General features: G+C 43.9%; 49 protein-coding genes and 1 other annotated feature (1 of these 50 running past the window's edge). Of the genes, 34 read left to right on the plus strand and 15 right to left on the minus strand.

Translation table 11 applies throughout. The features are described 5' to 3' along the window. The first annotated feature begins 529 nt into the window (after positions 1–529). From AWB54_RS12970 to AWB54_RS12980, 3 genes are all read left to right on the plus strand, one after another. On the plus strand, positions 530–1,147 hold the full coding sequence (locus AWB54_RS12970; RefSeq protein ID WP_061215029.1) for a hypothetical protein: 618 nt from the start codon (positions 530–532) through the stop codon (positions 1,145–1,147). Between the two features lie 195 nt (positions 1,148–1,342). Then, positions 1,343–1,645: a phasin family protein gene (locus tag AWB54_RS12975; RefSeq protein ID WP_414716785.1), complete on the plus strand. Its 303-nt coding sequence runs from the start codon at positions 1,343–1,345 to the stop codon at positions 1,643–1,645. Between the two features lie 146 nt (positions 1,646–1,791). Continuing rightward, positions 1,792–3,462 (plus strand): ABC1 kinase family protein, encoded by a 1,671-nt coding sequence (locus AWB54_RS12980; RefSeq protein ID WP_061215031.1) that lies wholly within the window; start codon positions 1,792–1,794, stop codon positions 3,460–3,462. 170 nt (positions 3,463–3,632) lie between these two features. Here the strand turns inward: AWB54_RS12980 and AWB54_RS12985 are convergent, their stop codons facing one another. Then, positions 3,633–3,863, minus strand: coding sequence for a hypothetical protein (locus AWB54_RS12985; RefSeq protein WP_061215032.1), 231 nt, complete (start codon positions 3,861–3,863; stop codon positions 3,633–3,635). A gap of 233 nt (positions 3,864–4,096) precedes the next feature. After that, positions 4,097–4,312 (plus strand) — a binding site (T-box leader). A 69-nt stretch (positions 4,313–4,381) separates the two neighbouring features. Between AWB54_RS12985 and AWB54_RS12990 the strand changes: the two genes are divergently transcribed. The 16 genes from AWB54_RS12990 (at position 4,382) to AWB54_RS13065 (ending at position 20,343) form a co-directional block, all read left to right on the plus strand. Continuing rightward, the gene (locus AWB54_RS12990) at positions 4,382–4,870 is read left to right on the plus strand and encodes an Lrp/AsnC family transcriptional regulator (RefSeq protein WP_061215033.1); all 489 of its coding nucleotides are present in this window, start codon (positions 4,382–4,384) and stop codon (positions 4,868–4,870) included. Positions 4,871–4,875: 5 nt separating this feature from the next. After that, complete coding sequence (locus AWB54_RS12995) at positions 4,876–6,060, plus strand: aminotransferase class I/II-fold pyridoxal phosphate-dependent enzyme (protein WP_061215075.1); 1,185 nt, start codon at positions 4,876–4,878, stop codon at positions 6,058–6,060. A gap of 112 nt (positions 6,061–6,172) precedes the next feature. Further along, positions 6,173–6,649 (plus strand): hypothetical protein, encoded by a 477-nt coding sequence (locus AWB54_RS13000; protein WP_061215034.1) that lies wholly within the window; start codon positions 6,173–6,175, stop codon positions 6,647–6,649. Between the two features lie 261 nt (positions 6,650–6,910). Further along, entirely contained in the window at positions 6,911–8,083 is a 1,173-nt protein-coding gene (locus tag AWB54_RS13005; protein WP_061215035.1) for a DnaD domain-containing protein, read from the plus strand. A gap of 38 nt (positions 8,084–8,121) precedes the next feature. After that, entirely contained in the window at positions 8,122–9,498 is a 1,377-nt protein-coding gene (locus tag AWB54_RS13010) for a replicative DNA helicase (RefSeq protein ID WP_235811189.1), read from the plus strand. Continuing rightward, positions 9,498–9,815, plus strand: a complete 318-nt coding sequence (locus AWB54_RS13015) for a hypothetical protein (RefSeq protein WP_061215037.1) — start codon at positions 9,498–9,500, stop codon at positions 9,813–9,815. Before AWB54_RS13010 ends, AWB54_RS13015 begins: the two co-directional genes overlap by 1 nt. A 25-nt stretch (positions 9,816–9,840) precedes the next feature. Next, a complete protein-coding gene (gene speE / locus AWB54_RS13020; protein WP_061215038.1) occupies positions 9,841–10,674 on the plus strand; it encodes a polyamine aminopropyltransferase in 834 nt (277 codons plus the stop codon). 56 nt (positions 10,675–10,730) lie between these two features. Then, entirely contained in the window at positions 10,731–11,843 is a 1,113-nt protein-coding gene (gene hisC / locus AWB54_RS13025; RefSeq protein ID WP_061215039.1) for a histidinol-phosphate transaminase, read from the plus strand. Next, positions 11,843–12,388: a spore protease YyaC gene (yyaC, locus tag AWB54_RS13030; RefSeq protein ID WP_061215040.1), complete on the plus strand. Its 546-nt coding sequence runs from the start codon at positions 11,843–11,845 to the stop codon at positions 12,386–12,388. The genes hisC and yyaC overlap by 1 nt, the downstream gene beginning before the upstream one ends. Before the next feature lie 126 nt (positions 12,389–12,514). Next, complete coding sequence (gene iorA, locus AWB54_RS13035; protein ID WP_061215041.1) at positions 12,515–14,257, plus strand: indolepyruvate ferredoxin oxidoreductase subunit alpha; 1,743 nt, start codon at positions 12,515–12,517, stop codon at positions 14,255–14,257. Between the two features lie 3 nt (positions 14,258–14,260). Next, a complete protein-coding gene (locus AWB54_RS13040) occupies positions 14,261–14,863 on the plus strand; it encodes an indolepyruvate oxidoreductase subunit beta (protein ID WP_061215042.1) in 603 nt (200 codons plus the stop codon). Between the two features lie 318 nt (positions 14,864–15,181). Next, positions 15,182–16,795: a spore germination protein gene (locus AWB54_RS13045; protein WP_061215043.1), complete on the plus strand. Its 1,614-nt coding sequence runs from the start codon at positions 15,182–15,184 to the stop codon at positions 16,793–16,795. Then, positions 16,792–17,967, plus strand: a complete 1,176-nt coding sequence (locus AWB54_RS13050; protein ID WP_061215044.1) for a Ger(x)C family spore germination protein — start codon at positions 16,792–16,794, stop codon at positions 17,965–17,967. Before AWB54_RS13045 ends, AWB54_RS13050 begins: the two co-directional genes overlap by 4 nt. A gap of 23 nt (positions 17,968–17,990) precedes the next feature. After that, on the plus strand, positions 17,991–19,091 hold the full coding sequence (locus AWB54_RS13055) for a GerAB/ArcD/ProY family transporter (protein WP_061215045.1): 1,101 nt from the start codon (positions 17,991–17,993) through the stop codon (positions 19,089–19,091). Then, complete coding sequence (locus tag AWB54_RS13060) at positions 19,088–19,297, plus strand: hypothetical protein (protein ID WP_061215046.1); 210 nt, start codon at positions 19,088–19,090, stop codon at positions 19,295–19,297. Before AWB54_RS13055 ends, AWB54_RS13060 begins: the two co-directional genes overlap by 4 nt. A 173-nt stretch (positions 19,298–19,470) precedes the next feature. Continuing rightward, complete coding sequence (locus AWB54_RS13065; protein WP_061215047.1) at positions 19,471–20,343, plus strand: LysR family transcriptional regulator; 873 nt, start codon at positions 19,471–19,473, stop codon at positions 20,341–20,343. Between the two features lie 83 nt (positions 20,344–20,426). Here AWB54_RS13065 and AWB54_RS13070 read toward each other — a convergent pair whose 3' ends face one another. The 3 genes from AWB54_RS13070 to AWB54_RS13080 form a co-directional block, all read right to left on the minus strand. Then, entirely contained in the window at positions 20,427–20,843 is a 417-nt protein-coding gene (locus tag AWB54_RS13070; RefSeq protein WP_061215048.1) for a TOBE domain-containing protein, read from the minus strand. A 143-nt stretch (positions 20,844–20,986) separates the two neighbouring features. Then, positions 20,987–21,763 (minus strand): TPM domain-containing protein, encoded by a 777-nt coding sequence (locus AWB54_RS13075; protein WP_061215049.1) that lies wholly within the window; start codon positions 21,761–21,763, stop codon positions 20,987–20,989. Between the two features lie 64 nt (positions 21,764–21,827). After that, complete coding sequence (locus tag AWB54_RS13080; protein WP_082736220.1) at positions 21,828–22,385, minus strand: LemA family protein; 558 nt, start codon at positions 22,383–22,385, stop codon at positions 21,828–21,830. Between the two features lie 317 nt (positions 22,386–22,702). On the opposite strand from AWB54_RS13080, the gene AWB54_RS13085 reads away from it, so the two are divergent. From AWB54_RS13085 to AWB54_RS13135, 11 genes are all read left to right on the plus strand, one after another. Further along, entirely contained in the window at positions 22,703–23,749 is a 1,047-nt protein-coding gene (locus tag AWB54_RS13085) for an S-layer homology domain-containing protein (RefSeq protein ID WP_061215050.1), read from the plus strand. A 127-nt stretch (positions 23,750–23,876) separates the two neighbouring features. Next, on the plus strand, positions 23,877–24,173 hold the full coding sequence (locus AWB54_RS13090) for a nucleotidyltransferase family protein (protein WP_394326498.1): 297 nt from the start codon (positions 23,877–23,879) through the stop codon (positions 24,171–24,173). Positions 24,174–24,255: 82 nt separating this feature from the next. After that, positions 24,256–24,495 carry a HepT-like ribonuclease domain-containing protein gene (locus AWB54_RS13095; protein ID WP_235811187.1) on the plus strand — a complete coding sequence of 80 codons (240 nt, stop codon included), beginning with the start codon at positions 24,256–24,258 and terminating at the stop codon, positions 24,493–24,495. Between the two features lie 40 nt (positions 24,496–24,535). After that, entirely contained in the window at positions 24,536–24,742 is a 207-nt protein-coding gene (locus AWB54_RS13100) for a type II toxin-antitoxin system HicB family antitoxin (RefSeq protein ID WP_061215051.1), read from the plus strand. A gap of 274 nt (positions 24,743–25,016) precedes the next feature. Next, entirely contained in the window at positions 25,017–25,616 is a 600-nt protein-coding gene (locus AWB54_RS13105; protein ID WP_061215052.1) for a DUF1819 family protein, read from the plus strand. 16 nt (positions 25,617–25,632) lie between these two features. Continuing rightward, entirely contained in the window at positions 25,633–26,199 is a 567-nt protein-coding gene (locus tag AWB54_RS13110) for a DUF1788 domain-containing protein (RefSeq protein WP_061215053.1), read from the plus strand. Positions 26,200–26,223: 24 nt separating this feature from the next. Then, positions 26,224–29,778, plus strand: a complete 3,555-nt coding sequence (brxC, locus tag AWB54_RS13115) for a BREX system P-loop protein BrxC (protein WP_061215054.1) — start codon at positions 26,224–26,226, stop codon at positions 29,776–29,778. A gap of 170 nt (positions 29,779–29,948) precedes the next feature. Continuing rightward, positions 29,949–33,494 (plus strand): BREX-1 system adenine-specific DNA-methyltransferase PglX, encoded by a 3,546-nt coding sequence (gene pglX / locus AWB54_RS13120; RefSeq protein WP_061215055.1) that lies wholly within the window; start codon positions 29,949–29,951, stop codon positions 33,492–33,494. A gap of 21 nt (positions 33,495–33,515) precedes the next feature. Then, entirely contained in the window at positions 33,516–36,071 is a 2,556-nt protein-coding gene (pglZ, locus tag AWB54_RS13125) for a BREX-1 system phosphatase PglZ type A (protein ID WP_061215056.1), read from the plus strand. Between the two features lie 70 nt (positions 36,072–36,141). Beyond that, on the plus strand, positions 36,142–38,178 hold the full coding sequence (brxL, locus tag AWB54_RS13130) for a protease Lon-related BREX system protein BrxL (protein ID WP_061215057.1): 2,037 nt from the start codon (positions 36,142–36,144) through the stop codon (positions 38,176–38,178). Between the two features lie 119 nt (positions 38,179–38,297). After that, complete coding sequence (locus AWB54_RS13135) at positions 38,298–39,137, plus strand: Rpn family recombination-promoting nuclease/putative transposase (RefSeq protein ID WP_160328960.1); 840 nt, start codon at positions 38,298–38,300, stop codon at positions 39,135–39,137. A gap of 176 nt (positions 39,138–39,313) precedes the next feature. Here the strand turns inward: AWB54_RS13135 and AWB54_RS13140 are convergent, their stop codons facing one another. Next, positions 39,314–39,538 carry a DUF5652 family protein gene (locus AWB54_RS13140; protein WP_061215059.1) on the minus strand — a complete coding sequence of 75 codons (225 nt, stop codon included), beginning with the start codon at positions 39,536–39,538 and terminating at the stop codon, positions 39,314–39,316. Between the two features lie 173 nt (positions 39,539–39,711). Between AWB54_RS13140 and AWB54_RS13145 the strand changes: the two genes are divergently transcribed. Then, positions 39,712–40,635: a ketopantoate reductase family protein gene (locus AWB54_RS13145; RefSeq protein ID WP_061215060.1), complete on the plus strand. Its 924-nt coding sequence runs from the start codon at positions 39,712–39,714 to the stop codon at positions 40,633–40,635. A 152-nt stretch (positions 40,636–40,787) separates the two neighbouring features. Continuing rightward, the gene (locus AWB54_RS13150; protein WP_061215061.1) at positions 40,788–42,422 is read left to right on the plus strand and encodes a class I adenylate-forming enzyme family protein; all 1,635 of its coding nucleotides are present in this window, start codon (positions 40,788–40,790) and stop codon (positions 42,420–42,422) included. 264 nt (positions 42,423–42,686) lie between these two features. Here AWB54_RS13150 and AWB54_RS13155 read toward each other — a convergent pair whose 3' ends face one another. Continuing rightward, entirely contained in the window at positions 42,687–44,639 is a 1,953-nt protein-coding gene (locus AWB54_RS13155) for a cation:proton antiporter domain-containing protein (RefSeq protein ID WP_061215078.1), read from the minus strand. A 664-nt stretch (positions 44,640–45,303) separates the two neighbouring features. Between AWB54_RS13155 and AWB54_RS13160 the strand changes: the two genes are divergently transcribed. Next, positions 45,304–45,621 (plus strand): DUF503 domain-containing protein, encoded by a 318-nt coding sequence (locus AWB54_RS13160; protein WP_061215062.1) that lies wholly within the window; start codon positions 45,304–45,306, stop codon positions 45,619–45,621. Positions 45,622–45,724: 103 nt separating this feature from the next. Then, a complete protein-coding gene (locus AWB54_RS13170) occupies positions 45,725–46,672 on the plus strand; it encodes a M14 family metallopeptidase (protein ID WP_082736223.1) in 948 nt (315 codons plus the stop codon). Between the two features lie 2 nt (positions 46,673–46,674). On the opposite strand, the gene AWB54_RS13175 is transcribed toward AWB54_RS13170, so the two are convergent. From AWB54_RS13175 to AWB54_RS13215, 9 genes are all read right to left on the minus strand, one after another. After that, positions 46,675–48,306 (minus strand): putative amidoligase domain-containing protein, encoded by a 1,632-nt coding sequence (locus AWB54_RS13175; RefSeq protein WP_061215065.1) that lies wholly within the window; start codon positions 48,304–48,306, stop codon positions 46,675–46,677. A gap of 13 nt (positions 48,307–48,319) precedes the next feature. Further along, on the minus strand, positions 48,320–49,426 hold the full coding sequence (locus tag AWB54_RS13180) for a YheC/YheD family endospore coat-associated protein (protein WP_061215066.1): 1,107 nt from the start codon (positions 49,424–49,426) through the stop codon (positions 48,320–48,322). Between the two features lie 179 nt (positions 49,427–49,605). Further along, entirely contained in the window at positions 49,606–50,670 is a 1,065-nt protein-coding gene (gene ychF, locus AWB54_RS13185) for a redox-regulated ATPase YchF (RefSeq protein WP_061215067.1), read from the minus strand. A 65-nt stretch (positions 50,671–50,735) separates the two neighbouring features. After that, positions 50,736–51,566, minus strand: coding sequence for a PH domain-containing protein (locus tag AWB54_RS13190; RefSeq protein ID WP_061215068.1), 831 nt, complete (start codon positions 51,564–51,566; stop codon positions 50,736–50,738). Between the two features lie 285 nt (positions 51,567–51,851). After that, positions 51,852–52,703, minus strand: coding sequence for a 3-hydroxyacyl-CoA dehydrogenase family protein (locus tag AWB54_RS13195; RefSeq protein WP_061215069.1), 852 nt, complete (start codon positions 52,701–52,703; stop codon positions 51,852–51,854). 85 nt (positions 52,704–52,788) lie between these two features. Further along, the gene (locus AWB54_RS13200) at positions 52,789–53,886 is read right to left on the minus strand and encodes a 6-phosphofructokinase (RefSeq protein ID WP_061215070.1); all 1,098 of its coding nucleotides are present in this window, start codon (positions 53,884–53,886) and stop codon (positions 52,789–52,791) included. Positions 53,887–54,052: 166 nt separating this feature from the next. Further along, positions 54,053–55,207 (minus strand): S1C family serine protease, encoded by a 1,155-nt coding sequence (locus AWB54_RS13205; RefSeq protein WP_061215071.1) that lies wholly within the window; start codon positions 55,205–55,207, stop codon positions 54,053–54,055. A gap of 190 nt (positions 55,208–55,397) precedes the next feature. Beyond that, positions 55,398–56,735: a YheC/YheD family endospore coat-associated protein gene (locus tag AWB54_RS13210; protein ID WP_061215072.1), complete on the minus strand. Its 1,338-nt coding sequence runs from the start codon at positions 56,733–56,735 to the stop codon at positions 55,398–55,400. 62 nt (positions 56,736–56,797) lie between these two features. After that, on the minus strand, positions 56,798–57,671 hold the 3' portion of the coding sequence (locus AWB54_RS13215; protein WP_061215073.1) for a YheC/YheD family endospore coat-associated protein. Its footprint extends 479 nt past the window's final position; the window shows 874 of its 1,353 coding nt (coding positions 480–1,353); the start codon falls outside the window, past its right edge — the gene reads right to left on this strand; its stop codon occupies positions 56,798–56,800.

The raw sequence follows: 57,671 nt of genomic DNA on the forward strand, positions 1-57,671 counted from the left end.
TCTTCCTCCTCTGCTACGATAAAAGCTGTTTTATTTCCAGCTCTATCATAGCTGATTTGGAGGATTGTGGTAAATACTGTTCATTCTTATTTGTTGTTTTCTGTCCATTTTAGCTTAGCGGTTACAGAAGCCTGGAGAGCTTTGGATAGTGATGCTGATTCATTTTCCCCAATACCCTTCCACCAGTGGGTAAACGACTAGTACGGTAGAGAATGTGCAGGTGGAGAAGATAGTATTCTAAAACCAAATTGCGAGACCAAAGGCTTTAATTGCAGGACAAAGGTAACCATTTCCTTTTATGTTGAAAGTGGTAAAATTAAGGACAAATAAGGAGAGGGGAAAGAAAAATGAGTAGAAATGAACCACCAAAACCACAACAACCGTCAAGACCACAGCAGCAGCCTGTCAGGCAGCAACCGTCAAATCCGCGGCCACAGCAACCAGGGAGAAATGAAAGAAACTCCCAAAATGTACCTCCAGTTCAATATAAACCTCCGGGACCGGTTGGCCCAAGGGAATAATATATTCTATGAATATTACTGATGTCGCAACCCTAGTCAAGCAATTACCAACATTAATAGCTTACTTGGTTCCAGGCTATTTCCTATTAGCGACTATGAATTTTGTGCTTTCCAGTGGAACAAAAGAAGATGAGCATTTGGGGATTAAAAGTTTGGCTATTAGCTATGTACTGATTATTGCTTGTAATTCGGCCTGTAGGAACTGGGATTTATTATCTGGCGTAAATCCGAAGGTGTTAGCCATTTTAATTGCCCCGATAACTGGTTATCTATTGGCTAGAATATTGTTAAGTGAAAATATTTCGTGTATTTTTAGGGGAATAGCAATTACAAGGTCTGTTCGAAACAGTTTTTTATCAGATATTGTAGACTTCGAACGTGGATTACTTGCCTTGGTTTATTTACCTGAGGAAAGAAAGGTTTATAAGGGCCACATCAGGAAATTTGATGATGATGGGGAATCTGATAATACCTTTATTCTGCTCTCCAATTATGTGAAGTACGATTATGATGGAGAGGAAAAAGATAACCACGAGAACGAGAACAATTACCGTGTGTTAATAAACACTAAGGATATATCAAGAATTGAACTGGTTTATGATATAACAAGTAAGAAAATTGAATAGAGCTTAATGGCCTCATTTTAGAGGCTATTTTATTTAGATGGAGGCTCCATAGCAATACTAGCTGCTTTATATCGCACTGTTCTGCTATTACCACCCAAGTAGTGAATTATCCTGGTCTTTTATGCATAAAATAGAAGCGAAGAACATATTGTGATAAGATAAACAGAAAAAGCTAAGGGAGGAAGTGAGTTGAGTATGATGAAAAAAGCCTTATATTTTGGATTGGGAGCCTTGAGTATTACCCGGGATCATGCCGAAAAATTCTTCGCTGAAATGGTGGAAAAAGGTGAGATTAGCCGGGATGAGGCCAAAAACTTTGTGGATGAAGCTATAAAAAGAGGGGAAGAAGAGAAGGGCGAACTGCGCAAGACTATTCGTCAGGAATTTGAAGAAATGAAAAACACTTTTTCCTATGTGAGCAAGTCTGATTTTGAGGCCTTGGAGAAGAGGATTCGTGATCTGGAAGAAAAAATAGGCACTGGAATTCAAGGGGAATAGAGAGCTTTTGGCAACAAACAAGTAGTGCTTTGGGGGATTTTATCTTAATAGCACTCTTTGCGAAGTCATAATACAACTTGCTTGTATTCTTCGGGATGAGGGGGAGTTAGGAAACCCGTTATATACTTTTCTGGGAGGAGCTTTTGGTGAATTTCAGGACAGGCATTGGGTATCTGCAACATTTGCCCCGTTATAGAGAAATTGTCAATGTCTTGATCAAACATGGTTTTGGTTTTTTATTTGACCGCTTTGACTGGCCAGCCTGGCTCCATATAAAGAAAAGTTCACAGCTTGGTCATGAGCTACGCTCACCCAGTGCAGCGCAGAGGTTGCGTTTTGCCCTGGAAGACCTGGGTCCTACCTTTGTCAAGCTGGGACAATTATTAAGTACCAGGCCTGATCTCTTGCCTCCCGAATATATCAAGGAACTGGAGAAACTGCAGAATGAGGTTCCTCCCTTTGCCTTGGAAGAAATTTATCGCCTTTGCCAGGATGCAGGTATAGAACTGGAAACAGACTTTAGCTGGTTTAATCCGGAACCCTTGGCAGCAGCCTCTATTGCCCAGGTTCATGAGGCGCTTTTACCCTCAGGGCAAAAACTGGTCTTGAAAATCAAACGACCGGGCATTGATAAGACTATTGAAGCTGACCTGGATATCTTGCGCGAACTCTGCAAAGGTTTGGAAAAGCGCAACCATTGGGCTCGCTTTTACAGACTGAGCGAGATAATGGAGGAACTGAGGCAAGCTATACACAATGAGTTGGATTTCCGGGTTGAAGCGAGAAATGCGGAACTCTTCTATCAGACTTTTAAAAATGATAAAAATGTTATTATCCCCCAGGTCATATGGAAGTATTCTTCAGAAAAAATACTAGCCCTGGAATATGTTCCAGGAATTAAGATATCTGATTATATCAGCCTGAAGCAGTCGGGCCTGGATACGGTTGCCATCGCTCGCAACCTGGTTGATGCCCTGTTCAAGCAGATATTTGAACAGGGCTTATTGCATGCTGACCCTCACCCGGGAAATCTAGCCATAGCTAACGGTGAAAGGATAATATTTTACGATTTTGGCCAGGTGGGGATTATAGATGAGAGGTTGCAGGGAAAATGCATCAAGCTCTTAATCAATATGATGAGATATGATGTGGAGGGGGTCAGCCGAGCATTGCTGGCCATTGGGATTAGTGGGCAGTATGTTGATTTTGAGGAATTCAGGCGGGATGTATCCCGCCTGCAGCAGAAGTATTATGGCTTGCCTCTTTCCCAAATAAAGGTGGGGGAGGCTTTGTCCGAATTGATCGAATTATCAATAAGGTACCAACTGAGGTTGCCGCCAGAGCTCTCCTTGATGGTGAAAATGCTGATGACAGTGGAAAGCCTGGTGGCCCAGCTTGATCCTCAAATCAGTATTGTTAGCATTGCTGAACCTTATGGGAAAAAATTGCTCTTGCGAAAATTTACCCCCGAACATCTGTGGAAGGAAACCCAAAGTTCTTTATTCGAATATCTGGAGCTAATCCGTTCTTTTCCCTTTCAAATTGCTAAAATACTAAAAATCTTGGAATCAGGACAACTGAGCCTTAATATAGAATATCCCGAACTCAAACGGGCGATGGCTAAAGTTGATGTAATGTCCAACCGGATTTCACTCTCCATAATCCTGGCCAGTATTGTAATCGGAACTTCATTGGTAGCAGGAATGGAGCGAAGTAGTCTTATAAAACACATTCCTCTTGTGGAAATTGGATTTGCCACCGCTATTATTCTCGGCCTTTTCATGGTTTATTCCATATTAAAAAGCGGACGCTACTGAACGCAAGCCGCCTCTTTTAAGCCTCGGAAGAAACTGTGGAGCAGTATCAATGTTTAAGCCTCGGAAGAAACTGCGGCGTAGTTTCAACACACCGCTGCAACAAAGAAGCGGGGGACAAATTTCACTTCGTTATATTTACTCGTTATACAAGAAAAATGCTTTTGAACAGCTCAAACGGATGAGTTCATTTTCTTTAATAGTCCGTCCAGAACGGTCTGATATTTTATCAAAGTGCGTCGTTGTTTATCAGTACTGAAGTGATGAGCCTCCAGGTCGTAGCGAGTAATTAAGAGAGCGTTAAAAACCCTTTCTTCAAAACTCATGTTACCCGGTTTAAAATAACTGTTTAGTTTTTGAATAACATATTTTTCTTCTTCGCTTAACTTCATTGGCTTGGGCAAAGAAATTACCTCCTTTAGATTCCTATGTATTAATTAAAACCACCTTTTTAAAAAACTGCCCCTGGGGAAGCTGCCTTTATACCTTTCGCCCCATAATCAAAGTAATTAAAACCTAAAGCAATAATATGTTTTTTTGCGAAAAATAGTTCAGCAAAACTTTGTTTGTTAATGAAGTATTTTACACCTTGACTAATAGCCCACGGAAGTGATAGCATATTCTATAAATTTAAAAACAAAAAACGATGATCAGAAGAGTAATTGCTTTAGCTGTTTGGCAGAGAACCGGGGTATGCTGAAAACCTGGTATCAGTTGGGTAATGAAAGCCACCTGAGAGTTCCGGTGAAATATCCTAAGCGATAGCAAGCCGGACGGAATCCATCCGTTATTGGAATAGAGCCGGGCCTTGGCCAATCAGGGTGGTACCGCGGGAGCAACTCTCGTCCCTTACAGGATGAGGGTTTTTTTATTTATTATTAGGCTTTTGCAACTGCCCAAGTAAAGAAGGAGGAAAAATTAGATGGAACTGGAAAGAAGGATTCTGCATTTGCTGGAGAATAATGCACGTTTAAGCTGCAAAGCCATAGCTACCATGTTGGATGAGGATGAAGCGAGAATTAAAAATATTATCGAACAAATGGAAAAACAGAAGATAATACTGGGCTACAACACCATCATTAACTGGGAACTGCTGGGCAATGATGGAGTTACTGCCATGATTGATGTTAAAGTAACTCCGGAAAGGGAAGTGGGCTTCAATAGTGTGGCAGAAAAAATCTACCGCTATCCGGAAGTTCGCTGTGTTTATCTCATGAGTGGTACCTATGACCTCTCCGTGGTAGTAAATGGAGAAAGCATGAAGGATATTGCCTGGTTTGTCTCTCATAAGCTCTCCACCCTGGATCATGTGCAAAGCACTGTAACCCATTTTATTCTCAAGCGTTATAAACAGGAAAACTTTATTTTTGAGGAACCGGAAGAAGACAGAAGATTGGTGGTGAGCCCGTGAACAGTATGAAACGCTATATTTCCAATACGGTAGAATCCATACCCCCATCGGGGATTAGAAAGTTCTTCGATCTGGTTACCCAGATGGATGGGGTAATTTCCCTGGGGGTAGGAGAGCCGGATTTCGTTACCCCCTGGCATATACGAGAGGCTGGTTGTTATTCTCTGGAAAGAGGCTATACCATGTATACTTCCAACCAGGGCCTGTTGGAATTACGGGAAGAAATAGCCGCATATGAGAACCGGCGGATAGGGATAGAGTATTCACCGGAAAAAGAGGTGCTGGTCACGGTCGGTGTTAGTGAAGCAGTAGATTTGGCTATGCGGGCTCTGCTTGAACCTGGTGATGAAGTTTTGGTACCTGAGCCTTCTTTTGTCTCCTATGCGCCAGGAGCCACCCTGGCTTATGGCACTGCTGTGCCGGTTCCGACTTATGATATAGACCAGTACCGTTTGCGTCCGGATATTCTATCCCATTATATTACCCCCAGGAGTAAAATTCTGGTTCTGGCCTATCCCAACAATCCTACTGGGGGAGTAATGTATGAAGAGGATTTAGAGGCTTTGCGGGATATCATAATTAAAAACGACTTGCTGGTGATATCTGATGAAATTTACTCCGAGCTGACATATTATGGACGACATGTTTCTATTGCCAGTCTACCCGGTATGAAAGATCGTACTATAATGATGAATGGTTTTTCCAAGGCCTTTGCCATGACCGGCTGGAGAATTGGTTACGCCTGCGGCCATCAAGATGTAATCGGAGCCATGACCAAAATACATCAATATACTATTATGTGTGCATCGATTATGGGACAAAAGGCGGCCATCGAAGCTCTTCGTCATGGCGAAACAGAAATGAGAAAAATGGTGGACAACTATAATTACCGCCGCAAACTAATCTTATCCGGATTGCAGGAAATAGGATTGGACTGCTTTGAACCACGAGGGGCCTTTTATTGTTTTCCTTCCATCAAAAAAAGCGGGATGAGCAGTGAAGATTTCTGTGAGAAGCTGCTCTGGGAAGAAAAGGTTGCGGTAGTACCCGGTAATGCTTTTGGCGCCAGTGGGGATGGGCATATCAGATGTTGTTATGCCGCCAGCATACCTAATATTGAAGAAGCCCTGGAGAGGATGGATAGATTTCTTCGGCGACATAAAGAAATAAGAATCAGCAATATTGTGTAAAGAAATAGGGTATTATATCGAAGTGAAACATAATTATACGATAAATAACTAAAGGAATTATATAATTTGAATGGAAACCTCTTTTAATGAACAAATTGAAGGAGGTTTTTTCGTGATCGGTGATATTACTGTTAACGAGGTTGAACTTCTGAATGCTTACCAGATATTGGGACCGTCAGGGCAAAAAGGCCTAAAAGATTATCTCCGCTACTTGCTCTATAAACAATACAAACGGGAAGCCATGGCAGCAGTGTTCCATAACAAACTTTTGCACAATTTGTTTCACAGCCTTTTACATCTGGTGGAAAGGGATGATTTTGACCTGATGCAAATTGAAAAACGGGTCAAACAGATTAAGGAACTATATTATGGCATATTTGAGCAGGTGCATAATCGTTTTGCCGAAGTTATTGATGATTTAGACAGTTGTGAAGTAGTCAAGGAATTTGGCCATAATAGTTTTGAAAACATAGATAAGGCCATTAGAAGCGGCAATCATATAATGCTTAGATTTGAGATTATTGATTTTCATCAGGGTTTTTGTCGTTTATCACAAAAAAGAGATGCTAGAAATATAGTTGCGGTATAAGTGGATTTATTATTGCTGCAGAGTTACAGCAGGATGTTTAGCCGGGATAATTCCATAGAATCCTAAATAATCCAGGACATAGTTCCTGGTTTTTCTCTTTCCTAATCAGTCAAGTCTGATTTTCATGCAGAAATATGTTTTGCTCCATAGTTTATATAGTTAATTTACGGCTTTTTGGTTTAAAGCTAATATTATTTAGTTTGTAGATTTTTTATTTGAAGTGTTATAATTCCTTTACTTGGACATGGAGGTCAAAACAATATGGAAAATAAAATGGCCTGGTTGGAAATCTTTCGCTGGGGTTTTGTGAGTTTACCCGGTATGCTTTTCGCTTATGCCCGAGAATTGGATTTGGAACTAGAAGATATTGCTGTGATAGCAGCCTTGCTATATACCATAGAAAGAACCAAACCTTTGTATCAAACCGGCATAAAGATAGGACAAGTTCTCCAAGCCTGTCCTTCTCTAGGTAAGATAAAAATCTCCCGCCGCTTAAATCGCCTGCAAAAATTAGGCATAGTCTCCCTTCAAGATAATCAAAATTTGGCTGATAGGGAAGTGTTTTTAGAACCGTTGGCCAGGAAATTGGAATCCCTTATAAGAAGAGACCACTCTTGTTTTTACCACTCAACTCCTGCACCTGCAGATAATCCCAGTCCTTCAAAAGATATGGATAATCTTTTGGAGGAATATCGCCTTAAGATTGAGCAACTGGAATTGCAGATAGAGGAGAACAAGCTGGTTTCCCGGGAACTTATGAAGCAATCCAGCTCGGATTTTAAGAAAGTTGGAGATTTTATAGCCAAAAAAACGGGCAACTTGATGAGTGTAAAAATGGCCGGCGAGCTAAACAAATGGCTGGAAGAGCTGGCCTTATCCCCGGAGTTTCTCTTATGCATACTGGAAATGTGTTTTGAGCGAAGCATTTACAACCCACGGGATATCAGCCAGATTGCCCGGGATATAAAAGAATACTCCATCAATACCGTTGAAGGGCTGGAAAGCTATTTTAAAAAATATGTGGATGTGGAAAAGAACCGGGCCTTAAGAGTCAACAAGTTTGACCCGGATATTGCGGAATTTGGAAGCTTTACCGGCATTGACATGGCTGCCGAAGCTCGTAAGAAGGTTTACTATAAATGGCGGCATGATTGGGGCTTTTCTCATGCTATGATCATGAAAGCTGGAGAAGTAATGTGTCAGCGAACCAAAAATGCCGGTCTGGAATATATGGACAGCGTTCTTCATGATTGGATGAGTAAAGAAATCCGGCAGGTAGAAGAAGTGGACAAAGAAATAGCCCAATTAAAACTAAGAAATAAGAAGGAAAAACCCATAGCAGCCAGCAACTATGATAAACGAAAGCCTATCAACCTGGAATACGAAATCTATGTGCCTCCTTCTAGTACAGGCGGAGCCAAAAATAAGGTATAATAGAAACCGGGGATATTCTCCCCGGTTTTATTTGGATGGTGATTCCTTTGAGTTTAAGAAAGAATGAACCCTCCATGGAAGATTACCTGATTGACCTGGAAAGTGAACGACGCGTATTATCTTCCATGCTTCATTCTGAGGATGCCTGTATTGAGGTTTATGACCTTTTATCCAATGCTGACTTTTATTCCCCACGGCATGCTACTATTTTTGATTTGGCTATCAGTCTCTTTGAGAGGGAAATTCGCCCCACCCTGGTAGAGCTTCTTAAAGAGGGTCATAGCCTGGGCGTTTTTACCAATCCCCGCGATATAGAAGAACTAAAATATATAGTAGAACAATATATAGACGATGAAAACATCAAGTACTGGATTAAGAGAGTTAAAGACAAAGCCCGCTTGCGTAAATTTGAAGCCTTTCTTAAAAGGAATATGCAGCTTCTCGTAGAACAGCAGGAAAGTGATGTAGAACAGGTACTTATGGAGGCGGAGGAGGAACTGACCAACCTTACCGCTTTGGAAATTGACGATAAAATCGATTCCCCGGCGGATATGGCCAGCCTGGGTTATAGCGAAGTTGAACGCAGGTTCCTCCGCCTAAAGGAAATACGCGAGTTGCACAAAGGGGTTCTCCCTCTGGATGGACTTCCTACCGGGTTTGATAACTTGAACCATATAACCCTGGGTTATAAAGCGGGTGATTTAATAATCCTCGGTGCTCAAACCGGGCATGGCAAAACTTCATTTGCTTTGCACACATCCAGGGCTATAGCCGTAGATGCGCGAAAAAACCTTTTGTACCTCAATACGGAAATGAGCAGGGAACAGATAGCCTTGCGCTGGGGCTCCATTCTATCACAAATTGATCATGATCGAGTTCGCAGCGGGGATATTAGCGAAACTGAACTTTCTATCATCTTCAACGGTTATTCCCAACTTCGCGAAAGCGGTTTCTATTCCTATCCCTGTCCTAATCTTACCCCGGAAAAAGCTATTTCCATCGCCCGTAAATTCAAGGCGCAAAAAGGCATAGAAATGATGATAGTTGACTATGTGGGACGAATGGATAAGCTGGATCCCAAACTGCAGGAGTGGCAGATATTGGAGCAGATTGTCAAGACCTTGAAAATGCTGGCCCAAAACTTAAAGATAGTGGTCATGTGCCTGGTCCAATTAAACCCGGATGGCAGTCTGCAGGGAGCCAAGCGGATGAAGAATGAGTGCGACCTTATGCTTAAACTGACGCCTATTCCACGGGAAGAACTGGAAGAGAGAGAAGAATTAAAGAACTACATCAATCCTAATTATTACATCCATATTGATAAAAACCGGGATGGTCGCAGTGGTATACGGATACCTATCACCTTTGATTTGCAAAAGCAGATTATGGGAGATGCCAGAAGGGTTGATGAATAATGCCTGACCATGAACAACTGCTCAAAAAGATCTATGGCGAAACCGCCAGCCGAATAGCTGACTGCTGCTTCCGGGGAGAGCTTGATGAAGAGCATATGCGTTTACTCCTAAACCTCCTCGACCTCAGTGTAGTAAAGAAGCAGCATCCGGAACTGTTCTTGCTCTTGCAGGAATGGATGGATTATTTTACAGATAGCGAAAACGATAGGATTATTGAGGCTACTCTTTTAGCCATGGACTTTAATGATCAAGAGACCATGCCGGAACATATGAAGATTATTGCTGAGCTAATAAATGAAGAAAAAGCCCTACAATAAAGGGAAGATTTTACTGGAGGGAAAAATGACTGGATCCTGGATTTGTGAAAAGCATACCGAGGGTTATGCGGTTAAATGGAAAATCAAAGATATTCTGCATGAGGAACAGACCCGTTATCAGAAACTAGCAGTGGTGGATACATTAGAATGGGGTAAAGCCCTGCTGTTGGATGATGCCCTGCAAATCAGTGAGAAAGATGAGTTTATTTATCATGAAATGATAAGCCATGTGGGGATGTGTACCCACCCTTGCCCGGAGAGGGTATTGATAATTGGCGGGGGTGATGGGGGTACTTTACGGGAAGTGCTGAAACACCAGCAGCTTAATGCCGTAGATTTGGTGGAAATAGATGAGCGGGTAGTGGAGAATAGCAAAAGGTTTTTCCCGGCCCTATCTTGCGGTTTTACCGATCGCCGCTTAAACTTGCATATTGCTGATGGCGTTCACTTTGTAAAAGAAACCTCGTCTAGATACGATGTAATTATTGTAGACTCCTCTGATCCATTAGGACCGGCCACACCGTTATTTAACCTGGAATTTTACCAGGATGTATATGAGATACTTAAGGCGGACGGGCTTCTGGTGGTTCAGTCTGAATCCCCGGTTTTTTATGGGGAAGTATTTCAATCGGTTTACCGGCAAATCAACACGGTCTTTCCTCTGACCCGGGTCTTCCTGGCACCGATAGCTACCTATGTAAGCGGCCCCTGGTCTTTTACTATGGGCAGCAAGAAATACAATCCCCGGGAATTGGCGAAAAAACCAGGTGATCTTGGCTATTTGAAATATTATAATGAAGGAATTCACCGGGCGGCATTTTGCCTTCCGCTCTATATCAAAGAAATGCTCAAGAACTAAAGCTTTTTGCCGGATAAATCAAGAAGAATAGCAAATTACAATGGAGGCCAGTATACATGGACGATTTCGTAGAAAGTAGAGCCAGAAAAGATATTTTTCGCTTAAAAGCATATGTTCCTGGTAAACCCATTGAGGAGGTTAAGCGGGAACTGGGGCTTGACAGTATTATTAAACTAGCTTCCAACGAAAATCCTTTGGGTACTTCTCCACAGGCTTTGGCGGTCTTGCAGGAAGGACTTAAAAAAATACATCTTTATCCTGATGCCAATGCCTATGAACTAAAACAAGAACTGGCGTCTTTTTGGCAAGTGCCAGCGGAGCAGATAGTCCTGGGCAATGGTTCTGATGAATTGCTTCTCTTGCTGGCCCAGACCTTCATTAATCCTGGAGATGAAGTGATCCATGCTGAGCAGACATTTTCGGAATACGAATCCACCAGTACCATTATGGGGGCTCATTCGATGGCCATACCCCTTAAGGAATACCAGTATGACCTGAAAGCCATTCTTGAGGCAATTAATACCAGGACCAAAATAATCTACATCTGTAATCCCAATAATCCCACCGGAACCATTGTAGAGCAGGAAGAAATAGAGCTTTTCATGCAGCAGGTACCCGGTGAGATACTGGTAGTTTTTGATGAAGCCTATGGGGAATATGTGGATACCCCGGCTTTTGGCAGTGGACTCCAGCATTTGCGGGAAGGGCGGAATATAGTTATACTAAAAACCTTTTCCAAAATATACGGTTTGGCCGGCTTAAGGATAGGCTATGCCATAACCACAGCAGCTATTGCTGCCGCTCTCGATCGGGTACGAGAGCCGTTTAATGTAAATTTTGCCGCTCAGATTGCGGCTCAGGCCGCCCTGCGGGATATTGATTTTGTGGAAAAAAGCCGTCAGCTCAATTTTCAGGGGAGAGACTATCTCTACCAGGAATTTGAACAACTTGGCTTGAATTATGTCAAAACCAACACTAATTTTATTTTCCTGGACACAGGGAGAGATTGCCAACAGATATTTCACGAATTGCTCCAGCGCGGAGTGATAATACGTACAGGTGATATTTTTGGATATCCCACTTTTATCCGCCTTACCATTGGAACCATGGCAGAGAATATACGATTTATAAAAGCATTAGAAGAGGTTCTGGAGGTTGTTCCACTCTAATGATTATAGTAGAAAAACATTACCGCCAGGCAGAAGCCAAAGATGCTTTGATAGAGGCATTACATAGTAATCTGAACCTTCTGGAAAGAGAACCCCTTTTTCTTTGTATTGGAACTGACCGCAATATACTCGATTGTTTTGGGCCTTTAGCCGGGACCATGATTCGGGAACAATCTCCCGAACTTCTGGTATTCGGAAGTCTGGAGCATCCATTGCATGGTAAAAACCTGAGGCAAAAATTAAAGATGATAAAAAATGATCACCCATCAGGAATCGAAATAGCTATAGATGCTTCAGTGGGCAGGGAAGAAGAGCTGGGAATAATCAAGTTCCGTCACGGCCCCTTGTTTCCCGGTAAAGCCCTGGGCAAAAGGTTGCCTGCAGTAGGTGAATTCTCCATTATTGCCATGGTGGGAATCAAGCCGGAAGTCAGAAACTGGAATTCGTTGGGGCAGGGGAGTATCACTGCCGTTTACCATATGGCCCGTTTGCTGGCTGACGCCATTGTGGAATGGAATGAGTACCGGGTATCATCATCGAGCTAGCTGCAACATAAGCATTTACACCCGGATAAAAGTTGTGATACTATCATTCTGGGAACCACCAATACCACTCATCCCCGGTAGATGAGTGGTTATTCTAATATATCACTAAGGGTGAGGAGGAAAACCATGAAGAAACTGATGATAGGCAATGAAGCTATCGCCAGGGGAGCCTATGAAGCTGGTGCTACCGTGGCTACAGCCTATCCCGGTACCCCCAGTACCGAAATAGTCAGCACATTTGCCGATTATGAAGGCCTTTATGCCGAATGGGCTCCCAATGAAAAAGTAGCCCTGGAAGTAGGAGTGGGAGCCTCTATCGGCGGGGCAAGAACCCTGGTAGCTATGAAACATGTGGGAGTAAATGTGGCGGCTGATCCTTTGTATACCTTTTCCTACACCGGAGTAAATGCTGGTCTGGTCCTGGTTTCCGCTGATGACCCGGGGATGCATTCTTCCCAGAATGAACAGGACAACCGGGGTTACGGGCGTTTTGCCAAAATGCCGGTAATTGAGCCGGCGGATAGCCAGGAAGCACTGGACTTTACCCGCCTGGCTTTTGATATCAGCGAAGAATTTGACACCCCGGTAATGCTGCGGGTTACTACCCGGCTTTCCCATTCCCAGACCCTGGTTGAAACCGGGGAGAGGGTAGAAGTGGGTTTGAAAAGCTATAAGAAAGATGCCCCCAAATATGTTATGCTGCCCGGCTTTGCCCGCCTGCGCCATGTGGAAGTGGAAAAGCGCATCTTGCAACTTAAGGAATATGCCGAAACTACGGATCTGAACCGGATGGAATGGGGAGATAAAAGTATAGGCATTATTACCAGTGGAGTATCTTACCAGTACCTGCGTGAAGTAATGCCCGAAGTTTCCGTATTAAAGCTCGGTATGGTCAATCCACTGCCAGAAAAATTAATCCGCTCTTTCGCTGCCGAAGTGGACAGGCTTATTGTGCTTGAGGAATTGGAACCGGTAATTGAGGAACAGTTAAAAGCCTGGGGCTTAAAGGTCGAAGGCAAAGAGCTTTTCACCCTTCTGGGTGAATACAGCCCGGAAATGATTGAAGAAGTCTTATTAGGAGTCAGTTCCGGGAAAGGTTCCGGCCTGGACCAGGAGATACCCCCCCGGCCACCCTTGATGTGCCCGGGTTGCCCGCATCGCGGCGTATTTCATACCCTGAAGAAAATGAAGCTGCATGTAATGGGGGATATCGGCTGTTACACTCTGGGTGCTTTGAGTCCCCTGGATGGAATGGATGCCTGTGTTTGCATGGGAGCCAGTATTGGTATGTCTCTGGGCATGGAGAAGGCCAATGGAGAGGACTTTGCCCGCAAGGTGGTAGCGGTTATAGGGGATTCCACCTTTGTTCATTCCGGAATTACGCCACTGATTGATGTTGTCTATAACCAGGGAACCTCCACCGTTATTATCCTGGATAATGATACCACCGCCATGACCGGACACCAGGATCATCCGGCTACCGGTAAAACCATCAGGAATCTACCTACCCGAAAGCTGGATTTACCAGCCCTGGTCAAGGCTATCGGTATAGAGCATGTCCGCATAGTGGACCCCTTGCAATTAGACGAATTTCGCCAGACCCTGGAAGAGGAATTGAACCGCCGGGAAGCTTCAGTAATTATTGCCAAGCGTCCCTGTGCCTTGCTGGTGAAGAAAGCTCCGGATAAAGAATTCTATGTTGACCCGGAACTCTGTAAAAGCTGCAAGCTTTGCATAAAGATAGGTTGTACCGGGATTTATTGGGTAGAGGAAAATAGAAAGGCCGTAATTAACCCCAATACTTGTGTAGCCTGCGGACTCTGTCCTCAGGTCTGTACCTTTGAGGCCATCAAGATAGTGGAGGGATAAAAAATGCCAAAACAAACTACTAATGTTCTGATAGTAGGAGTTGGGGGGCAAGGAACCCTGCTCACCAGCCGCATAATTGCTCAGGTAGCCGTACAGATGGGCTATGATGTCAAAGTGTCAGAGATACATGGTATGGCACAGAGGGGTGGCAGTGTTGTTTCCCAGGTACGCTACGGAGAAAGAGTCTATTCACCCATAATTAAGAAAAGTGACGCCGATATCCTGCTGGCTTTTGAAAAGCTCGAAGCAGCCCGCTGGTTGGACTATCTGAAACCCGGGGGTAAAGTAATCATTAATGACGAACGGGTTGACCCCCTGCCGGTAATGAGTGGAAAACTGAAATATCCGGTAGATATTGATAAAAGAATTGCCAACCTTATACCCGATACCACCATTGTTGATGCTACCCGAATGGCTGAGGAATGTGGTAATTCCCGGGCCGCCAATGTGGTTTTGGTAGGAATGCTGGCCGCAGCCATAAACATTCCGGCAGAGGAAGTGGAAAACGCTATTAGAGAAATGGTACCGGCCAAAGCTCTGGAAGTTAACCTGAAAGCCTTCCGGGAAGGGCAAAAATATTTGAGTGCAACCCTCAACAGATTATAACGAACTCTTGTTGAAACTGCTCCGAGTATCTTCCGATAACTTAAACACGAGGGAAACATATTCCCCAAGATATGAAGTTTTCCCCCAGTTAGCGCTGGGGGTTTTTTCATGCTAATTTTTAGCTTCGGCATTCTTTTAATTCCACTAACCCCCATGCCCCAACCGTTCCTCGTGACATATAAATAATCTATTTATCTTACGGATACAATATTAACAATCTAATGCATTTTTTAATAAATAATTCAAAAAATGCAGCATCCCATATTTATCTTTGAAAGCATATAAGCTCCGTAGAGTTTTGAGAAAGGTTGGTTCTTTTTGCCTGGTTTTCTTTTCAAAAAACTACATTTTAAAAAAATATTAAACCATGAGCAAAAAAAGTCTGCGGGACAGTATAGTTCCTCTGTAAGCCTGTCCCAAAACCTGGAGGAAAACCTGAGGGTTTTACGGGAAGCTCTTGGTTCAAGCAGTGATGTAATCATTCGTGACATGAAAATCAGCTCTGATTCAAATATTGATGCGGCCGTTGTCTATATTGATGGTTTAGTTGATAGAGCTCTATTAAATCACGATATTTTGCGACCATTGATGTTTAACCTGCAATTGATTAAGGATAATCTCAGCCATAACCACAAAAGCCTAATCGATTATATTAAATCAAGTGTTTTAACTGTAGGGCAGATAACTGTAGTCCAGGATATAGACAGAGTTATTGCCAGGGTTCTGACAGGTCATACCGCCATTTTGGCAGAAGGTGCAACCCGGGCTCTGCTTATTGACGCTAAAGGCTGGGAAACACGACGTATCGAAGAGCCTAAAAACGAGTTGTCGATTCGAGGTTCAAAAGAAAGTTTTACCGAAACTCTGCGTACCAACACAGCTTTGCTGCGGCGAAAAATACGCGATCCGCGTTTAACCTTTGAAAGCCTGCAAATTGGGGAGCGGTCGAAGACCGATGTTTCAATTGCTTACGTCCAGGGTATCACCCCGGATAATCTTATTGAAGAAATCAAACAACGGCTGCAGCGAATAGATAATGACATTATTTTGGATGTCAGTTACCTGGAACAATTCATTGAAGATAGTCCCAGTTCGCTATTTCCCACCGTGGGCAGCAGCGAAAGGCCAGATGTAGTTGCAGCCAGAATATTGGAGAGTCGAGCCGCCATATTGGTTGACGGTTCCCCGATGGCCTTGACAGTACCTTTTTTATTTATCGAAGGTTTTCAAAATCCGGATGATTATTACGCCCGGCCATTTTTCGCTGCATTGGTGCGGTGGGTTCGTTTGCTGGGTTATTTACTCAGTATCTATTTGCCGGGTATTTTTGTTTCCTTAAAAACATTTCATCCCGAATTATTTCCGACCCAATTACTGGTTTCGGTGGCGGCAGCCCGGGAAGGCCTCCCTTTGCCAGTGGTATTAGAAGCCCTGTTAATGCTGCTTTTATTTGAAATCTTACGGGAAGCCGGTCTCAGGATGCCCCGCTCACTGGGCCAGGCCGTCAGTATTGTGGGTGCGCTGGTAATCGGTCAGGCGGCAGTATCAGCTGGTTTGGTTGGAGCACCCATGGTAATAGTAATTGCCACCACAGCAATTGCTTCATTTTTAGTCATCCTTTTTGCTGAGCCGGGGGCCTTGTATCGCTTTATAATGACGCTTGCGGGCGGTTTGCTAGGTTTATTTGGTATAGTCTTGGTTTCCATTGAAATGCTTAGCCACCTGGCTTCTTTACGCTCCCTGGGGGTTGCCTATTTATCGCCGGTAACTCCACTCAATATTCGTGGCCTGCGAGATACTTTCATTCGGGCCCCCTTATGGGCCATGGATAGCCGTCCCGCGTCTTTAGATTCACCCAACACCAGGCGGCAATCATCCGGTCAAATGCCCCGGCCTCCTAAAAGCAGTTCCCAGCAGGGGGATACTCAATGAAAGGAAAACAGGGTTTTGTACTTATTTTGTTAATCATTATTCCCGTGTTCATATCCGGCTGTTGGGATAGCATTGAGTTGAATAAATTATCGATCATATCCGGCCTGGGTTGGGATGTCGATGCAGATACAGGACAGGTTACCTTGACCTTTCAATCTATTATCCCCAGCGAGACAAAGGGTGCTGCCGGCAGCAGCGGAGATGGGGGGCAAAAAAGGGGTAACCCGCTTCATACTATTCAGTTGGACTCCAGCACCGGTTCTTCAGCTTATGATGCCTTAAACCGCTATTCCCAGCATAGTAGCCGCCGAACATTTTATCAACACACTCAGCTTTATATCCTCGGCCGCAGTGCTGCTGAACAGGGCATCTATCCATTTCTTGATTCAATAGCCAGGAATCCGATTAACCGCCCCAATGTACTGATGGTAGTGTCAGAGAAAAAAGCTCGTGATATTCTAAGTATTCAGGATGGAATGGAGAGTATTCAGGCCATGGGAATGGCTGCTGAGATAAAGCTGTCAGCAGAATATTCCCAATACCCGGTGGTCACCTACCTGGAATTTGCCCAGCGCTTATTAAGCGAAACTACCGCTCCTCTCGCCCCTATGGTAGGCATTATTGAGCAAGCCGGTCCGGAAGGGGATAGCGTAAAAAAAACTCGCATAAACGGAACGGCAGTATTTAAAGGAGATAAGATGATAGGGCAACTAAATGAAGATGAATCAAGGGGTCTTTTGTGGGCTATTAACAAGATTAAAAAAGGATTCTTAGTAATTCCCGGAGCTAACCTGGAGATTGTTACTGCCAAAAGTAAAATCATTCCTGAATTACAGGACGAGAAAATTAAAATTACTATTGCCATAGATGAAGAGTCCAACCTGCTGGAGTATGATGGCCACCGGGAGATAAGCTCCGACCTTCTGCAAGATTTGGAAAAGGGCCAGGCCCGGGAGATTGAGCGCCAGGTGATGGCAGCGGTTGAGAAATCCCAGGCATTAAATGCGGATGTTTTTGGCTTTGGGGACACGGTTCATCGTAAATATAAAAAAGAATGGCCCGTTCTAAAGGCGAGATGGGAGGATATTTATCCCTATATTGAAGTTGTGGTAAAGGTAAAAACTCATGTAAATGAAATTGGGGAAATTAATAAAGCATTAATGAGGGATTAAATAAAAAAGCAGAGGTATGATCCATGTCTTTGGAGAATGGTAAAATATCCAGTTTTCAATTAAGCGTATTAATAATCGGCTTTATTTTCGGCGCTTCGGTTATTATCGCTCCGGGGCAGGGAGCCGGGCATGATGCCTGGATGGCGATTGCTTTAGGATTGACCGAGGGTTTGCTAATAGCCTGGATATTTACTGCCCTGGCCCGGCATTTTAAAGGTAAGACGCTGGTGGAAATAAATTCTTTGGTCTACGGAAAAATTCTGGGCAACTTCATTTCTGTTCTATTTATCTGGTATCTGTTTCACCTGGGTGCCTTAGTTTTAAATAATTACTCCCGTTTTTTAGAATTGGAACTATACCCTGCAACTCCGAAAACACTTACTCTTATTCTAATTATGCTGGTCTGTGCCTCAAGCGTGCGCCGGGGGATCGAAGTATTGGCCCGATGCAGCTTAATATTAGTAACGCTTACTATTTTAATGGCAATCTTTGATACGCTCCTGGTAGTTCCGCATATGGACCTTCATAATTTGCTGCCTATTCTTGATATTCCCATAGGAAAGCTATTATGGACCAGTCATGCTACGGCCATCTTTCCCTTTGGAGACGCAGTAGCATTTTTAATGGTATTGGCTTTTGTTAATAAGCCCGAAAAAGGCCGTTCCGCTGTTTTCAAAGGTGTACTGATAGCGGGATTAGTTCTAATTGGGGTTGCCGTCCGCAATGCTGCCGTATTAGGACAAATGAACCCAATTTATACTTATCCAACTTACATAACAGCACAAGTAATTGATGTTGGCGATGTTCTCACCAGAGTGGAAGTTTTGGTGGCCATCAATTTAATTACCATGGGATTTTTCAAAATATCGGTGGCATATTATGGAGCGGTTTTGGGACTGGCCCAGGTCTTTAATTTGCGCAGTTACCGTCCTATAATTCTTCCGATAGGGATTCTCATGGTGATATTGGCCCTAACCAATGTTAGCAATACCGCGGAAATGTTTGATTTTGCCAACAATGGCTACCCCATTTATACCATTCCTTTTCAAATAGCCATTCCGCTTATTACGCTACTGGTGGCCAAACTGCGCAAGCTGCCTCAAATAGGGGGTGAGCAGGCATGATTGCCCTGGTCCTTATTGGATTCGGAATGGTGGCCTTAATACAAATTCCTGGGTTGGTACGAAAACAATGGTGGCGGGAATTATTATGTTTTGCAGTTTTATTGTTTATGGGTCTTATTCTTAGTGTGATGATATCTATGGGGATTGAAATACCTCCCGTAACCACAATAATTAACGAAACTATTACCGGGATGTTGGGTATGTGAATCTTCACTACCATATTCCGTTGCTATAATGTTGGATATGGAAGCAAGTACAATATTTGCCGATTTGCTGTTTGCTCCGCACCTCGTTAAGCCGTATACTGTAATTGAAGGGATGACAGCTTTACCTTAATTGCTCTTAGACTTAGAGTCTGTTTGGGGGAAAGGAGTCTGAGTTGACGATACGACATTTGAGAATATTAGTCGCAGTATATGATGAATTGAATATGACAGTTGCCGCCAGGAAACTATTTATGACACAACCCTCTATAAGCCAGGCAATTAAAGAATTGGAAAACTATTACGGGGTGGTTCTTTTTGAGCGGCTATCCCGGAAATTATATGTTACTGAAGCAGGAGAAAAAGCATATCAATACGCAACACATATCATCAAGCTTTTTGATGAATTACAAGACAACCTTAAAGAAAATGCATCTCAGAAAAAGCTTGTAATAGGAGCTAATTATACCGTTGGCGCTGGCTTAATTCATAAATACATTGATAATTTCAAGGGTTTATATCCCAATTCAGAAATTATGGTAATCGTAAATAATGCCTCAATTCTTATAGAAATGCTCCGGAAAAACGAACTGGATCTTGCCCTTATGGAAGAAACAATTAATGAATCCGACTTGATAGAAGATTATTTTTATGAGGATCGCATCGTAATTGTTGCTGATCCGGAACATAGGCTTTTTGCCCAAAAAGAGCTGACTGCATACGATATAGTCAATGAACATCTCTTGTTGCGGGAAAAGGGCGCTGGTGTTAGAAATCTATTTGAATTAAGGATGAATCAGATGGGATTGTTCATCAAACCCGATTGGGAAAGTACCAGCACTACAGCCTTAATTAATGCAGCAAAAAATAAGATGGGGATTGCGGTTTTGCCTTTTCAGCTGGCCAAAGAGCATATTGCTTCAGGTTCTTTAAAAGAACTTCCGGTAAAAGGCATGGATTTAAGCAGGAAACTGACAATTGTATATCATAAGAATAAGTTCATAAGCAGAGCCATGCAGGATTTTATACGAATATGTCATGAGCCATAGAAAAAAGGCTTTGTAGTTTTCCAAGACACTTGTCCTAAATACCCACAAAGCCTTCAATAATAGTCTGGATATTCTTATTTGATTTAGACCGCTATCATAACCGATGTAGCCTTAATCACCGCTTTTGCTTTAACTCCGGGCGCAATTCCCAGTTCCTTTATACCAAGCATTGAAATAGTGGCATAAAGTGTGCTCCCACCATCGGTTTTTACCGTTACGATGGCATTTACTGCACCTTCTTGAACATTTACAATTTCACCGGCCAGTTGATTTCTGGCACTGAGCTTCATCTCTCCCAGACCAATCATTACTTCTGTAGCCTTAATAACGGCAATCGCCTCTTTGCCTGGGGCCAATCCCAGTTCCTTTACAGCTTCCTTGGAAATAGTAGAAGTAAAGGTATCACCACCATCTGTTTTTAAAGCAACCATGCCATTAACTGTACCTTCCTGAATAGAAACGATTTTCCCTTTTAACTGATTTCTTGCACTAATATTCATATTTTTCCTCCCTTCTGCTGTCATTAGCAACAAATATATATTATGGTAATTACATAGTAGCATCCCATCCCTTATATAACAAATCATATATATTTATCATTATTATTGGTAAATACCTATAATAAGGTGAAATAAGCCCCCCGTTACCAGCCACGGCTGCTCCCGCCTCCGCCGGCTGAGCCGCCTCCCCCGAAGCTACCGCCGCCGCCACCAAAACCTCCGCCTCCATAATACCCGCCCCCACCATAATATCCTCCTCCGCCACTGCCGCCAGGCCCTCTACCCGAAGAACCTCTGCCGCGTGTTTTGCGGTATATGATATAAAGTATTATAAGTATGAAAATGATAGCAGGCCAGGACATTTCATCCTCCTCCTGGGCCACAGGTTTCTCACCACCGGAAGCAGGCTGGTAGGGGATATCATATTCTTGGGAAACTTCCTTTAATAAAGCATTATAGGTATTAATAATTCCCGCATCATATTGTCCATTTTTAAAATATGGCATCAGGTTTTCATCCTGAATCCGGCCAGTTTTTCCGTCAGGCAGTACTCCCTCCAGGCCATAGCCTACTTCAATACGGCTTTTTCGCTCTTTCTGGGCAATTAGCAGTAAAACTCCATTATTCTTCTCTTTATCTCCTATACCCCATTGGCGAAAAAGCTCCAGGGAATAATCCTCCAGGACTGCATCTTCCCCGATAGTAGGCACCGTAACCACTACGATCTGGGCCGAGGTCTTTTGCTGCAGGTTCTTACTGGTATTTATTATGGCATTCTCGCTTTCTTCGGAAAGCATGTCGGCTTGATCGAGACAGTAGAAATTGCGGTCAGGCTGGGGCAAGTCCATAGCCGCAATAGCTGAGGCTGTGGATAACAGCAGCGTCATCGCAGCTGCCAGTATAAAAAAAGCTTTACGCATATAATCATCTCCTGACGCTAAATGGAGTAAGGAACAACTGGAAGCATTTCCTTAAAACTCTGGTCTAAAAATTAACCTGGGGTACTTCCTGGGCTCCCTCCTGGGCTTTGTAGTAATCCCGGGCCGCAAAACCGCCCATGCCGGCTAACATATTGGCCGGGAACTTCTTAATTCGGGTATTGTAATCCCGAACCGCTTCATTATAATCCCGGCGTGCTACCGCCAAACGATTTTCGGTTCCGGCCAGTTCATCTGCCAGTTGACGGAAGTTGGCATCCGACTTTAAAGCCGGGTATCTTTCCACCACAACCAGCAAACGACTGAGCGCCGTACTCAATTCGGCATCGGCCTGAGCTTTTTCTCCCACTGAATTTGCTCCCGCCAGTTTGCTGCGGGCTTCGGCCACCTGGGTAAATATTTCTTTTTCCTGGGCAGCATAGGCTTTGGTAGTGCTAACCAAATTGGGAATCAGGTCAGAGCGTCTTTGCAGTTGAGTATCGATATCCCCCCACTTGTTGTCGATGCGTTCGTTGGCAGTGATCATGCCATTATAGGTGGAAATACCCGCAACCAGCATGATGAGCAAAACCGCCAGCACAATTAACAGAGTCCGATTTTTCACAGATTTTACCTCCCCTTCAAACAATATCTCTAACAAGTCTAATTGTATAATATTCATTTAAGCTATTAAAGACTAATCAGAAAAGTTTGGAGTGAGGGGATACTGCCTGGCTGATTCTGTTGGCTTCTGAATCTCCGGGTGCTGGGGGTGGAATTTAACCATAGCAAGGTGTGAGAGGTCATTTAACGTGAAAATACTTTTTCATTTCATCGCTATTTGTATCGCCGGCGGTAGCGGCAAGATGCAGGCTAACGTGAAATACCAGGGCTTTCTGTTGTATAATGGTTATGAACTAATCAAGCGGAGGAGTGATATTTATGGCTATCCGGAGAAAATGGATAGTATTTATTACGATGCTTATTGCTGCACTGGCTATAATGTTTTTTTCGCCAACCCAGGTTTTGGCCGATACTGATATAAAAGTAAGGATATGTGATCCTGACCGCATTAATGATGAGGGAGATGCGCAGGAGGGCAATACCATAAACCAGGTTTTATCTGCGCCCACGGTTTCCTATGGGGAAAACAGAGAGCTGGGCAGCGTACAGATTACTGGAAAAGCAGGTGTAGCGGTTCCGCTGTCAGAGGGGCAGAAGATAATGGTCATACTCCCCTGGGGAATCAGCTATATGCAGGTTCCCGATGAATCCAACTACCGCAATTATGTGGAATGGCCGGAGCAGTTCGAGGGGAAGAAGAATCAGATTTGTGATTCTGCCGCTAAGCCCGGGGTTAGCTTTATCGCTGCTGCTCCTCGTTCTCTGACCATTGAACTCAGCCATCTTGACAGCAGCGGTGATATCATGGTGATTAATTTTCTCTTTAACCAGGACAATTACAGCAAAACCCGGATAGCTTCCTTTGTTGAAATAGCAGAAGAATATCTGGAAGACCGGGAAGGGGAAATCAGCCGCCGGGAATTTTTTACCCATCTAGCCCGGTTGGCCGGATCGTTTTCCGCCTCGCCACTAAAGTCCATTAATGGAAATATAGTAGCTGCTGATTTATTTGCTGATATCAGTAAAGAACAAGCAGATATTGATAGAATTCTCCCCTTGATTGAGGGGGGCTTGGTGAAGGGCTATGCAGGAGGGGTTTTGCAACCCGAGCAAAGTATTTCACGAGCCGAAGCAGCCCATTTGGCAGGTACGCTATTTGGAGTTGCTGCATCGGAGCCCGCGCCCTTTAAGGATTCTTTGCCTGAGTGGGCGCAAAAGGGAATCAATAAGGCTTATGCAGCCAGGATTATCCAGGGCTATCCTGATGGAAGCTTTCAGGCTGGCAACCCTTTGAGCAAAGCCGAAGCTATCATAATTCTGCAAAACTGCCTGGAAAGATATAGTAAATTCCCATTGTTAAATTAATACTAAATCTATTTGACATATGTTTTCATAGAATCGAATTCTTCAGCCAACTGTTCTACTGAGCCTGAAACATATCCATATATTTACTATAATGAAACAAGCATCTAAATCAAGCAGGTGAAGCCAGGTGGAAAAATCGATATTAGTACAACTGCAAAAAGACAGAGACTTAATTAAACAAATTGCCGGAAAACATGGAGCAAGGGCTATAAGAATATTTGGCTCTGTGGCTAGAAAAGAAGAGCAAGCAGATAGCGATATTGACCTGCTGGTTGAATTTGATGAAAACGCTTCATTGTTTGATTTAATAAATCTGAAACTGGATCTTGAAGAAATATATAATCGCAAAGTGGATATTGTTACTCCTGATTCACTACACAAAAAAATCGCAGTTTCTATAATGAATGAGGCAATTACATTATGAAAAATGACCTGTTGTATATCGAACACATATTAACAAGTATAAATAAGATTGAACAATACAGCAGTTCCGGTAAAATGCTTTTATGAGTTCGCCAATTATTCAAGACGCAGTGATTAGAAACCTGGAGATCATTGGCGAGGCCACCAAAAAGTTATCTTCGCAATTTAGACAGGAAAACCCACAGATACCCCGGAAACAGATGGCCGCCATGAGAGATGTCTTAATTCATGATTATATGGGGGTTGATCTCAAAATAATTTGGAACATTATTATAAGAGAACTACCCCCAGTAAAAAATGCTTTAAACCAAATAATTTGCTGATATAATCAAAATATAGCTGTTTAAGGTAAGGAGCGATACCATGAAACTGCCGATAATAATAACCCCGGGAGAAAGTGGCTGGATCATTGCGGAATGTCCAGCCATTCCAGGTTGTATTTCTCAAGGGAAAACAAAAGAAGAAGCAATTGAAAATATTAAAGAAGCAATCGAAGGTTGTATTCAGGTAAGAAAAGAAATGGGGTTACCGCCAGTGGAAGAAATTGCGGAATTGGAGGTTGCCTTATAGATGCCACCCATTCCGGTAATTTCAGGGCAGAAAGCGTTAAGAGCCTTTACCCGAGCAGGATGGGTTTATGTGCACAACTAAATTTGTCAAACAGGGGAGTAGTTATGCTCCCTTTTATTTTTTACCTGCTATCAGCTCGGCATATTTCGCTATTTGGCTCATTTAACATGAAATACCAGGGTATTTTGTTGTATAATGGTTATGATTTGACCACCCATCAGGCCGGGCCTGGAATTACCCATTTTCCATTATTCATATTGTTGGAGTGGAATTAGTGGCAAATAATTTGCATTACAGTGCTTCATTAACCGGTGAGCCCTTTCTATTTTATGAAAGCAGGCAAGTAGCCCGGCTTAAGCTGGCGGGACTGAGCGATAAAGAAATACGCATGGAGATAAAAAAACATAATCTCTTCCAATATGCTACCGAAAAGAGTATCCCCAAAAGGAGCAATACCGCCTTGAAGAGGATTAACGCCCTGGATGAGGTTATGCTCACTTACCTGGCGGAAAAGCCCTCTGCAACCGCCCGGCTTATTAATCTATACGCGATTACGAAAACCAATCGCCTGATGCTGGAGTTGGTTAGCGAGGTTATAGGAGAGAAGTTTGCCAGTAATATGCCCCTGGAGAAAAAAGACTTGAATGAGTTTTTCCTGATGAAGCGGGAACAAAGCCAGGAGGTAGCTGCCTGGAAAGATCTTACCATAAAAAAGCTTAAACAAGTGCTGCTGCGAATTCTAAAAGAAAGCGGTATTTTAGATGAGAGCGATAGTGGCCGCTTGCATCGAATCAGCCTGGAACCGGAGGTAGTTGGTCATTTTGCTGAAAGCGGTGAGCTCCACTTGCTTAAATTTATGGGGATCAATACTTAAATCGGGAGATGGAAGCATGTCCAACAGCAGAAAAAAACTGGAACAGATTATTCCCAAAATTGAATCAGAAGCCTTCATACACAACAAAGGCCTGGGCAACGAAACCGGTTTTTACATATTTGATTATGACCCCAAAGATGAGCTGCTGGTGCGGGATTATATCAAACATATTAAGAAGGAATTAAACCATCCCGCTTCGGATCGCCGCATTATCGAATATGATCTTTATGAAATCCTGCTGGAGATAATCCGGGAAAAAAAGATTCAGTCTCAGGTGCCGGTTATGGAGGAGAAGAAAGGCCGGGAAAAGCTTTGGGAAGCTATCATTAATGTGGCCGGCACCGATGCCTATATAGCCAAAATTAACCAGAAGTACCAGCCCGGCGATGTAATCTTTATAACCGGGGTAGGTAAAGTCTATCCATTCATGCGCTCGCACAATATCCTTAACAACCTGCATCATGTATTGGATGAAGTACCGGTGGTGATGTTTTTTCCGGGAACATATGATGGACAATCATTAAAACTCTTTAATCGTTTCAATGATGATAATTACTATCGGGCCTTTCAGTTGATTAAATAAACAGAGAATGGGGGGGATTGGACTATGCTGCTTCGGGAAATGTTTGTCAAAAACATTGATCGGGAGATAAAGGGTGTAATCAAGGTAGCTCAGGATGATGAAACTAACCGTTTTCAGGAACTGGATGAATATGTGGTTACTCGGGAATTGCTCAAACATTTTTCTTCGTTTTACCAGAATTATCAGAAGGGGATTGATGGATTTACCGATGAAATGGGAGTTTGGATATCCGGCTTCTTTGGCTCCGGTAAATCTCACTTTCTTAAAATTCTCTCTTACTTGCTGGACAATGAAGAGGTAAAAGGCCAAAAACCGGCTGATTTCTTTGCCGACAAAATTGCCGATCCTGCTGTTTATGCCGATATTCAGCGGGCTGCCCAGATAAACTGCGAAACCATCCTCTTTAACATTGATTCCAAAAGCCCCCTGGGAGTCAAGTCCGATAAAGAAGCTATCCTCAAGGTCTTTGCCAAAGTATTCTATGAACACCTGGGGTATTATGGGGATGATTTCAAGGTGGTTGAACTGGAGAAATTCCTGAGCAAAGAAGGGGTTTTAGATAAATACCAGGCCAACTTTGCGGCTATAAAAGGAGAACCCTGGTTGGAACGGCGCAATTGTTTCCTTTTTGATGAAGATGCTATCGTAGAAGCCCTGATAAAAACTACTGCCATGTCGGAACAAAGCGCCCGCAACTGGTTTAACCATAACCGGAGCCAGGATATAAGCATTGAGCAGTTCGCCCGGGAAGTAAAAGAATACATAAACCGCCAGGGGAAAAACTTTCACTTGATTTTCCTGGTGGATGAGATTGGCCAGTATATCGGGGATAATCCTCAACTGATGCTGAACTTGCAGACAGTGGTTGAAGACCTGGGGACTCACTGCCACGGCAAGGTATGGGTTATTGTAACCTCACAGGAAGATATTGATGCCGTCACCAAAGTAAAAGGCAACGACTTTTCCAAGATTCAGGGCCGCTTCCGCACCCGCTTGAGCCTGTCTTCCGCCTCAGTAGACGAAGTTATTAAGAAGCGCATTTTGGAAAAGAACGATTTCGCCCAGGATAAATTGAAGTTGCTTTACCAGGAGAATTCAGCCGCCTTGAAAAACCTGATTCACTTTACCACAGGAACCGTAGCCGATCTCAAGGGATATTCCGGTGAAGATGAGTTTTCCGAAACTTATCCCTTTGTTCCTTATCAATTCAAACTCTTGCAGGAGGTGTTCAACCAGATTCGCCGTCATGGGGCCAGCGGCAAGCACCTGTCCGAAGGGGAGCGTTCCATGCTCTCCGCTTTCCAGGATGCGGCTAAAAAGCTGGCCGGTGAAGAAGACGGGGTACTGGTTCCCTTTCAGGCTTTTTATGATTCAGTGCACGAATTCCTGGATGGCAGCATTCAACGGGTTATCGCCCGGGCCACAGAAGGAGCCGCCAAAGGGGAGGGTCTGGAAGCTTTCGATGTAGAAGTTCTAAAGCTCTTATTCCTGATCCGTTATGTAGGCGACATTCCTCCCCATGTAGACAATATTGCTATGCTTATGGTCAGCAGTATAGATGAGGATAAACTGAGTTTAAAAAGCGTAATTCAAAAATCCCTGACCCGCCTCATAGCCCAGAATTATGTGCAGAAGAACGCCGATGAGTACCGCTTTTTGACCGATGATGAACAGGACATCAATCGGGAAATAAGAAATACTTTTGTGGACAGCACTCTGGTGGTTTCCGAAATTGGCCGCTACATCTTTAACGATATTTATGAAGACCAGAAATATAAATACAGCCAGCGCTATCCTTTTTCTTTCAACAGTAAAATCGATGAAAGCACCATAGGCCATCAAAGCGCTCGTATCGGGTTGCGCGTACTTACCAGCGAATCAGACGTTTTTGATGCCGATGATGCTGCGCTCAAGATGGCCTCGGCTGCTGCCAATGATTTGATTATTCGCCTGAATGATAACAGCGATTACTTTGACGAAATGCACCAGGCCTTGAAGATTGAGCGATTTGACAAAATCAAAAAACAAGAAGGCATATCGCCCAATCTAAAGAAAATAATGCTGGAGAAGCAGGAAGAAGCAGCTGAGCGCAAGAAACGAGCCAAAAGCATGTTGGAAGAAGCCCTGTTAAACGGAAGATATTATGTTAACGGAGAGAGAATCGAAGCCCGGGGGGCTAGCCCCAAAGAACGGATAAACCATGCTTTGAAAATGCTGGTCGATAGTGTATATTACAAGCTTCCTTATATCAAAAAGTACCTGGACAGCGATGCGGATATAGAGGCTATTTTGCAGGGTGATAAAGAACAGCTTACTCTGGCGGGAGAAGGTTCCGCTCCCAACCACCTGGCGGCGGAAGAAGTGATGAGCTATATAGATTTACAGGATATGAAACACCTGCAGACCAGCATGAAAAATATCCTGGACAAGTTTGAAGACCAGCCCTTTGGTTGGAGGGAGATCGATATCGCCGGGCTGGTGGCCAATTTATTCAAACAACAGAAGATTCGCCTGCTCTACCAGGGCAACTACCTGGAAAGTGATGATAAAAGCGTGGTCACTTATTTACGCAAAAAGACCGAGGTAGATAAGTTGCTGCTTAAAAAACGAGTAAATGTAGATCCCGATCTGATAAAAGTAGCCCGGGATCTCTGCAAGGAATTATTCAATCTTATAGATCTGCCCTCTGATGAAGATGGTTTGATCAAACGCTTGTTGGAAGAGATCAAGGCCCGGAAATTGCAAGTGCACGAAGAATATCTCAGCCAGTATGCAGGCAAAAAATACCCCGGCAAAGAGGTGATAGACCAAGGTTTAATCATCTTTAAGGAAATTGAGGGGTGTAAACAAGATCATATAAGCTTGCTCAATAAACTCAAAGAACATGAAGACGATCTGCTGGACTGGGACGAAGATATGAAGAGGGTAGAAGGCTTTTTTAAAAACCAGCGCCAAATATTTGATAAAGGACTGGCCATACTGGAGCGAATCAACAACAATCAAAGCTACCTGCAGGAAGCAGGCTTTATGAGCAAGGCCCGGGAACTGGCGGAAATCGTGGATGCTCCCTCACCTTACTCTAAAATCATTCAGATTCCGGAGCTGGCCGCCTGGCTGGAAGAGCAATACCAGGAGCTCTTAGATTCCAAGAAAGCTGGCAGTCGTAGTAAGATTGAAAAGGATTGCACCATACTTTTAAAGATTCTGGAACACTATGGTTTGAGCCATGAAGATCGCCGCAGTTACTGGGAAAATGTCCAAAACTGGTACCAGGCCAAATACCTTTATATAGATGAAAGCCTGAATTTTGAGCGCCTTGATGCAGTTATTATTCAGAGTGTTGATTTTTGCGAAAAAATTCAAAAAGAAATTGAACAGGCCGCCAAAAAGCAGCATCCCCCATCTACCGGCACCGGTACTGGAGTAGAAGAGCCAGAGCTCTATGTAATAGAATATAGGGATTTGGCTTTTGCCGGCAGCCTGCAGACAGAAAATGATGTGGAGCAATACCTGGAGCATTTAAGACGGAGATTGAAACAACTTATCCGGGAAAGTAAGATAATCAAGTTCATGCCATAGCTAAACTATAGCTTATAGCTTACTACAACGAGGCGAAAAATTATTCCCGCTAAGCGGCTGGGTTACTATTAACACAGCGGTGGTTTCTAATTCTCCGCCTCGTTGTAGCGCTCTCGTTAAAACACTTCCGCAGTTTCTTCTGATGCTAAAAGGAAGGTGAATAAAATAAAATGAACAAGTCTTTTATTCGCAGTTTTGCCGTCAACGCTCGTAATGAGCTTATGGAAAGAGTGCAGCAAAAGTCTTACGAACTGGGAATAAGCGAAGACAAAATAAAAAAGGCCCGGATTGAATCCAGTGATGCGCTTTACATAAATGGAAAAGCCCTGGACCCCACCCAGGTAAAGCAAAGAAACAGCCTGATCGAAGCAATCCGCTCCCGGGGTTATAAGCGGGTGATAGAAGAAGTTGCCTACACCTGGTTTAACCGTTTTTGCGCCCTGCGCTACCTGGAGGTCAACAACTACCTGCCCAGCAAAACCCGGGTATTGTCTTCAACTGTGCCTGACAGCGTTGAACCGGATATCATGCGGGAAGCCCTGCATCTTGATCTGGATATTGATAAGAATAAAGTAATCAATTTCAAGGAAGAAAATGACAGCAACAGCCTTTTTAAATATTTGCTTATCAAGCAATGCAATAGCTTAAATAAAATCCTGCCCTTCCTTTTTGAACCGGTGGAAGATTATAGCGAAATCCTTTTTCCTGACAACCTGCTCCAGGAAGGCTCTTTCCTCCGGGCCATGACCGATCCGGAAAACATCCCGGAAGAAGACTGGCAGGATGTAGAGATAATTGGCTGGCTGTACCAGTACTACATATCCGAGAAAAAAGACCAGGTCTTTGCCGAACTGAAAAAGAATATAAAGATCAGCCCGGAAAACATTCCTGCCGCTACCCAGCTTTTTACCCCTCATTGGATAGTGCGCTACCTGGTGGAAAACTCCCTGGGACGGCTTTGGATGCTTAATCATCCCGAATCCAGGCTGCTGGAACAGATGGACTACTATATCAAACCCGAATCCTCACAGCCCGGTGAACCCCCCTTCCTGATCATACGCTCTCCGGAGGAGATAAAAATCTGCGACCCGGCCTGCGGCTCCGGACACATGCTGGTCTATGCCTTTGACCTGCTTTATGCCATCTACGAGGAGTGCGGCTATCAAGCTGCCGAAATTCCCGGCAAGATACTGGCTCACAACCTCTATGGCATGGAAATTGATAAAAGGGCCGGTGAACTGGCGGCCTTCGCCCTTACCATGAAGGCCCGCAGCAAATACCACCGTTTTTTCCGCCAGCCAGTACCGCCCCATATCTGCATACTGCAAAACATCCCCCTGGAAAAAGATGAACTGCAGAGCTATATGGATGAGGTGGGAGAGAACCTGTTTACGGCAGAACTCAATACCACCCTGGGTCAATTCGAGGAGGCCGATAACTTCGGCTCGCTGATCCGACCCCGGATGAAAAATGTAAGCGATGTACGGCAGCTTTTAGAAGACAAAGACCTGGGCAGCAACCTATTTCTCAATGCTACCCATGGCAAGGTCTTAAAAGCCCTGCAACAGGCTGATTACCTGAGCACCAAATACCATGTGGTTATCGCCAACCCTCCCTATATGGGGGGGAGGGGGATGAATGGAAGACTGAAGGTGTTCGCGGAAAAGAACTATCCAGATAGCAAATCAGATTTATTTGCGATGTTTATGGAGCGGAATCTTGACCTGGCAGTTGAACAGGGTGCCGTTAGTATGATTACGATGCAGAGCTGGATGTTTCTATCTTCCTTTGGAAAACTACGGGAGAAAATACTGGACGAAGATGCCATACTATCTATGGCTCACCTGGGAGCCAGGGCTTTTGATAGCATAGGTGGAGAGGTCGTTTCCACCACTGCATTTGTTATTGAAAAATCCAAACACCCAAACTATAAAAGTGCTTATTTAAGGCTTGTGGAGGGAAATTGCGAAGCAGATAAAGAAAAGGACTTAAAATTAAACCGCATGAATCCTTATTATGCTTCCGCCGCTGATTTTAAGAAAATCCCCGGCTCACCGATTGCTTATTGGATTTCCAATACAGCAGTAAATAACTTCAAGAATTTAATGATACTTGAAGAACTATCAGAAGCAAAATCAGGTATGTCATCATGTAACTCTGATCTTTTTTTGCGTCGATGGTTTGAAGTTAGTTTTGCAGCCATAAACAAAAATTGTAAAAGCCATCAGGATGCGAATGAATCAACAGCAAAGTGGTATCCATATAACAAAGGTGGCGGAAATCGAAGATGGTTTGGTTATAATGATACCGTAATAAATTGGGAAAACGAAGGCGAAGAAATTAAGTATTTCGTTACTCATAACCATAAAGATCCAGAGACCACGCATTGGTCAAGACGCCTCTTTAACCTTGAGTATTTTTTCAGGGAAGGTTTAACTTGGTCAGCTGTATCATCAGGGCGGTTTTCTTGTCGAAAAGTTACTAATGGTGTAATACCTGGTACTGGAAGTAAGACTCTTTATGATTTGGATAAAAATAAATTAAGTATTGTATACTCAATATTGAATACCAAAGTCGCTTCTTATTATCTAAATGTATTTTCTCCAACATTAAATTTTGAAGCAGGCGATGTTATTAAAATTCCCATAACCAAGTCTATTGATCATAATAAGATTTTCTCCCACCGACTATTTGTTATTTCTCGTTTGGACTGGGACTCCTACGAAACTTCCTGGGATTTTACCCGACTTCCTTTACTGCAAGCCGAATACCATCAACCATATTTACAGGAAAGCTACAGCGCTCTTCGTAAGCACTGGCGGGAGATGACCCGGGAAATGCAGCAACTGGAAGAAGAAAACAACCGCATCTTTATCGAAGCTTACGGCTTGCAGGATGAGCTGAGCCCGGAGGTGCCATTAAACGAAATAACCCTGACCTGCAACCCTTATTACCGCTACGCGGTCAATAAACCGGACGAAGAACTGGAGGCCCTGCTGCTGCTCGATACCATCAAGGAGTATATCTCCTATGCGGTAGGCTGCATGCTGGGCCGCTACTCGCTGGACAAAGAAGGTCTGGTTTTCGCTGGGGGCGAATTTGATCCCCGGCAGTATAAAAGCTTCCCGGCTGACCAGGACAATGTAATACCCATCCTGGCCGAAGACTATTTCCAGGATGACATCGTTACCCGCTTCGCGGAATTTGTCCGCCTCACCTTCAGCGCAACCACCCTGGAAGAGAACCTGGACTATATCGCCGACACCCTGGGCCGCCGTAGTAAGGAAACTGCCCGGGATACTATCCGGCGCTATTTTGTCAACGATTTCTATAAAGACCATGTGCAGCGCTACAAAAAGCGCCCCATTTACTGGCTGTTTACCTCGGGCAAAGAGAAGGCCTTCAACTGCCTGGTCTACTTGCACCGTTATCAGCCCGACACCATAGCCACTTTGCGCACCGAATACCTGCACCGCCTGCAGGAAGCCGTGGAAGTGGAGAAACAACAGCAGCAGAGAATTATTGCGGAAGAAGCCGGCAGCAGCTCGGCCCGCAGGGCCGCCAAACGCCTGCTGCAGTTGGACCGGCAGCTATTGGAGCTTAAAAACTATGATGAACTGGTACACCACTATGCTGATATGCGTATAAGCCTGGACCTGGATGACGGGGTTAAGGTAAACTATGCCAAACTGCAGGAGCTGCTAGCTAAAATTTAAGCTATAAGCGATGGGGGACTTATGGAAAAAGAACAGATAGAAAAGAGCCTGAACGCCAGGTTTGCAGAACATTTGCCTTCAGGGCAAAAACGCCGGATAATCTTCTGGTACGATATTGAACAACAATTTGTTGACCTCATTGATGAACTTCGACTGGCCCACGCCAAAGTGCACCGGCTTACGGACAGCAATTATTTTTACAGCAAATACCTGCTGGAAGTAGAAGACCCGGAATCCAATTACCTGCTCTATGCCACCAGCCGACCAGCCCGGGATGAGGACAACTGGCTCTTGGATATACTGCTCTATTCTAGTGAGTTCTCAGCGAACCGGGTTTTGCTGTACATGGAGGAACTGGGTATTGATTCCAGGCTCAAATTACAGGTGAGGCAGTATGAGAAGTTTTTCAAAAACAGCGCCCGCCGCAAGAGGCTGGTGGCCTACGGGAAGAACTATTATGATGCGTCCGAATTGGAAATAGCTATGATGTCGGCCCTGTGTGGTCTGAAGTTTTCCGACCTGCAGGGTGTTTTCAAGAAAGTCCTGGGAGACTCTCTGGAAACGGAATCCAACCGCTACCTTTCCGAGATAAACAAGTACATGGATGCGGAGGTTTTTTGGCGTCATGCGACCGGATATTTCGGCTATATGAAAGAGGAAGCATCCCTTTCTAAACTGGCCGCTCATGTCCTGGTCAGCAGCCTAAGCCGCAACCTGGATAGCCAGCAGTTGGCCCCGCTGAAGGACTACCTGGCTGAAAAGGGCCGAGAGAACTGCATTTTCTTTGTAGATCAATGGATGAATCACAAAAGCGATGCCGCCGCCTATGAGCGCCTGGCGGTTTCTATAGAAAAGGCTTTTAACATAGGGGAGTACCTGGAAGATCTTGCGCTGGAAGACTTAAGTCAATGTGACAGCTTCGAAGCCTTTGATAAGCTGTTTCTAAACTATATGCGGGATTCTATTATCAAACAGGCGGAGAATTACGACCTCTGCCTTGGTTTTATCGGAACCCGGCGCAGCCGTCACTGGTATTATAAATACCAGCATATATATGAAGCTCTGTATTATGTCTTTAAAATTCTGCAATTTATGCAGACCCATCCTTCTATACCCGTTTTGAACCGTCAAGAGCTTTGGCAGCGCTATGTTGAAGAATACTATTTTATGGACTTATACTATCGCCATTTCTACTGGAATTATGATCAGGCTCCAGTTGAAGCTTTGAAAGCGATACGGGAGGTAGTGGAGAATATATACAGCAACTGGTTCCTGGAGGGATTGGGAACCGCCTGGTCGGCAGCGCTCACTGCCGAACAGAATAAAAGATGGAGCATTGCCGGGGTTCAGGCTCAGCAAGAATTTTACAAAAAAGAACTGGCTCCGCGGCTTAAGTCTGGAGGACGCTGCTTTGTTATTATTTCCGATGCCCTGCGCTACGAAGTAGCCTGCGAATTGGCCCAGCGCCTTAATGCTGAAACAGCTGGAATGGCACAGTTGCGTAATATGCTGGGGGTTCTGCCCTCGGCTACTAAATACGGTATGGCAGCCCTCTTACCCCACCGGGAACTCATATTGAATGAGAAGCAGAAGATACTGGCTGATGGCAATAAAACCGATAGCTTGCTGGAACGGGAACTAGTATTGAAAAAAGAATGGCCGGAAGCGCTGGCCACCGATTTTCAAACTATAATTGACCTCAATAAGGAGCAGCGTCGGGAACTCATCCGGGGCAAGAAGCTGATTTACCTGTATCATAACAGCATCGATGCCATCGGAGATAAAGCGGCGGCGGAAATCAAAGTATTTGATGCCGCCCGGGAAAGTATAAAAGAGATTTATCGCTTGATTCGCATTATCCGGGATGATTTAGGTGGAGTAAATATTTATATCACCGCCGACCACGGCTTCCTTTATAAGCGGGACCCGCTGCTGGAGAGCGATAAGATTAAAAAGGAAACCCTGGGGGCTTGGGAAGAAAAACGCCGCTATATGCTGGGTTACCAGGAGTATGAGAGCGATGCCCTGATGATGTTTAAAGCTGATTACCTGCAATCGGAACAAGGCCCACCGGTGGTTTATGTGCCCCGGGCCACCATCCGTTTCAAAGTCCCGGGTGCCGGTGCCAACTATGTCCATGGTGGAGCCTCTCTGCAGGAAGTAGTCATCCCCCTGATTAAATACAAGGCGGCCCGCGGCTCTAATGCCAGGATGAAGGAAGAGCGCAAGGTCAAAGTGAAACTGGTGAATGAATCGCGCAAAATCACCAATAATCTTTTCAGCCTGGACTTTTTCCAGACGGAGAAAGTAGGGGACAGGTATCTTCCCCGAAGCGTGGAGGTTTACCTGGAGGATGAAGCGGGCCTGCTGCTGTCGAACCGGGAGATCATCATAGCTGACCGGAAATCAGATAAAGCGGCGGAGCGAACCTTTAAGCTGCGATTCACTTTGAAAGCAGGGAACTACGACAAAAATAAAGATTATTTTCTGGTGATAAAAGATTGTGAAACCGAGCTGATTGAAGATAGAATCCTTTATAAAATAAGCCTGGCCATAAGTTCTGATTTCGATTTATGATTATCAAGCTGCTTAGCGCCAGGGGAGATGTCCCCTCTAAACCAATACAAGTGATGCGAGGCGAATAATTATGGAAGCTTTGAATCTGGATGCAAAACTCAACCAGTATTTTGCCGGACGGGTGGTACGCAAGGATTTGACCGGCATGATCAAGCAAGGTGCCAATGTGCCCACTTATGTACTGGAATACCTGCTGGGCATGTACTGTGCCACCGATGATGGGGAGGCCATCCTGGAAGGGGTCGAGCGGGTCAAAAAGATACTATCAGATAACTTTGTCCGCCCGGACGAAGCCGAGAAGATAAAGTCGCGGATAAAGGAATGGGGAAGCTATACGGTTATTGATAAATTAACGGTCAAGCTTAATGAGAAGCGGGATATTTATGAGGCCGAGTTTTCCAACCTGGGCATCAAAGGAGTGGAAGTCAGCTCCGCCTATGTGAAAAAGTTTGAAAGGCTTTTGGCCGGTGGAATCTGGGCCATGCTCAAGATGGAGTACTATTTTGATGAAGAAAGCCGGGGCAGCAACCCCTTTCGCATCGCCAACCTGAATCCCATACAGATGCCCAATATGGATTTGAGTGAGATTATGGAGAACCGAAAATACTTTAGTCGGGATGAATGGATGAATCTGCTCATACGCTCCACCGGTTTGGAACCAACCCAGTTCGAAATCGAAGCCAGATGGCATTTGCTGCTACGCCTGCTGCCGTTGGTGGAGAATAATTATAATCTCTGTGAATTGGGGCCCCGGGGTACGGGTAAATCCCATGTTTATAAAGAAATATCACCCAATTCAATTCTCATCTCCGGGGGGCAGACCACCGTGGCCAACCTCTTCTATAATATGGCTTCCCGAGCAATTGGATTGGTAGGCCTGTGGGATTGTGTAGCCTTTGATGAAGTAGCGGGGATTAGATTTAAGGACAAAGACGGCATCCAAATAATGAAAGATTATATGGCTTCCGGTTCCTTTGCTCGCGGCAAGGAAGAGAAGAATGCCAATGCTTCCATGGTGTTTGTGGGCAATATCAACGAAAGCCTGGACTTTCTTATTAAAACCTCCCATCTCTTCGCAGCATTTCCGGAAGAGATGGCCAATGACAGTGCCTTTTTTGACCGCATGCATTATTACCTGCCTGGCTGGGAGATTCCCAAAATGCGCCCTGAACTTATCACCAGCAATTATGGTTTTATAGTGGATTATCTGGCCGAATATCTGCGGGAGATGCGCAAACAAAACTTTGCCGATGCCATTGATAAGTATTTTAAACTGGGCAACAACCTCAACCAGCGTGATGTTATTGCGGTGCGCAAAACGGTTTCCGGTATGATTAAACTGCTCTATCCAGACGGTAACTTTAACAAAGATGAGCTGGCCGAAGTATTGAGATATGCCCTGGTGGGCCGGCGCCGGGTAAAAGAGCAACTCAAGAAGATCGGCGGCATGGAATTCTACGATGTACACTTTTCCTATATCGACCGGGAAAGCTTGCAGGAGGAGTTTGTAACGGTTCCCGAACAGGGCGGCGGCAAACTTATCCCCGCGGGGCTGGGCAAACCCGGCCATGTTTATGTGGTGGGCAAGAACGACTCAGGGATAATCGGGGTATACAAACTGGAAAACCAGGTTGTATCTGGCAGCGGCAAGTTTGAAAGGACCGGATTGGGATCGCGGAAAGAAGTAAAAGAAGCCGCTGATACCGCTTTTAGATATTTTACCTCCAACTGCAAAAGCGTCAGTTCTGGCATCAGCACCAAAACCAAAGACTACCTGATGCATGCTTCCGACCTGCAGGGGATAGGTATTACCTCCGAACTGGCCCTGGCCGAGTTTATCGGTCTCTGCTCCAGCGCTCTGGAGCGGCCGGTACAAGAATGCCTGGTCGTGCTGGGCAACATCACCATGGCCGGGACCATTGAAAAGATATCCGATTTCGCTAATGTGCTGCAGGTTTGCGTAGATGCCGGAGCCAAGCGAATACTCATCCCCGCCGTATCGGTTGTTGACCTGCAGACCGTACCTCCCGAACTGCTGATCAAAGTACAGCCGATATTCTATTCCGATGCGATTGATGCCGTATTCAAGGCACTGGGAGCCATCTAGGAAAGCGAATGAACCGGACCGGTTTAAGATTTATGCTCGTGTTGTATTTTCATTACGCTGTTAGAAATAATATATCCTGTGATAGAATAAAAAGTATAAAGGAAAGGGTGCTGATAAATGTGCCAGACATATTGGACCCCAAGGTAGACCTGGCCTTTAAAAAGGTATTCGGCTCCCAGGAAAACAAAACTATTTTACTCAGTTTTCTTAATGCAGTGTTAAACTGGACTGGAGAACAACAGATTATAGATGTTAAAATCCTAAACCCTTACCTGGAACCGGAGAGCATTGATGACAGTGTAGGTATATTGGATATCAAACTGCAATTAGAAAACAACGACCTGGTCGATGTGGAAATGCAGATTGGCAACCTGGGTAACATGGAAAGACGCAGCACCTATTATGTCTGCCGTATGTTTGGAGATCAGAACATAAGCAACGGGAGATATCAATATCTTAACCGGGTAATCGCCATAAATGTATTGGATTTTACCAGGATAAAACATATCAAACGCTATCACAGCATATTCAGATTGCGAGAAACACAGGATAACATAGACTTAACCAACGCAATAGAAATCCATTTCATCGAGTTGCCCAAATTAAAGCTAGAAATGGCGAGTTATACCAACCCGTTAGATAGGTGGGTGGTCTTTTTGAAGGGAGGATGGGACATGGAGCTAATTAATAGGTTGGCCAAAGAAGATCCCGCCATTGGGAAAGCGAAACAGGTATTGGAACAAATGGCTTCCAACCCCAGGGAAAGAGAACTCTACGAACTCAGACGAAAAGCCATATTGGACAGAAATTCAGCTCTTTTTGAAGCAAAATTGGAAGGCAAATTGGAAGGCAAATTTGAGACGGCTCGTGCAGCATTGCTGAAAGGTGCTGATGTGGAATTTGTTGCGGAGATTACGGGCCTTTCATTGGATGAGGTACAGAAACTGAAAGTAGAATAATTCATGCCCCCCGATTATTTTGGCTTCACAAGGGGACAGGATTTTACTGGTGTAATAAGTCCGGGGATAGGCCCTCGGACTTATTTGTACATAACCCCGTAGCTGAAGCTCCGGGGCCACTAAGCATTTCTTATCTATTTCAGTTAAATTCAGTTGAAAAATCCAGAGATAAACTGCTAGGATACACAGCCGTTGCTTTCTTTGTATTTTTTATTTGTAGCAATGAGATAGATTATTTCAAATACTCCAATAGTGTTAATGATAAGTAAGGCTATATACCAGGCTACTTGATTAAGTCTGGCAGCTCTCCAAAGAGCTAACCCTTTCCAGATAGTAGCCCAAATAATTAATGGTAGTAAGATATTGGGGTTATTCAATATGCTTTGAATGCTATCGGACAAAAATAACGACTCCTTTTTGAAATACTTCTTAAACAGTTTTTACGGTTGGTCCAATAATAATTCATTTGCTTCCAGGAACTCTATTCCGTTTTTCAATATACTCAATGTCTTGAGACGAATGATTTATTGCTATAATATGAGAGTAATTGCTCAATCAACTGGGAGGGAAAAAAGTGAAATACTTGATAATCGGAGCCGGCGGTACCGGGGGTAGTATCGGGGCATTCATGACCGAGGCAGGTAAAGATCTTACCGTAATTGACAGGGGAATGCACCTGGAAGCTATTCAAAATCACGGCTTGAAAATGGAGACTAGCAGAAAGGGTAATTATACCGTCTATCCTATGAAGGCTTGGGATATGGAGCATTATAACGAACATCCTGATGTAATTTTCAACTGCGTGAAAGACTATTCGCTGATGGATACCATTCCTTTTATTAAAAGAGCAGCCCATAAAGATACTATCATTATTCCTATACTTAATATCTATGGCACCGGGGGCAGGATGCAGAAACTGCTGCCGGATTTATTAGTGACGGATGGCTGTATTTATATTTCGGCCGAGATTAAAGAGCCGGGTATCATCCTGCAAAAAGGCGATATTTTTAGGGTGGTATTCGGGGTAAGAAACCCGGAGGATTACCGCTCGGTTCTTGAACAGGTGGCTGCAGATCTGGAGGACAGCGGTATCACAAGCATTATATCGGATAATATCAGGAGAGATGCACTGCAAAAGTTCTCCTATGTGTCTCCTATGGCTGCCTGCGGTGTATATTATGATATTAATGCCGGAGCTGCTCAGCGGGAAGGAAAAGAAAGGGATACATTTATTGCCCTGATGCGCGAGATTGAGGCCCTGGCTCAGGCTATGGACATACACTTTAATGTGGATATCGTGGAAAGCAATCTGGAGATTCTGGATAATCTGTCGCCAACTGCTTCTACTTCCCTGCAAAGGGACTTAAAGCAGGGTAAGGATTCCGAGATGAACGGGCTTATTTTTGAAGTACTACGTTTGGGCCGGAACTATGGTGTAAATCTACCCACTTATGAAATGATTGCAGAAAAACTTGGATTTAAGGCTGAGAACAGGTAGTTAAGAATGTGCCTGGCTGGCAACAGCTTGAAACTATTGATTAACTGGTTAGCCTTGCTTATAATCTTTATAGTGTTTTTACTGAAGTACGGTTTTTTTATTTCATAAACACAATATCTTGCTTGTATTGGTAGAACGGGAGGAAAGATAAAATGCCCATAACGGAAATACTGGCGCGAAACGCTGAGCTCTATGGATCGGAAATATGCCTGACTGAAATCAATTTGGATCTACAGGAAAGTCATCATATCACCTGGCTGGAGTATGAACTGATTGAAAACAACCCGGCTGGTGAATACCGGCGGGACATGACCTGGCGCGTTTTTGACGAAAAAGCCAATCGACTGGCCAATCTGCTGCTGAAACGAGGAATAAAAAAAGGGGATAAGGTAGCCATTCTTTTAATGAATTGCCTGGAGTGGCTGCCTATATATTTTGGTATATTAAAAACGGGAGCTATCGCTGTACCATTGAACTTTCGCTACACAGCTGAGGAAATCAAGTATTGTTTGGAGTTGTCGGAAACCAGGGCCTTGATTTTCGGGCCGGAATTTATCGGCCGGATTGAGAGCATCTACAATCAGATAGCAAATATAAAGCCGCTTTTTTATGCGGGAGAAAATCGCCCTTCTTTTGCGGAAAATTATGACCGCCTTACTGCCAATTGCTCCTCTGAAGCCCCAGCGATAAAACTTACGGATGAAGATAACGCAGTGATATATTTTTCCTCAGGTACCACCGGATTTCCCAAAGCCATCTTACATACCCACCAGAGCTTGATGTCTGCCTGTTATACGGAACAAAATCACCACGGGCAAACGCGGGAAGATAATTTTTTATGCATTCCGCCGCTTTATCATACCGGCGCCAAAATGCACTGGTTCGGCAGTTTGCTGGCGGGGAGTAAAGCCGTATTGCTTCGGGGAGTAAAACCTGAATGGATTATAAAAACGGTTTCGGAGGAAAAAATTACTATTGTCTGGCTTTTGGTTCCCTGGGCGCAGGATATTCTGGATGCCATTGAAAGAGGGGATGTGAAGCTGGAAGATTATGATCTTTCCCAGTGGCGGCTGATGCATATCGGGGCGCAGCCAGTTCCACCCAGCTTAATCAAACGCTGGAAGCAGTATTTTCCCAACCATCTCTATGATACGAACTATGGCCTGAGCGAATCGATCGGACCCGGATGTGTCCATTTAGGTACGGAGAATATTCATAAAGTCGGAGCTATCGGCATACCGGGCTACAACTGGGAAGTCAAGATTGCTGGCGAGAATGGATGTTCTGTAACCCAGGGAGAAGTAGGGGAGTTGGCTGTCAAAGGACCGGGACTGATGAAATGCTACTACAACGACCCGGAAGCGACGGCGGCAGTACTCCGGGATGGCTGGTTATTTACCGGAGATATGGCCCGGATGGATGAAGATGGTTTTATCTATCTGGTGGACCGGAAAAAAGATGTGATTATCAGTGGCGGCGAGAATTTATATCCGGTGCAAATTGAGGAATTCCTGCGTGCGCACCATGCCATCAAGGATGTAGCCGTCATTGGATTGCCAGATAAGCGCCTGGGGGAAATAGCGGCGGCAATTATTGAACTAAAACCAGGGCACAGCTGCACGGAAGAAGAAATCAGGGCATTCTGCGCTCCCTTGCCGCGTTACAAGCGCCCACGGGAAATTATTTTTGATAAAGTTCCGCGTAATCCCACCGGCAAGATCGAAAAACCGCGTTTAAGGGAAAAATACGGTGCCACAAGTTTGGTGGCGGTTCAAACCGGGAGTTGAATATAACTGCCCGGGGGCTTTATTGAAATAAAAACTTACGAGCCTGGTTGAAGGGGAGAAACAAAAACCAGGCTTAATTATATAAAATTATCTTAGTTTACATAATGTTCATTATAGGAAGTTGAAGAAGTGCCTAAAAAAACTTTAAAACCAAGCTATAACTATAACGAGGTGCATTATGTCCGCTGCTTCTTTAATCGACCGGGGTTCTATAATCCAGGCATTAGTAGGATGGATTTGAAGAAACGCTATTATAAAAAACCCTTAGCCGTGCTGCAATTCGCCTCCGTTTAACTGGGCAAATTTTAGTATTTGCCGGGAATCTCCCATCACCACCACCAAATCATCTCTATCCAGAGTCTCTTTGCTGGAGGGATTTAAGAGCAGCTCCCCTCCGGCTTTTTTAATAGTAACCACATTGCATCCAGTTTTCTCCCGTATCTGTGATTCTATCAGTTTCTTACCCGCAAAGGGCGAGCCGGGGCCAACAGAAAACTCCCTGACCTTGAGGTTCTTCTCTCGTTTCGCTATTATATCTTTCTTGTGTATAATCGCTTCATGATCTTTGATATATAAGGTTTCCAGGTATTTATCCACTTCCTCCAGGGGAAGGTTCAGGTGGAGGATTAGATACCTCATCAATTGCAACCCGGCCTCCATTTCCGGCTGAATCACTTCTGCTGCTCCCTGCTGGTAGAGTATTTCTTTCTCCCACTCATTATGAGCCCGGGCTAAAATAATGAGATTGGGGTTGAGTTTTAAAAGGTTGTAGGTAGCTTGACGATTACTGAATAAATCTGGGAGGGCAACAATAGCTAATCGAGCCAGGTCAGGACGGGCTTGAGCCAGCACGACCTCGTTGGATGCATCTCCATATATATAAGGTATCCCTGCTTCGTTGAGACTACGGATAGAGTGGTAGTCGTAATCAATCGCAATATAATTGAGGCCAATCTGTTGAAGTCCCTGACCGATATTTTTGCCTACCCGGCCATAACCTACTAAAATTACATGTCCCTGTAACTCAGAGCTGTCAAATTCGCTTTCTTCCAGATCTGCTTCCGGAAAAAGCTTCTGCCATACTCGGGTTCTACTGAGCTTAAGATAGCAGAGAGGAGCCATTCTAATAAAGAGTGGAGTCAGAAGGATACTAATAATTGAACTGGCCAAAATTAGATTATATATATCAGAGGATATGAGTTGTTCGTCCAAACCCAGTTTAGCCATAACAAAGGAGAACTCTCCCGTTTGCGCCATGCCCATTCCTACCAGGAAAGCAATACGGCTGTGGTAGCTCAGGAATTTTACAATTAGGAAAAGCAAAAACAGTTTCCCCGGTATTATTACTGCCAGAAGAATAAGCAATAGATGAATATTGTCAAGCAAGGCCAGAGGGTCAACCAGCATACCTACGGCTACGAAAAATAGGATTACAAAGGCATCACGCATTGAATTGATCTTCCCCAATATTTCATGGGTGTACTCAGATTCACTGATCACCAATCCAGCCAAAAAAGCACCCAGGGCCACTGATAGGCCCAGAGCATGAGACAATGAGGCTATTCCCAATCCCATAGTAAGCGCAAGAATGAGAAATACATCATTGTTACTGCCTTTGGCCGCCTGGCGAAAAACTAACGGTGATACTTTTTGCGCCAGGTAAATTATAAAAAGTATAAATAAAAATGATTTAAGTAAGGGGAAAATGAGCTGGGGGATACTGGCCAGCGATGCCTGGTGGAGTTCCGGTAGTAGAGAAACCATTAATATTACTGCCAAATCCTGTACAATTAGAATTCCCAGCATTATTTGACCATGAAGAGAGTTGCTCTCTCCCTGTTCCCCCAGTATCCTCAATACGATCATGGTACTGCTCATGGCGGCCACGCAGCCCAAGAAAAATGATTGGTAAAGATTTATACCTGCCAGGTAGCAAGCTCCGGTGCAGAGCAGCACCACGCCGCTGATCTGCAGTGCTCCCCCCAGCAGGGCAATTTTTTTTACCTTTTCCAAGCGGGATAGGGAAAAATCTATACCAACGGTAAACATAAGTAAAATGATTCCGATTTCGGAAAAATCCTGCAGGAGTTCAAGGTCATGAACCAAACCCAGGACATATGGGCCTACCAGTATTCCCCCCAGTATATAGCCCAGTACCGGAGACTGCCTCAAGCGCTCCGCTATCCATCCTCCCACTAAAGCGGCCAGGAAAACCATCAAAGTGTCAAAAATAATAGAAGTCGTCAGAATTATCGCCCCGCCAGGTCTTAAATTTTAGTTGGTAAATCTTGACTCAACTGCAAAAACCCCTTTTGTTGCATAAGGGTTGCATAAATATACAAAGCGAGCGTTGGCGAAGCATGGATGCAACACTTAGGCTTTGGCAAGCAGGCGAAAGGGGGCGAGCGACAGGACGTCGCGAGAGCGCTTCACCCTTCGGGTACTACCGGGGTGCTCCCTGTGATCGCTATTAAGGTTGCCTGACCATGGATGGAAGATTAACGCATACCCCTTGAGCCGCAAGACAAGCCGCAGGTGTTGCCCATGCGAAGCGCCCTGTCGGGCACAACTGATGCTCCCTTCGGTCGCTAAGGACGCTGGAGCGGTATATTTATACAAGCCAATGAATATTAATAACTTTTTGCAGTAGAATCAATCTTTGGTTTTTTGCTATAGCAGTATTTTAGCACAACTTATAAGCTGCCTGGACAGTCTTTAGGGAAAAAGCTAGAATTGTATTTGACATTTTGAATCAATTTTTTGGCTCCACTGCAAAAATACCTTTTGTTGCATAAGGGTTGCATAAATATACAAAGCGAGCGTTGGCAAAACATAAATACTTTTTGCATTTACAATATTTTTGGAAAGGAAGGTATCCATTATGTATCTTGCTTATGGTTATGTCAAACTATTCTTCCCCTATTCCTCCTCTCTTAAGGAAAAGCGTAAGGTGATTAACAGCATAATTGACCGGATTAGGAAACGCTTCAATGTCTCTATTAGCGAGGTGGAGCACCAGGATTTATGGCAGCGTTCCACTATCGCTTTTTCGGCTATTGGTTCTGGCTATCCTGAATTAGAATTAATTACCAACGCTGTTAAAGAAACATTTTATAATTATGCTGGAGACCTCGAAATCACTGAGCTCAAACATGATATTCAAAAACTTGATATGTACCCTCAAAGCATTTTACCTTAATTTACCACAATTGTTTAGCAGGATATTTGTTATTTATTGTGGAATTTTGGTGATACTTACTTTTTTTCAAATTAAAAATCTATTAGGAAAGGAATGATAAATCTTGAAGAAAGTAAGACATCACCGGTTATTTTATTCTGTCTCTCTGTCCCTGGCGGTATTGACTCTGTTTCTATTCTGGGGAAACAGCAACAGCGGAAAGGTTTTTACTGCCAATCCTCCCCCCGGCAAGCAACTCGCAGTTTTATCTCCTTCGTTTTCCTTACCGAGTATGAATACATATTGGTCCCAGCTTACTAATACATATTCTGCTAAAACAAATAGCAACTTAGTTACTCCGGCGAAAAAACCTTTGCCCACCAATGCGGTTCCAACTGGAGCATCAGTAGAGAAAAAGCAACTGGCTGTCGGTACCCGCGATGCCACTGACCTTTACATAATCCGCAGCGGTAAGGCTGGTCCGGTAGTTATGATAGTTGGTGGGGTTCATGGCAATGAAACTGCTGGATACCGGGCCGCCAGAATAGTCAGGAACTACCAGATTTCCCGCGGTACTTTGCTGGTTTTGCCGGAAGCCAATAGCAGGGCAGTTAACCAGGGGGTTCGCTATGTGAGTGGACAAAAGGATTTAAACCGCTGTTTTCCTACCAGCAGTAGCGGTACTGCCGATACCAGGCTTTCACGCGAAATATATTATGCTTTAAAAAAGTATAATGTTGATTGGCTGATGGACATGCATGAAGGATATAATTACTCCCGTTTAAAATCCAGTAGCTCAGTGGGCCAGAGCCTGATTTACTATCCTTCCAGTTCTACTCGAGAAGTAGCTAGCAAAATTGTAAACAATATGAACTCGGGTATAAGTACTTCTTACCGGAAGTTCAGTCTCCTGCGCTACCCGACCAGGGGCAGCTTGAGCCGGGCTGCGGGGCAATACCTGGGAGTAAAAAGTTTTATTTTTGAAACTTGCAGCCGTGATAACCTGTCTACGAGGATAAACTACCAGCTCAGAGCTGCCGATATCCTTTTAGGAAGCCTGGGTATGAAATAGAATCACCTGACCACCCGCGATCTCCTGATCTGCTGGGGGGAAATAATCCTTCCGGTGCTTTGGCTTCTGCTCTCTGTTCTGAGAGTGCTTGCACTGCGCTCCGCTGTTGCCTGACTGCTGCGGGTAATAGCGGAGCTTGTGGTTCTAATATTGTACTGGCTATGAGCCCGCCGACTAGGACTGCTGCTTACACTTACTGAATTGTTCGCTGTTATGCTGCCACCCTGATTGGCACGAGCTGATTTGCCTTCTTTTTTAGCTGGGGAAACTGCTTTGCCTCCCGCATATATCTTCCATGCTTTACGGAAATCAGCTTTTTCATTCCATTGAACTTCATTCTCAATCATTTCACGGAATATCTCCAATTCCTGGGCATATAAGGGAAAGAGCTCAGTCCTTTTTAAATCACTCCATATTTCCGTAAAATTTTTACGAAAAAAACTATGGTTCCCTTCATAAAAAGCCGCCTGGGCTTCTGGCGAATTAAGGAAATTTTTGTTTAGATAATGATAACGGCTGCTAACTATCTTGGCCAGGCAGAGGACCGCTGCGGATACTTCTCGTGAGACCAACCAGCTAGCGGGCGTACGGTATTCAAAACCACCATAATCTTTAAGACGATAATCACCTAAATAGCCGTATTTTTTTCTACGCTTGATCGCCGGAATAGGATCTTCAATAAGAAAAACCAGCAATCCCAAATAATTGTCCAGAGCACGAAGTAGAGCAGCGTTTATCTTAATGTTGCTAAAATGAATGTGTCCACCAATGGAATAGCCCCCAACCGGCTGACTGCCAGCCAGCCATTTTACATTTCTGTAGGGAGCCATTCGACTGGCAGTATTTAAGGCCTGTTTGATATTTTCCACTAAATCAAGCGGAGAAATTTCAGGTTTAGGGCGTAGTTCGGCCACTGGCCTTTGTTGCCGGTTGGGAATACGGATATTGTCACAGCCTACAACACCTTCACGCGGAAAAAATTCTGAAGCAGAAAGCATTTTCCCCGTTTTGCTATTTAGCATCATAAATTCCGGGTCAGCACCGAGTTTTACCTCGGTACTAAACATAAGTTCTTCCAGTTGATATATTTCCCTAATTCTTTTAAGCACCGCTTCCAAGTCTTTATCGCGAAGATATGGAGAAGGATCTACCTGCATCACCTTGAGTTTTCTGCGAGCATTCAAATTTATCTTTACCAGGCCAAAATCAAGTCCCAAGAGATGCATAACCCGTCTGGCCCATTCTGCTACCTTTTTATTCTCGATTTCCTTAATATACTTAACCTTTTCTTTTCCTCGCCCCGGTGTTTTTATTTGGATGGCTAATATTTTTAGATCGGAGACCAGAATATTATAGCTTCGAATCTTGTTTTCCTCATCTTCCAAGCTTCCACAAGGAATACGATTTAAAAGTAATATAGCAGAGAAGATATCCGGATCCAAACAATTTCCAATAGCATTTGGGGAGTTAAATAACCTCCTATTCCTACTATTTCGATCTTTTATATCTATGACCAGATATTTTACACCCTTAATATCCATCGATTCATAACTAGCTTCATTCCACTCCTTTAACAATCGGCGACAAAATTCCTCTCCGCTTTCATTTTCCTGGTAGATAATGCTAAGATTCATTAATTACCATTCCCTACTTCTTATTCTGAGCTATATAAATACAGTAATCTATGAGGTATTTGAGATGTCTATATCTAATATCATTTTCGTCAAAACTAGCCGGTTTGGAATTTGCTTCGATTACCCACATTCTACCGTCTGAATCAAGGCCAATGTCTATTGATAAAATATCCAGGTTTATTGATAGGCCTCGCTCCAGAATTTCTGGAACCAGCCGTCCAATTCTTTTCAATTGCCGGTCAAGCTGTTCCCTGAATTCTTTTGATTCGCCAAAACTGGCTGCTATGACTTCATCATAAGCTGCCAGGAATCCTCCGTTGGGAATATGAGTAACAATACGGTTCCTGCCGGCTACCCTGACCCCTACACCAGTCATAATCCATTTACCTTCGCCATTTTTTTGCACCTGAGCACGAAGATCATATATCCTGCCCTGGAAGCGGGCCAGGTTTATCGCTTTCTGTACCAGGTAATCGTTTTTTCCTATTCCCAGGGCATTCATAGCTTCGCATAAAGCTTTAAATGAGTTAGTGCGGTTCCAATTAGCTTTAGGGTATTCCGCATGAACATATAAACAACTATTACCACTGTTCTTAATTTTGATAATACCTTTGCCGCGGCTGCTATTGATGGGCTTAAGATATACTTCAGAATAGCGGTTCAAGAGTTCTTCCAGATTGGAAAAACTGAACAAGCGGGTTTCCGGAACCAATTCGGCTCCAAACGGGTGACTGCTCAAAGTCTGGTAAACTTCCCATTTGTCCAGGTAGCGGCTATTAAATAAATACAGACCTCCATGTTCGCTGAACTTCCGCAATAAGTGTTGTGCTTCTTTTCTATTTTCCAAAGTTCGAGATGGGATTCGGTTATAAACTATATCTGGAAAAGAAAATAATTCACTTACCCATTTGTTTCCCTTACAGCGAAGGCCTTTTATCACTTGTTGCCGCCAGTTAACATCCAGGGTATAAAAAAAATAAACCAGCACCTGCCTATTTTCCGCATAAGATATCATTTCTTTCATGATTCGGGCTTTCTTGCTCTGGGGATAATCCCGGTGTGGCTTTTGGTTGCCGCTTAATACGCCTACCGTGCATATATAGTTTCCATTTTTGCGCATTATGGGACTCCTTTATTTCTTTTTTTATTTCATAATATGACTTATAAAAATGGTAGGTGCGAAGCAGCGATAAAATAATGCTAAGCATAAAAAAATCTGGCTCCTGGCCAGATTAGGCAGGCAAGAGAACCGTCCCCTTGCCTGAGGGGACGATTCTGTTGCCTGTTATGCCTGCTTCTTTATATATTGAAACGGAAATGTACTATATCCCCGTCCTTAACTATGTATTCCTTACCTTCCAAACGGAAAAGCCCTTTTTCCTTTACCGCCTGCATATTCCCCAGTTCCTTCAAGTCCTGGTATTCTACTACCTCAGCCCTTATAAAACCTCGTTCTATATCAGAATGGATTTTCCCCGCGGCTTTTTTAGCCTTATCCCCCTGATTGATAGTCCAGGCCTTGACTTCATCTTCTCCTACCGTAAAAAAGGAAATCAAGCCCAGGAGGTAATACATGCTGCGGGAAATCTTTATTATGCCAGCCTCTTCTATGCCAATTTCCTCCATAAATAGTTGCTTTTCATCACCTTCTAAATCGGCTATTTCTCGCTCAATACTGGCCGATATCTCAACCACAGGATATTTTTTAAGCTGAGCCAAATCCATGACCTCACGGCGCAAGGGGTAATCAGGATGGCTTAGATGACCCTCCCCCACATTAAGACAGAGCATCATGGGTTTAGTAGTAAGAAATTGGTAGTTATGCATTACTTCCTTTTCTTCATCGTTGAGCTCCAATGAAGAAATCGGTACTTCATTCTCTACCGCCTCTTTAAGCCGTTCCAATAAAGAAAGCTCTTTTAACATCTGATTCTTCTTTTTATTATTATTTATCCTTTCCATCCTTTTTTCTATCAAATCCAAATCAGCCAGCAATAATTCATAATTTATAGTTTCAATGTCTTTTACCGGATTGATTTCGTTGTTAAAAGAAGGGATTTCACTGTCCTCAAAAACGCGAACAACATGCAGCAGAGCATCAGCTTTGCGCACACTATCCAAAAAAAGCACCGCAGCTTTTTCTGCGCCCGGGATTAATCCCGGTATATCCACTACTTCCAACTGGGCAAAGCTGGTTTTTTTAGGCTTATACAGCTGGGATAAATAATCAATTCTTTCATCTGGTATACGGGCCATAGCCACATTGGTTTTACCAACATTATGAACTCTATCCCGGCTTTCCGTAAGCAATTCAAATATGGTGGTTTTACCGACTGAAGGCATTCCTATTATTCCTAATTGCATGATAAAATTCCTCTCTAAAGACTTATTAGTTTACATAATTATCGTTATTGTATAGTTATTTTTCATCACCTTAAAATAATCTCTGCCAGGGAGAGAATAAAGAATATTCCGGTTACCGCGAGCGCCAGGAGAAGCAATATATAACCCCCCTGTTCACTGAATTGGTACAGGCGCCCGGCATTACCTATACCAAAGAAGAATAATGCTACTGCCAGAACTAATAATAGAATTATAGATGGGGGCGCGCCTGAGCCGGGGAAGAAAATGGCCAGGCAGGCGGCAAAGAGTAAGAGGCATATTAGGTTAAGATTAAACAATATTTTATAAAAGCGGTCTTCTTGAATACTCTTTCCCTTGGTTTCCTCCGGCATCTCATTCATGTCTACCATTTGCACTTCTTTGTTAGCTTTAACCGCTATGGCCTTTATCATTTCATTATCAGCCGGGGTTAAACCATAAAATCCGCGAGCGGTTTTTAAATAAATAAAACCCTTTTGGGGAGTGGTAGCAAACATTCTAACCGGCCCCAGACCCTTTACTGAGCAAAGTCCTATCATATATCCAGGCCAACTGGCCCCTAGCAGTGAAAATATGTTGCTCTTCCCCTCCACCTGCAAAACTTCATTGATTTCAGACCAGGGTATGGTAATGGAGTATAATCCCCACTTAATAGTTAAGCCAGCTTCTTCAATCCGATAGCCCATATTAATAAGCCCAACAATTAAGAATAGATAAATGGCTAAAAATAGATAAGCCGGTATATATAGCATTATTTTTAATGTTCTATCATCAGCACCTAGAGAGTAGTCAATTCCCCAGAAGGAAAATCCAAATACAAACACCCCCATAAGCAAGCCAAAGAATAAACCCCAAGCATTGTTGCTCTTATAAGCCATATTAAACTCCTCCTCTATATATCTATATAACGAGGTGAAATATGTCCCCGCGTCCATAATAGTGAGCAAAGCGAACATCAGTGGTGCCCGCAGGGTGCTTCTTTAAGCGGTCGGGTTCTATTAACAAAATAAGCAGCGGGTTCTAATCCCCCACCTCGTTGCAGCGCTGTGTTGAAACTGCTCCGCAGTTTCTTCCGATGCTTAAATATCTTTATGTTTATCTTTTTGTATTATTGAACTAACAAATAAGTTCTACTTATATATAATATCACCTTAGCCGCTACCTTAATCACGATAATTATAAAACCCCCGTCCGCTTTTCTTACCCCAGTAACCTGCTCTAACCATGGTAGAGAATAAAGTGTGCGGCCGGTATTTGGGGTCTCTGAATTCCTCATAAAAAACTTGGATACTGGCATATAGATGATCTAAACCAATTGAATCTGCCAATTCCAGGGGACCACGCGGCATCCCCGCACCCAACTTCATGGCCAGGTCAATATCATCTTTTTCTGCCAATCCCTCCCCGTATACCCATATAGCTTCATTTAAATAGGGAATTAGAATACGATTGACAATGAAGCCGGGACTTTCGCGGTTTACAACCACCGGATACTTCCCCAGATTCTGAACAAAATCTCGAGCTGTTTCCAAAGTTTCAGGAGAGGTATCGATGCCTTTTATTACTTCTACCAGTTTAACCGTAGAAACCGGATTAAAAAAATGCAGGCCTACTATTCTATCCCGCCTGCGGGTAGAAGAGGCAATCTCTGCTATGGAAAGAGAAGAGGTGTTGGTAGCCAATATGCTGTGGGAGGGACACAAGTTATCCAGCTCAGCAAAGATTTGTTTCTTTATGGCCATGTTTTCCACTACAGCCTCAATCACCAGGTCAGCATCATGCAGATCTGCCAAATCAGTAGAACCTTGAATCCGCCCCATTATTATTTCTTTTTCTTCGTTGTGCAAAATTCCTTTTTCTATTTCTTTTTCCAGGTTATTTCCTATGGTCTGAAGTCCGTCCTTAACCAGAGTCATCTGCAAGTCCCGCATGATTACGCTGTATCCTCCCTGAGCGAGGATCTGGGCAATACCTGCGCCCATTATTCCAGCACCTAATACGGCAATTTTATTCATCCCAAGTTAACTCCTCCCGTTCCTGACCCACTCTTAAGCATCGGAAGAAACTGCGCAGCAGTTTCAACACAACGCTAGATTCTTCCTAATACTTATCCCCAAAGCTTATGCCTACAGCCCGGGCTGCCCTTACCAACTCACTCTCCGGTTGTACTTTCCGTATCTCCTTTATAGCCTCCTTTATTGGTACGGCAGCTATCATATCCCCCCGCAGGCTTACCATGGTTCCAAATTGTCCCGCCATGAAGGCGTCCATGGCTGCTACACCGTAGCGAGTGGAAAGTATCCGGTCGTAGGGAATGGGAGAACCTCCTCGCTGTAAGTGACCTAGAACGGTCACTCTGACTTCGATGTTGTTCAAGCGGTTTCCTATATCTTCAGCCACTTTCTGGCCTATCCCTCCTAATCTTATGGGATCATGGCTGGTAGCCACCAGATTTCTAATAACCATCTCTCCATCTTCGGGAATTGCTCCCTCAGCCACTACAATAATACTAAAATTTTTACCCTGGCGGTAGCGCTGCGTAATTTTGCTTATTACAGCATCCATATTATAAGGTATCTCTGGAATTAATATAACATCCGCTCCACCGGAAATACCTGCGTGAAGTGCTATCCATCCAGCATATCGTCCCATTACTTCCAGAACCATTACCCGGTGATGCGATTCAGCTGTGGTATGGAGCCTATCCAAAGCTTCCGAGGCGGTATTTACCGCCGTATTAAAGCCAAAGGTAACATCAGTAGCCGATAAATCGTTATCGATTGTTTTAGGTACCCCAACAATGGGTACCCCTTTTTCCGAAAAACGATCAGCAATATTAAGGCTTCCATCTCCTCCTATTACTACCAGTCCATCCAGTCCCAAATGTTCCATATTGGCAACGGCCCGGTCGGATTCGTCACTATGCTGGGGGGTTCCCTCACTGATAGTAAAGAATTGAAAAGGGTTGTCCCGGTTGCTGGTGCCCAGAATAGTACCACCCGTATGACTAATCCCCGATACTGCACGCAAGTCCAGTTGCATATAACGGTTTTCCACCAATCCCTTAAAACCATCAATAAAGCCAATTACCTCTACCCCATAATTGATAGCTGTTTTAGAAATAGCGCGTATTACTGCATTCAATCCCGGGCAATCGCCTCCACCGGTTAGAATTCCTATATGACGAATTTCTTTCATTGTAATACCCCTCCTTACTTTAGAAAACTATAACGAGGTGAAATATGTCCCCCGCTAACCCACTATAGTTGCTGCATGGTATAAAACAAGAAGGTGGGATCTCAGCCCACCCGAACCTGGCTTGTATAGTCTTATTATTCTATGTCGGCATGCATTATCCTGTTTGTTAGTTGCTTGGCTTTTCGGCCAGGCTAAGCGTTACCAGCAGAGGTTTTTGCTCCCTGATAATCTCCAGCAGGATTTTATCACCCACCCGCTTGCTTTTCAGTATCTCCTGCAGTTCATCATAATTATTGATAGTTTTCTTATCTACCTTGAAAATTACATCATATTTTTTTAAACCTGCTTGAGCTGCGGGACCACCCGCCACTACATTGGCTACTACCATACCTTCAGCTTGATTGACTCCAAGATAGCTGGCCAGTTTTTCGTCTACCGGCTGTAACCATACTCCGATGTAGGGCCTAATCACCTTACCCTTATTGATTAGCTCGTCCAGTACTTCCTTGGCAGTATTTATGGAAATGGCAAAACCTATACCCTGTGCCTGTGCATCAACCGCAGTGTTTATCCCAATTACTTCACCTTTAGTACTTAAAAGGGGTCCCCCGCTATTACCCGGATTTATAGCGGCGTCGGTCTGAATCAGATTCTTGTATACCCGGTTTTCAATTTGAATGGGGCGACCTTTGGCACTGACTACTCCGGCAGTTACGGTATGATCCAATCCGTAAGGATTACCGATGGCCACTACCCATTCTCCCACTCGTATAACATCGGAATCACCCATCTTCAAGGTGGCCAGTTTCTCTTTAGCATCAATCTTTAAAACCGCCAGATCCAGATCATAATCCTGGCCTACCACTCGGGCCTGGTACTTTTTATTCCCATTGAGGTTGACGGTTATTTTACTGGCCCCGTCTATTACATGCTGGTTGGTTACCACATAACCTTCTTCATTGATAATGAAACCGGTTCCGATACCATGCTGCTCATTTTGCCGGGGAATCATTATATCATTGCCGAAAAACTGGCGGAAGAAAGGATCGTTGAAAAACTCATTGCCTCCGAAGCTTTTTCCCACTACAGTGGTTTCAATGTTGACTACTGCTGGGCTGGCCTTTTCCACCATATCAGCAACACTGCTTGGCCCCAGAACCACAGTATTTGCAGTCTGATTGGTGGTGGCTTGTGCCTGGATTTTACCTTCATCACCTGTATAGTAATTGCAAAAGACCAGGCAGGCGCCTCCAACAACTACCGCCAACACCATTACCAATAATAATTTAATTGCTTTTGATGATCGAGTCCTCGTTTCCATTTGCCTTTCCACTTCCTTTCGCAACTAATTATCTTTATTATATAACAATTGCGGCTACAGTCCATATCCCTCAAGTTGTTCTATGGGCTTATATGGAGCCATAGGAAGGAAAATATTATGTTTTTATGAGAAAACTTTACAAAAACCCTTCTTGCCTAGGGTAAAAGTTGTCATAAAGCTTTTAATGCAGCTAAAAGCCTGCGAGGTAAGCGCTGTATTCCAAGGGTCGGCGAAAGGTGTTTTTTACAATTACCTGTGAAACTTCGCTCTCTGTTGTTTTGCGAGGCTTGGAATTGACTTCTATAAGCCAGGGGGAACCATTCTTATCCAAGCCAATGTCCAATCCCAATTCCCCATAATTGGCCCGGCTTGCTTTCTCCAAGGTTTCAGCGACCTGCTGGCAGAGCTGTTTAATTTGCAAGTTCTTTTCTTCGACCACTGCGCTTTTTTTATAAAGGTATTTGAGAATATGTTTGGTTTTTTCCACTCTACCACCACTGGCCAAATTGGATACACTGCTTCCACGGGCAGCAACTCGTACAAAGCTTTTACTGATTTGCCATACTCCTCGCGCATTCTTTTGATAAACAATACGCAAATCAAAGGGGGAACCCTTATAACTGGCCAGTAATATCCCCTGCTGGGCTATATACGCCCTGTTTCCTCGATAAACTTTGGTCTTTTTCATTAATTCTGCTACACTATCGGCAGAACTTCTAATTTTCCTTCTACCTGAAGTAACATAATGTAAGGTGCCCTTTTCATCTCGCTTTACTTTTATTATTCCCTTTCCCAGGCTGCCGTTCGCTGGTTTTAGGAATAATAGATTATACTTGGCCAGTAAATCCTTGAGATTCTCAGCTGTCAGCACTCGGGTTTCAGGTATATAGGGATGCAATGAGGGATCATTAATTAAGAGCTGATACACTTTCCACTTATTCAAAAAAGAAGGATTAAAATATTTTAAATAGGGTAGTTGGCATAGTCTGTTTTTAGTATTCCTAATCAAAGATCGTGCTTCACTGCTACGACTTGGTATACGGTCATATACAACATCAGGTAGAGGATAAACATTTGCTATCCATACTCCCCTATCTGGAGTTACTTGCTTGTAAACATAGCCCCTGGCAGTGTTATTAGACCAGTTTATGGAACCCGGGGTGAAGACATAGCTCTGGCCGACCAGGGTCTTGCCGATATTGCTGAGAAATATCAGTTCTGCCTGCATACTCAACGGGTCATATTCTCCACGGTTGGGCAAAAAGGTGGAAAGTATGCCTATGGTCGGTCCCAGGTGAATAATGTTTTCCCGCTGATCATAACGCAGTTTCATGCGCTTTCTCTTTTTTATATAAAGGGCTCGAGCCAAAGATGGGGAGAGCATATATGATTTTTTCTTAAGCTCCTGAATCACTAATTTACTGTTAATAACCAGATTTCCAACCCTTACTCTTATCTCACTTTGAGCCGGCAGAGATAATTTTCTCATTAAATCTCTGGATATATATATTATTCCAACAGTATTCATAATAAATAATCCCCTCTAAATATAATCACCAATTAACCCCCCATGGCCGGGGCCATAAAAAACTAGAATCCAGCCAGGTAGCGACAATACAACATTGGTCTCTTAACTGAAAGCAGGCGGGTTTTCTTTTCCCCGATTAAAGTAAAGACCTGCCGGGCAGGTCTTAAATTAGCTTCAATAAACCAAACCTGTCCTCCTTTATCAATACCTATATCCACTCCCATCTCCCCACTGCTGCCTATACTCCCCTCCAGGGTACGACAAGCTTCCACCGCTACAAAGCGCAGCTTCTCAATAATTTCCTGCTGTTTTTCCTGATCGGGGAACTTTTCTCTCAGGGTGATTTCTAATTTTTGTCCGCTGCCCCCGGCTGATATATTGCTGGTGATGGAACCGGGTCTGCCCACGCGGCAAGCCATACCGGTAACATCCCAAATTCCGCTGTGATCCTTTTGCACCAAAATCCTAACATCAATAATATTACCCGCCGATTGTAGTAGATTTATCTGTTTCTGCGCTATATAAGTACGATTCCCCATTATCGGTTTCAAACAACTCCGTAATTGGGCCAAGCTGGAAGCGCTTCCCTTAACCAGACGACCATTTAATTGGTACTGATACTGGTAAACAGAATCATTTTTTTTCTTTACTACCCGGACAATGTTTCTTCCCTGGGAACCTGCCACCGGTTTTAAATAAACCGCAGTGTATTTCTTTATCATTCTGTCTACCTGGCTGAAGCTGTTGACCAGGCGGGTATCGGGAATAAATGGTACAAGAGCGGGATTCTGGGTGATAACCCGGTAGGTTTGCCACTTGCCGATAAGTGCGGGATTTAAAAATTTTACGTCCATGTTTTCCAGTCTTCTCCTGATGTTTAGCTTTACCGGAGAATATGCTTTTTCTCGCGGGTAAACCACATCAGGAAGGGGAAAA

Origin of the sequence: Syntrophomonas wolfei subsp. methylbutyratica, from assembly GCF_001570625.1 — a bacterium.
Lineage (GTDB): Bacteria > Bacillota > Syntrophomonadia > Syntrophomonadales > Syntrophomonadaceae > Syntrophomonas > Syntrophomonas methylbutyratica.

Excerpts from the sequence above, each read along its gene's own strand:
- AWB54_RS12970 (WP_061215029.1), top strand. The coding sequence starts at position 530 with ATGAATATTACTGATGTCGCAACCCTAGTCAAGCAATTACCAACATTA.
- AWB54_RS12975 (WP_414716785.1), top strand. The coding sequence starts at position 1,343 with ATGATGAAAAAAGCCTTATATTTTGGATTGGGAGCCTTGAGTATTACC.
- AWB54_RS12990 (WP_061215033.1), top strand. The coding sequence starts at position 4,382 with ATGGAACTGGAAAGAAGGATTCTGCATTTGCTGGAGAATAATGCACGT.
- AWB54_RS12995 (WP_061215075.1), top strand. The coding sequence starts at position 4,876 with ATGAAACGCTATATTTCCAATACGGTAGAATCCATACCCCCATCGGGG.
- AWB54_RS13005 (WP_061215035.1), top strand. The coding sequence starts at position 6,911 with ATGGAAAATAAAATGGCCTGGTTGGAAATCTTTCGCTGGGGTTTTGTG.
- AWB54_RS13015 (WP_061215037.1), top strand. The coding sequence starts at position 9,498 with ATGCCTGACCATGAACAACTGCTCAAAAAGATCTATGGCGAAACCGCC.
- speE (WP_061215038.1), top strand. The coding sequence starts at position 9,841 with ATGACTGGATCCTGGATTTGTGAAAAGCATACCGAGGGTTATGCGGTT.
- hisC (WP_061215039.1), top strand. The coding sequence starts at position 10,731 with ATGGACGATTTCGTAGAAAGTAGAGCCAGAAAAGATATTTTTCGCTTA.
- yyaC (WP_061215040.1), top strand. The coding sequence starts at position 11,843 with ATGATTATAGTAGAAAAACATTACCGCCAGGCAGAAGCCAAAGATGCT.
- iorA (WP_061215041.1), top strand. The coding sequence starts at position 12,515 with ATGAAGAAACTGATGATAGGCAATGAAGCTATCGCCAGGGGAGCCTAT.
- AWB54_RS13040 (WP_061215042.1), top strand. The coding sequence starts at position 14,261 with ATGCCAAAACAAACTACTAATGTTCTGATAGTAGGAGTTGGGGGGCAA.
- AWB54_RS13050 (WP_061215044.1), top strand. The coding sequence starts at position 16,792 with ATGAAAGGAAAACAGGGTTTTGTACTTATTTTGTTAATCATTATTCCC.
- AWB54_RS13055 (WP_061215045.1), top strand. The coding sequence starts at position 17,991 with ATGTCTTTGGAGAATGGTAAAATATCCAGTTTTCAATTAAGCGTATTA.
- AWB54_RS13060 (WP_061215046.1), top strand. The coding sequence starts at position 19,088 with ATGATTGCCCTGGTCCTTATTGGATTCGGAATGGTGGCCTTAATACAA.
- AWB54_RS13070 (WP_061215048.1), bottom strand. The coding sequence starts at position 20,843 with ATGAATATTAGTGCAAGAAATCAGTTAAAAGGGAAAATCGTTTCTATT.
- AWB54_RS13075 (WP_061215049.1), bottom strand. The coding sequence starts at position 21,763 with ATGCGTAAAGCTTTTTTTATACTGGCAGCTGCGATGACGCTGCTGTTA.
- AWB54_RS13085 (WP_061215050.1), top strand. The coding sequence starts at position 22,703 with ATGGCTATCCGGAGAAAATGGATAGTATTTATTACGATGCTTATTGCT.
- AWB54_RS13095 (WP_235811187.1), top strand. The coding sequence starts at position 24,256 with ATGAGTTCGCCAATTATTCAAGACGCAGTGATTAGAAACCTGGAGATC.
- AWB54_RS13100 (WP_061215051.1), top strand. The coding sequence starts at position 24,536 with ATGAAACTGCCGATAATAATAACCCCGGGAGAAAGTGGCTGGATCATT.
- AWB54_RS13110 (WP_061215053.1), top strand. The coding sequence starts at position 25,633 with ATGTCCAACAGCAGAAAAAAACTGGAACAGATTATTCCCAAAATTGAA.
- brxC (WP_061215054.1), top strand. The coding sequence starts at position 26,224 with ATGCTGCTTCGGGAAATGTTTGTCAAAAACATTGATCGGGAGATAAAG.
- pglX (WP_061215055.1), top strand. The coding sequence starts at position 29,949 with ATGAACAAGTCTTTTATTCGCAGTTTTGCCGTCAACGCTCGTAATGAG.
- pglZ (WP_061215056.1), top strand. The coding sequence starts at position 33,516 with ATGGAAAAAGAACAGATAGAAAAGAGCCTGAACGCCAGGTTTGCAGAA.
- brxL (WP_061215057.1), top strand. The coding sequence starts at position 36,142 with ATGGAAGCTTTGAATCTGGATGCAAAACTCAACCAGTATTTTGCCGGA.
- AWB54_RS13150 (WP_061215061.1), top strand. The coding sequence starts at position 40,788 with ATGCCCATAACGGAAATACTGGCGCGAAACGCTGAGCTCTATGGATCG.
- AWB54_RS13155 (WP_061215078.1), bottom strand. The coding sequence starts at position 44,639 with ATGGTTTTCCTGGCCGCTTTAGTGGGAGGATGGATAGCGGAGCGCTTG.
- AWB54_RS13160 (WP_061215062.1), top strand. The coding sequence starts at position 45,304 with ATGTATCTTGCTTATGGTTATGTCAAACTATTCTTCCCCTATTCCTCC.
- AWB54_RS13175 (WP_061215065.1), bottom strand. The coding sequence starts at position 48,306 with ATGAATCTTAGCATTATCTACCAGGAAAATGAAAGCGGAGAGGAATTT.
- AWB54_RS13180 (WP_061215066.1), bottom strand. The coding sequence starts at position 49,426 with ATGCGCAAAAATGGAAACTATATATGCACGGTAGGCGTATTAAGCGGC.
- ychF (WP_061215067.1), bottom strand. The coding sequence starts at position 50,670 with ATGCAATTAGGAATAATAGGAATGCCTTCAGTCGGTAAAACCACCATA.
- AWB54_RS13190 (WP_061215068.1), bottom strand. The coding sequence starts at position 51,566 with ATGGCTTATAAGAGCAACAATGCTTGGGGTTTATTCTTTGGCTTGCTT.
- AWB54_RS13195 (WP_061215069.1), bottom strand. The coding sequence starts at position 52,703 with ATGAATAAAATTGCCGTATTAGGTGCTGGAATAATGGGCGCAGGTATT.
- AWB54_RS13200 (WP_061215070.1), bottom strand. The coding sequence starts at position 53,886 with ATGAAAGAAATTCGTCATATAGGAATTCTAACCGGTGGAGGCGATTGC.
- AWB54_RS13205 (WP_061215071.1), bottom strand. The coding sequence starts at position 55,207 with ATGGAAACGAGGACTCGATCATCAAAAGCAATTAAATTATTATTGGTA.
- AWB54_RS13210 (WP_061215072.1), bottom strand. The coding sequence starts at position 56,735 with ATGAATACTGTTGGAATAATATATATATCCAGAGATTTAATGAGAAAA.